The sequence below is a fragment of the Pseudomonas sp. ADAK13 genome, from assembly GCF_012935715.1.
In the GTDB taxonomy this organism is placed as follows: domain Bacteria; phylum Pseudomonadota; class Gammaproteobacteria; order Pseudomonadales; family Pseudomonadaceae; genus Aquipseudomonas.
The window spans coordinates 737,274-792,691 of the sequence record NZ_CP052860.1; the positions used below are offsets into that span (position 1 = coordinate 737,274).

60 protein-coding genes and 2 tRNA genes (2 of these 62 cut by a window edge) are annotated in these 55,418 nt (G+C 60.9%); 18 read left to right on the plus strand and 44 right to left on the minus strand.

Translation table 11 applies throughout. The annotated features are described in order from the left end of the window. On the plus strand, window positions 1-695 hold the 3' portion of the coding sequence (locus HKK54_RS03540) for an SDR family oxidoreductase (RefSeq protein ID WP_169386164.1). The gene continues 64 nt to the left of window position 1, outside the view; only the last 695 of its 759 coding nucleotides appear in the window; the start codon falls outside the window, past its left edge; the stop codon is at window positions 693-695. A 12-nt stretch (window positions 696-707) separates the two neighbouring features. On the opposite strand, the gene HKK54_RS03545 is transcribed toward HKK54_RS03540, so the two are convergent. Continuing rightward, a complete protein-coding gene (locus HKK54_RS03545; protein WP_010170019.1) occupies window positions 708-1,715 on the minus strand; it encodes a DUF481 domain-containing protein in 1,008 nt (335 codons plus the stop codon). 154 nt (window positions 1,716-1,869) lie between these two features. Here HKK54_RS03545 and HKK54_RS03550 point away from each other — a divergent pair, with 154 nt between their 5' ends. The 4 genes from HKK54_RS03550 to HKK54_RS03565 all read left to right on the plus strand — a co-directional run bounded on the left by HKK54_RS03550 (window position 1,870) and on the right by HKK54_RS03565 (window position 6,675). Continuing rightward, complete coding sequence (locus HKK54_RS03550) at window positions 1,870-2,232, plus strand: MGMT family protein (protein ID WP_010170020.1); 363 nt, start codon at window positions 1,870-1,872, stop codon at window positions 2,230-2,232. Window positions 2,233-2,275: 43 nt separating this feature from the next. Next, window positions 2,276-3,808: an AmpG family muropeptide MFS transporter gene (locus HKK54_RS03555; protein ID WP_010170022.1), complete on the plus strand. Its 1,533-nt coding sequence runs from the start codon at window positions 2,276-2,278 to the stop codon at window positions 3,806-3,808. Between the two features lie 177 nt (window positions 3,809-3,985). Further along, complete coding sequence (locus HKK54_RS03560; protein ID WP_169386165.1) at window positions 3,986-5,701, plus strand: proline--tRNA ligase; 1,716 nt, start codon at window positions 3,986-3,988, stop codon at window positions 5,699-5,701. A gap of 20 nt (window positions 5,702-5,721) precedes the next feature. After that, the gene (locus tag HKK54_RS03565) at window positions 5,722-6,675 is read left to right on the plus strand and encodes a hypothetical protein (protein WP_010170025.1); all 954 of its coding nucleotides are present in this window, start codon (window positions 5,722-5,724) and stop codon (window positions 6,673-6,675) included. A 53-nt stretch (window positions 6,676-6,728) separates the two neighbouring features. Here the strand turns inward: HKK54_RS03565 and dinB are convergent, their stop codons facing one another. Then, entirely contained in the window at window positions 6,729-7,787 is a 1,059-nt protein-coding gene (gene dinB / locus HKK54_RS03570) for a DNA polymerase IV (RefSeq protein ID WP_010170027.1), read from the minus strand. A gap of 291 nt (window positions 7,788-8,078) precedes the next feature. Between dinB and HKK54_RS03575 the strand changes: the two genes are divergently transcribed. The 4 genes from HKK54_RS03575 (at window position 8,079) to HKK54_RS03590 (ending at window position 12,647) form a co-directional block, all read left to right on the plus strand. Then, a tRNA-Met gene (locus HKK54_RS03575) sits at window positions 8,079-8,155 on the plus strand. Window positions 8,156-8,361: 206 nt separating this feature from the next. Next, a tRNA-Met gene (locus HKK54_RS03580) sits at window positions 8,362-8,438 on the plus strand. A gap of 280 nt (window positions 8,439-8,718) precedes the next feature. After that, window positions 8,719-11,361, plus strand: a complete 2,643-nt coding sequence (mprF, locus tag HKK54_RS03585) for a bifunctional lysylphosphatidylglycerol flippase/synthetase MprF (protein WP_169386166.1) — start codon at window positions 8,719-8,721, stop codon at window positions 11,359-11,361. Beyond that, window positions 11,361-12,647 carry a virulence factor family protein gene (locus tag HKK54_RS03590; RefSeq protein WP_010170038.1) on the plus strand — a complete coding sequence of 429 codons (1,287 nt, stop codon included), beginning with the start codon at window positions 11,361-11,363 and terminating at the stop codon, window positions 12,645-12,647. Before mprF ends, HKK54_RS03590 begins: the two co-directional genes overlap by 1 nt. Before the next feature lie 54 nt (window positions 12,648-12,701). On the opposite strand, the gene HKK54_RS03595 is transcribed toward HKK54_RS03590, so the two are convergent. Next, window positions 12,702-14,603 carry a potassium transporter Kup gene (locus tag HKK54_RS03595; protein WP_010170040.1) on the minus strand — a complete coding sequence of 634 codons (1,902 nt, stop codon included), beginning with the start codon at window positions 14,601-14,603 and terminating at the stop codon, window positions 12,702-12,704. A gap of 301 nt (window positions 14,604-14,904) precedes the next feature. Between HKK54_RS03595 and rimO the strand changes: the two genes are divergently transcribed. From rimO to tsaA, 5 genes are all read left to right on the plus strand, one after another. After that, entirely contained in the window at window positions 14,905-16,245 is a 1,341-nt protein-coding gene (rimO, locus tag HKK54_RS03600; protein ID WP_169386167.1) for a 30S ribosomal protein S12 methylthiotransferase RimO, read from the plus strand. Between the two features lie 103 nt (window positions 16,246-16,348). Beyond that, window positions 16,349-16,822 carry a GNAT family N-acetyltransferase gene (locus HKK54_RS03605; protein ID WP_169386168.1) on the plus strand — a complete coding sequence of 158 codons (474 nt, stop codon included), beginning with the start codon at window positions 16,349-16,351 and terminating at the stop codon, window positions 16,820-16,822. A gap of 71 nt (window positions 16,823-16,893) precedes the next feature. Further along, window positions 16,894-17,604, plus strand: coding sequence for an rRNA pseudouridine synthase (locus HKK54_RS03610; protein WP_003208627.1), 711 nt, complete (start codon window positions 16,894-16,896; stop codon window positions 17,602-17,604). 75 nt (window positions 17,605-17,679) lie between these two features. Then, window positions 17,680-18,141, plus strand: coding sequence for a DUF1456 family protein (locus tag HKK54_RS03615; protein ID WP_010170047.1), 462 nt, complete (start codon window positions 17,680-17,682; stop codon window positions 18,139-18,141). Between the two features lie 4 nt (window positions 18,142-18,145). Then, window positions 18,146-18,841, plus strand: coding sequence for a tRNA (N6-threonylcarbamoyladenosine(37)-N6)-methyltransferase TrmO (gene tsaA / locus HKK54_RS03620; protein WP_010170049.1), 696 nt, complete (start codon window positions 18,146-18,148; stop codon window positions 18,839-18,841). Between the two features lie 115 nt (window positions 18,842-18,956). Here the strand turns inward: tsaA and fpr are convergent, their stop codons facing one another. Next, window positions 18,957-19,736 carry a ferredoxin-NADP reductase gene (gene fpr / locus HKK54_RS03625; RefSeq protein WP_003189055.1) on the minus strand — a complete coding sequence of 260 codons (780 nt, stop codon included), beginning with the start codon at window positions 19,734-19,736 and terminating at the stop codon, window positions 18,957-18,959. Between the two features lie 124 nt (window positions 19,737-19,860). On the opposite strand from fpr, the gene HKK54_RS03630 reads away from it, so the two are divergent. Then, complete coding sequence (locus HKK54_RS03630; protein WP_010170057.1) at window positions 19,861-20,787, plus strand: LysR family transcriptional regulator; 927 nt, start codon at window positions 19,861-19,863, stop codon at window positions 20,785-20,787. Here HKK54_RS03630 and HKK54_RS03635 read toward each other — a convergent pair. The 3 genes from HKK54_RS03635 to HKK54_RS03645 form a co-directional block, all read right to left on the minus strand. Beyond that, window positions 20,784-21,146, minus strand: coding sequence for a diacylglycerol kinase (locus HKK54_RS03635; protein WP_003208635.1), 363 nt, complete (start codon window positions 21,144-21,146; stop codon window positions 20,784-20,786). The genes HKK54_RS03630 and HKK54_RS03635 overlap by 4 nt on opposite strands. Before the next feature lie 75 nt (window positions 21,147-21,221). Then, entirely contained in the window at window positions 21,222-21,872 is a 651-nt protein-coding gene (gene erdR / locus HKK54_RS03640; RefSeq protein ID WP_003208636.1) for a response regulator transcription factor ErdR, read from the minus strand. 254 nt (window positions 21,873-22,126) lie between these two features. Then, window positions 22,127-22,837, minus strand: a complete 711-nt coding sequence (locus tag HKK54_RS03645; protein WP_169386169.1) for a tRNA-uridine aminocarboxypropyltransferase — start codon at window positions 22,835-22,837, stop codon at window positions 22,127-22,129. 206 nt (window positions 22,838-23,043) lie between these two features. Between HKK54_RS03645 and HKK54_RS03650 the strand changes: the two genes are divergently transcribed. Next, window positions 23,044-23,484: a PA3611 family quorum-sensing-regulated virulence factor gene (locus tag HKK54_RS03650; RefSeq protein WP_010170062.1), complete on the plus strand. Its 441-nt coding sequence runs from the start codon at window positions 23,044-23,046 to the stop codon at window positions 23,482-23,484. A 375-nt stretch (window positions 23,485-23,859) separates the two neighbouring features. Further along, window positions 23,860-24,969 carry a TIGR00730 family Rossman fold protein gene (locus tag HKK54_RS03655; RefSeq protein ID WP_169386170.1) on the plus strand — a complete coding sequence of 370 codons (1,110 nt, stop codon included), beginning with the start codon at window positions 23,860-23,862 and terminating at the stop codon, window positions 24,967-24,969. A gap of 168 nt (window positions 24,970-25,137) precedes the next feature. Here HKK54_RS03655 and recX read toward each other — a convergent pair whose 3' ends face one another. From recX to HKK54_RS03835, 37 genes are all read right to left on the minus strand, one after another. Beyond that, window positions 25,138-25,605, minus strand: coding sequence for a recombination regulator RecX (gene recX, locus HKK54_RS03660; RefSeq protein WP_010170064.1), 468 nt, complete (start codon window positions 25,603-25,605; stop codon window positions 25,138-25,140). Between the two features lie 8 nt (window positions 25,606-25,613). Continuing rightward, complete coding sequence (gene recA, locus HKK54_RS03665; protein ID WP_010170065.1) at window positions 25,614-26,672, minus strand: recombinase RecA; 1,059 nt, start codon at window positions 26,670-26,672, stop codon at window positions 25,614-25,616. A gap of 83 nt (window positions 26,673-26,755) precedes the next feature. Further along, window positions 26,756-27,256, minus strand: a complete 501-nt coding sequence (locus tag HKK54_RS03670) for a CinA family protein (RefSeq protein WP_010170066.1) — start codon at window positions 27,254-27,256, stop codon at window positions 26,756-26,758. 71 nt (window positions 27,257-27,327) lie between these two features. Continuing rightward, window positions 27,328-27,819, minus strand: coding sequence for a lysis system i-spanin subunit Rz (locus HKK54_RS03675; protein WP_169386171.1), 492 nt, complete (start codon window positions 27,817-27,819; stop codon window positions 27,328-27,330). After that, on the minus strand, window positions 27,807-28,364 hold the full coding sequence (locus HKK54_RS03680) for a glycoside hydrolase family 19 protein (RefSeq protein ID WP_169386172.1): 558 nt from the start codon (window positions 28,362-28,364) through the stop codon (window positions 27,807-27,809). The genes HKK54_RS03675 and HKK54_RS03680 overlap by 13 nt, the downstream gene beginning before the upstream one ends. 28 nt (window positions 28,365-28,392) lie before the next feature. Then, on the minus strand, window positions 28,393-28,830 hold the full coding sequence (locus HKK54_RS33525) for a phage tail assembly chaperone (RefSeq protein ID WP_237151044.1): 438 nt from the start codon (window positions 28,828-28,830) through the stop codon (window positions 28,393-28,395). After that, on the minus strand, window positions 28,830-29,945 hold the full coding sequence (locus HKK54_RS33530; RefSeq protein WP_237151045.1) for a hypothetical protein: 1,116 nt from the start codon (window positions 29,943-29,945) through the stop codon (window positions 28,830-28,832). The genes HKK54_RS33525 and HKK54_RS33530 overlap by 1 nt, the downstream gene beginning before the upstream one ends. 11 nt (window positions 29,946-29,956) lie before the next feature. Then, window positions 29,957-30,556, minus strand: a complete 600-nt coding sequence (locus HKK54_RS03695) for a YmfQ family protein (protein WP_169386173.1) — start codon at window positions 30,554-30,556, stop codon at window positions 29,957-29,959. Continuing rightward, window positions 30,544-31,584, minus strand: coding sequence for a baseplate J/gp47 family protein (locus tag HKK54_RS03700; protein WP_169386174.1), 1,041 nt, complete (start codon window positions 31,582-31,584; stop codon window positions 30,544-30,546). The genes HKK54_RS03695 and HKK54_RS03700 overlap by 13 nt, the downstream gene beginning before the upstream one ends. After that, window positions 31,574-31,972 carry a phage GP46 family protein gene (locus HKK54_RS03705; RefSeq protein WP_010170074.1) on the minus strand — a complete coding sequence of 133 codons (399 nt, stop codon included), beginning with the start codon at window positions 31,970-31,972 and terminating at the stop codon, window positions 31,574-31,576. The genes HKK54_RS03700 and HKK54_RS03705 overlap by 11 nt, the downstream gene beginning before the upstream one ends. Continuing rightward, window positions 31,972-32,481 (minus strand): phage baseplate assembly protein V, encoded by a 510-nt coding sequence (locus HKK54_RS03710; protein WP_169386175.1) that lies wholly within the window; start codon window positions 32,479-32,481, stop codon window positions 31,972-31,974. The genes HKK54_RS03705 and HKK54_RS03710 overlap by 1 nt, the downstream gene beginning before the upstream one ends. 16 nt (window positions 32,482-32,497) lie before the next feature. Further along, entirely contained in the window at window positions 32,498-33,535 is a 1,038-nt protein-coding gene (locus HKK54_RS03715) for a phage baseplate assembly protein (protein ID WP_169386176.1), read from the minus strand. 3 nt (window positions 33,536-33,538) lie between these two features. After that, the gene (locus HKK54_RS03720) at window positions 33,539-34,777 is read right to left on the minus strand and encodes a DNA circularization protein (RefSeq protein ID WP_169386177.1); all 1,239 of its coding nucleotides are present in this window, start codon (window positions 34,775-34,777) and stop codon (window positions 33,539-33,541) included. Further along, a complete protein-coding gene (locus tag HKK54_RS03725) occupies window positions 34,764-36,380 on the minus strand; it encodes a hypothetical protein (RefSeq protein WP_169386178.1) in 1,617 nt (538 codons plus the stop codon). Before HKK54_RS03725 ends, HKK54_RS03720 begins: the two co-directional genes overlap by 14 nt. Continuing rightward, the gene (locus HKK54_RS33785) at window positions 36,380-36,505 is read right to left on the minus strand and encodes a hypothetical protein (RefSeq protein WP_010170085.1); all 126 of its coding nucleotides are present in this window, start codon (window positions 36,503-36,505) and stop codon (window positions 36,380-36,382) included. The genes HKK54_RS03725 and HKK54_RS33785 overlap by 1 nt, the downstream gene beginning before the upstream one ends. A 5-nt stretch (window positions 36,506-36,510) precedes the next feature. Beyond that, complete coding sequence (locus tag HKK54_RS03730; RefSeq protein WP_010170087.1) at window positions 36,511-36,807, minus strand: phage tail assembly protein; 297 nt, start codon at window positions 36,805-36,807, stop codon at window positions 36,511-36,513. Beyond that, window positions 36,804-37,151: a phage tail tube protein gene (locus HKK54_RS03735; RefSeq protein WP_010170089.1), complete on the minus strand. Its 348-nt coding sequence runs from the start codon at window positions 37,149-37,151 to the stop codon at window positions 36,804-36,806. Before HKK54_RS03735 ends, HKK54_RS03730 begins: the two co-directional genes overlap by 4 nt. 64 nt (window positions 37,152-37,215) lie before the next feature. Next, window positions 37,216-38,712 (minus strand): phage tail sheath subtilisin-like domain-containing protein, encoded by a 1,497-nt coding sequence (locus tag HKK54_RS03740; RefSeq protein ID WP_169386179.1) that lies wholly within the window; start codon window positions 38,710-38,712, stop codon window positions 37,216-37,218. Next, window positions 38,712-38,894 carry a DUF2635 domain-containing protein gene (locus HKK54_RS03745; RefSeq protein WP_010170093.1) on the minus strand — a complete coding sequence of 61 codons (183 nt, stop codon included), beginning with the start codon at window positions 38,892-38,894 and terminating at the stop codon, window positions 38,712-38,714. Before HKK54_RS03745 ends, HKK54_RS03740 begins: the two co-directional genes overlap by 1 nt. After that, on the minus strand, window positions 38,891-39,475 hold the full coding sequence (locus HKK54_RS03750; protein WP_169386180.1) for a phage tail terminator protein: 585 nt from the start codon (window positions 39,473-39,475) through the stop codon (window positions 38,891-38,893). Before HKK54_RS03750 ends, HKK54_RS03745 begins: the two co-directional genes overlap by 4 nt. Window positions 39,476-39,532: 57 nt before the next feature. Continuing rightward, window positions 39,533-40,543 carry a contractile injection system protein, VgrG/Pvc8 family gene (locus tag HKK54_RS03755; protein ID WP_169386181.1) on the minus strand — a complete coding sequence of 337 codons (1,011 nt, stop codon included), beginning with the start codon at window positions 40,541-40,543 and terminating at the stop codon, window positions 39,533-39,535. 9 nt (window positions 40,544-40,552) lie between these two features. Then, window positions 40,553-40,765 (minus strand): tail protein X, encoded by a 213-nt coding sequence (locus tag HKK54_RS03760; protein WP_169386182.1) that lies wholly within the window; start codon window positions 40,763-40,765, stop codon window positions 40,553-40,555. Continuing rightward, window positions 40,758-41,141: a phage tail protein gene (locus HKK54_RS03765; RefSeq protein WP_169386183.1), complete on the minus strand. Its 384-nt coding sequence runs from the start codon at window positions 41,139-41,141 to the stop codon at window positions 40,758-40,760. The genes HKK54_RS03760 and HKK54_RS03765 overlap by 8 nt, the downstream gene beginning before the upstream one ends. After that, the gene (locus HKK54_RS03770; RefSeq protein ID WP_169386184.1) at window positions 41,141-42,565 is read right to left on the minus strand and encodes a tail tape measure protein; all 1,425 of its coding nucleotides are present in this window, start codon (window positions 42,563-42,565) and stop codon (window positions 41,141-41,143) included. The genes HKK54_RS03765 and HKK54_RS03770 overlap by 1 nt, the downstream gene beginning before the upstream one ends. Window positions 42,566-42,693: 128 nt before the next feature. After that, window positions 42,694-43,275, minus strand: coding sequence for a phage tail assembly protein (locus tag HKK54_RS03775; RefSeq protein ID WP_169386185.1), 582 nt, complete (start codon window positions 43,273-43,275; stop codon window positions 42,694-42,696). A 166-nt stretch (window positions 43,276-43,441) separates the two neighbouring features. Then, window positions 43,442-43,948, minus strand: a complete 507-nt coding sequence (locus HKK54_RS03780) for a phage major tail tube protein (RefSeq protein ID WP_169386186.1) — start codon at window positions 43,946-43,948, stop codon at window positions 43,442-43,444. Beyond that, window positions 43,948-45,114: a tail protein gene (locus tag HKK54_RS03785; RefSeq protein WP_010170109.1), complete on the minus strand. Its 1,167-nt coding sequence runs from the start codon at window positions 45,112-45,114 to the stop codon at window positions 43,948-43,950. Before HKK54_RS03785 ends, HKK54_RS03780 begins: the two co-directional genes overlap by 1 nt. Before the next feature lie 2 nt (window positions 45,115-45,116). Further along, on the minus strand, window positions 45,117-45,290 hold the full coding sequence (locus HKK54_RS03790; RefSeq protein ID WP_169386187.1) for a hypothetical protein: 174 nt from the start codon (window positions 45,288-45,290) through the stop codon (window positions 45,117-45,119). A 93-nt stretch (window positions 45,291-45,383) separates the two neighbouring features. Continuing rightward, window positions 45,384-46,052, minus strand: a complete 669-nt coding sequence (locus tag HKK54_RS03795; protein ID WP_169386188.1) for a hypothetical protein — start codon at window positions 46,050-46,052, stop codon at window positions 45,384-45,386. 3 nt (window positions 46,053-46,055) lie between these two features. Continuing rightward, a complete protein-coding gene (locus HKK54_RS33535) occupies window positions 46,056-47,981 on the minus strand; it encodes a phage tail protein (RefSeq protein ID WP_010170115.1) in 1,926 nt (641 codons plus the stop codon). Then, window positions 47,982-48,611 carry a phage tail protein I gene (locus HKK54_RS03805; RefSeq protein ID WP_169386189.1) on the minus strand — a complete coding sequence of 210 codons (630 nt, stop codon included), beginning with the start codon at window positions 48,609-48,611 and terminating at the stop codon, window positions 47,982-47,984. Further along, window positions 48,608-49,603: a baseplate J/gp47 family protein gene (locus tag HKK54_RS03810; protein ID WP_010170120.1), complete on the minus strand. Its 996-nt coding sequence runs from the start codon at window positions 49,601-49,603 to the stop codon at window positions 48,608-48,610. Before HKK54_RS03810 ends, HKK54_RS03805 begins: the two co-directional genes overlap by 4 nt. After that, on the minus strand, window positions 49,600-49,932 hold the full coding sequence (locus tag HKK54_RS03815) for a phage baseplate protein (RefSeq protein WP_010170122.1): 333 nt from the start codon (window positions 49,930-49,932) through the stop codon (window positions 49,600-49,602). Before HKK54_RS03815 ends, HKK54_RS03810 begins: the two co-directional genes overlap by 4 nt. 12 nt (window positions 49,933-49,944) lie before the next feature. After that, entirely contained in the window at window positions 49,945-50,553 is a 609-nt protein-coding gene (locus HKK54_RS03820; RefSeq protein ID WP_010170124.1) for a phage baseplate assembly protein V, read from the minus strand. A gap of 3 nt (window positions 50,554-50,556) precedes the next feature. Continuing rightward, window positions 50,557-51,072 (minus strand): hypothetical protein, encoded by a 516-nt coding sequence (locus HKK54_RS03825; protein ID WP_169386190.1) that lies wholly within the window; start codon window positions 51,070-51,072, stop codon window positions 50,557-50,559. 22 nt (window positions 51,073-51,094) lie between these two features. Then, the gene (locus HKK54_RS03830) at window positions 51,095-51,433 is read right to left on the minus strand and encodes a phage holin family protein (RefSeq protein ID WP_010170128.1); all 339 of its coding nucleotides are present in this window, start codon (window positions 51,431-51,433) and stop codon (window positions 51,095-51,097) included. Between the two features lie 595 nt (window positions 51,434-52,028). Continuing rightward, on the minus strand, window positions 52,029-52,763 hold the full coding sequence (locus HKK54_RS03835) for a LexA family transcriptional regulator (protein WP_029615867.1): 735 nt from the start codon (window positions 52,761-52,763) through the stop codon (window positions 52,029-52,031). A 197-nt stretch (window positions 52,764-52,960) separates the two neighbouring features. On the opposite strand from HKK54_RS03835, the gene mutS reads away from it, so the two are divergent. After that, on the plus strand, window positions 52,961-55,418 hold the 5' portion of the coding sequence (gene mutS / locus HKK54_RS03840) for a DNA mismatch repair protein MutS (protein ID WP_169386191.1). Its footprint extends 134 nt past the window's final position; the window shows 2,458 of its 2,592 coding nt (coding positions 1-2,458); its start codon is at window positions 52,961-52,963; the stop codon falls past the right edge of the window.

Below are 55,418 nucleotides of genomic sequence, written 5' to 3' on the forward strand. Positions count from 1 at the left end.
CCGAGTATTTTGCCGCCAAAGGTGCACACCTGGCGTTGGTGGACCTCAATCAGGAAAAACTCGACCAGGCCGTGGCAGCCTGCCAGGCGCATGGCGTGAAAGCCCGGGCCTATCTGTGCAACGTGGCGGATGAAGAGCAGGTCACCCACACCGTGGCGCAGATCGCCGACGACTTTGGTGCGATCAACGGCTTGATCAACAACGCGGGGATTTTGCGTGACGGCCTGCTGCTCAAGGTCAAGGACGGCGAGATGATCAAAATGAGCCTGGCCCAGTGGCAGGCGGTGATCGACGTCAACCTCACCGGGGTGTTCCTGTGCACCCGCGAAGTGGCGGCAAAAATGGTGGAGCTGAAGAATCAGGGCACCATCATCAACATTTCGTCGATCTCCCGCGCCGGTAACGTCGGCCAGACCAACTACTCCGCCGCCAAGGCCGGTGTAGCAGCCGCCACTGTGACCTGGGCCAAGGAGCTGGCGCGTTACGGTATCCGCGTGGCGGGCATTGCACCGGGGTTTATCGAGACGGAGATGACCCTGGGCATGAAGCCCGAGGCCCTGGAGAAGATGACCTCGGGCATTCCCCTCAAGCGCATGGGGCGGCCCGAGGAGATTGCCCATTCGGCGGCGTATATCTTTGAGAACGACTACTACACCGGGCGGATCCTGGAAATGGACGGCGGGTTGCGCCTTTAATCAGGCAGCGCTTTACCAGGCCACGCCGAACCCGGCGGTGTAGCGGGTCTTGCTCAACGCACTCTCCGAGTCGCCACTAATAATGTCGCGCTCTGCCTTGAGGTTGAGGGAGGCCCACTCGGTGACTTTGTAGCGCAGGCCCATTTCCGCATCCAGGGAATAGTCGGACGGCCCTGCCAACGGTTTGCCCAGCTCGCCATTGGTGAAGAATTCGACGGTCTTGCCCACCAGGTAGCGGTTGTAGTTCCACTTCATGGCCAGCGAGTAGAAGTTGTCCTTGCCGCCGTCCTGATATTCGTAATCCGTGCGGTTGACCAGCGAACCAAGGGAGAACGCCCCCAACTCATCGTCCCAGAATTGATAGCCCGGGCCGGTACCCACGGTGCGCTGGCGGGACAGGTCTTCGACCTTGTCACGCTTGTAGGTCAAGCGACCCTGCCAGAACCAGTGTTCGGTGATGAAGCGGTCCAGGTCGTATTCCAGCGCCCAGTTGTCGGTGGTGGTCACGTCGTCCTGAAATTCGCGGTTGTATTCGCCCTGGGCGGTATGGCGCCACTGGCCATGGCGGGCAGTGGTCTTGAAGTCGATGTCGTAGTCGTTGGTGTCTTTTTCCGCACGCTTGTAGTCCAGCGCCATGTCGACATTGCCCTTCCACACCAGGTCTTCGATCACCGGCTTGGGCTTGATGATCTGCTGGATGCTGGCCAGCTCGACGGTCTTCGGCGCCTCGCCGTTGGCCAGGACGACTTTGCCGTCATCGGCCGCCTGCAGGGACTTGGCCTTCTCACCGGTGTAGGCATCCTGTTTGACCAGCAACTCCTGGTCACTTTCCAGGGTCTTGACCTGCTTCCAGTCCACCGGGATGGCACCGGCATAGTCGGTCTGGATCAGTAGCTTGCCACCGTCGAAAACCTTGATCTTGCCGGTCAGTCGGTCACCGTTCTTCAACCAGACGGTATCGGCGAGCAGCGGCGTGGAGGCGCTGAAAACAGCGAGGCACAGCAGGGTTCTGGACAACATAAGCGGATTTGAGGCTCGAGTTTGGCGAAAAAACGGGCATTATCGGGGCGGATAACTTCTTAGCAAGGACTGACTCGGGTATTTGTATCGAGTTCCGTGCCCGGCGGTACATTTGCAGACATTTCCTACGAATAGACGGATATTTTCATCGGACATGCCCACCGTGAACGAAACGACCGACGCCCCGCAAAGCCCGGCCGAAATGCGCCGCACCGTGCTGTACCTGACCCTCGCCCAAGTGCCCGAAGGCTGCGTGATCAGCTACGGGGAGCTGGCGCACCTCGCCGGTTTGGGTCGCGCCGCGCGCTGGGTGGGCCGCACCCTGAGCCAGTTGCCAGAAGACACCAAACTGCCCTGGCATCGCGTGTTGGGTGCCGGCGGTCGGATAAGTCTGCCGGTGGGCAGTGCCTCGGGGGACGAGCAACGCGCGCGTTTGCGCGGTGAAGGTGTCAGCATCCTGAACAATCGTGTTGATATTCAGCGTCATGGCTGGCGCCCGGTAGAGCACAGCGGTTAGAGTGCGCGCTTTATTTGCGTAATTCTGAGGCAGACTCCAGCCCATGCCCCGTAAAACCTGGCGCGCCGCGCTCGCCGCCTATGCCAGCCCCTCGACGTTAGTGCTGTTGCTGCTCGGCTTTGCTGCCGGCTTGCCTTACATGTTGGTGTTCTCGACGCTCTCGGTGTGGTTGCGTGAGGCCGGTGTGGCCCGCGAAACCATCGGTTATGCGAGCCTGATCGGCCTGGCCTATGCCTTCAAGTGGGTCTGGTCGCCCTTGCTCGACCAATGGCGCCTGCCGCTGCTCGGCAAGCTCGGACGTCGTCGTTCCTGGCTGGTACTGTCCCAGACGCTGGTGATCCTCGGATTGATCGGCATGGGGTTCTGCGATCCGCAAAAGCACCTGTCCTGGCTGATCGCCATCGCCGTTATCGTTGCCTTCGCTTCCGCCACGCAAGATATCGCCGTAGACGCCTACCGCCTGGAAATCGCCAGCGACAGCCAGCAGGCCGCGCTGGCCGCCAGCTATATGTCCGGGTATCGCGTGGCCGCCCTGCTGGCCACCGCCGGCGCACTGTTTTTCGCTGAAGGTTTCGGCTCCACCGGGTTCAACTACAAGCACTCGGCGTGGGCCGGCACGTATGTACTGTTCGGTGTGCTGATGGTGCCAGCGCTGCTGACCACCCTGTTCATGCGCGAACCCAATGTGCCACTTCGCACCCAGTTGCAGGCCGGTCGCTACAGTTTTGCGCACCAACTGGTCTCGGTGTTCGTGTTGATCGTGCTGCTGGTGTCGGTGCCGGCGATGTTCACCCAGCTGTACAACACAGACTTCGCCAGCGTGCTGTTCCACGGCGTCAGCCTGCTGGACTTGCTGCTGGAAGACCGCGCGTTCCTGCGGGCCATCCTCTATATCATCCTGACCACCCTGTGCCTGTCGACCATGGGCCGCCGGGGCCTGGCGCCGGTGCTCACGCCGGTCAACGACTTTATCCTGCGCTACCGCTGGCAGGCCTTCCTGCTGCTGGGGCTGATTGCCACCTATCGCATGTCGGACACGGTGATGGGCGTCATGGCCAACGTGTTCTATATCGACCAGGGTTTTACCAAGGACCAGATCGCCGGCGTCAGCAAGGTGTTCGGCCTGATCATGACCCTGCTGGGTGCCGGCATGGGCGGACTGCTGATCGTGCGCTTCGGCATCCTGCCGATCCTGTTTATCGGCGGTATAGCATCGGCCGGTACCAACCTGCTGTTCGTGATGCTCGCCGACATGGGCCCGGACCTGCAGATGCTGATTTTCACCATCTCCCTGGATAACTTCAGTTCGGGCATGGCGACCTCGGCGTTTGTTGCGTACTTGTCGAGCCTGACCAACCTGAAGTTCTCCGCCACCCAATACGCCCTGCTCAGCTCGATCATGTTGCTGCTGCCACGCTTGATCGGAGGGTATTCGGGGGTGATGGTCGAGAAGTTCGGTTATCACAACTTCTTCCTGATCACCTGCCTGCTGGGTGTGCCGACGCTGATCCTGATTGCCTTGCACTGGTTCCAGGAAAGCCGGCGGATTCGCTTGAACCCCACCAAAGAAGACTGAAAGTACGCGGTCAATGTGGGAGCTGGCTTGCCTGCGATGGCATCACCGCGGTGTAACTGACACCCCGTGCCGCCTGCATCGCAGGCAAGCCAGCTCCCACAGATGCCTGTACTCCGGCAGCGACCGCCCGTACAATCAAAAGTCATTTCAAGTCCAAGCAACCGACAACGGCCTACCATGCGCACCAGTCAATATTTGCTCGCCACACAGAAAGAAACGCCTTCCGACGCGGTCGTGATCAGCCACCAGCTGATGCTGCGCGCCGGCATGATCCGCAAACTGGCCTCGGGCCTGTACACCTGGCTGCCCATGGGCTTGAAGGTGATGCGCAAGGTCGAAGCCATCGTTCGTGAAGAAATGAACGCCGCCGGCTCTCTGGAAGTGTTGATGCCGAGCACCCAACCGGCTGAGCTGTGGCAGGAATCCGGGCGCTGGGAAGAGTACGGCCCTGAATTGCTGCGCTTCAAGGATCGTCATGGCCGCGATTTCTGCGCCGGCCCGACCCACGAAGAAGTGATCACCGACCTGATGCGCAACGAGTTGAGCAGCTACAAACAGCTGCCCCTCAACCTGTATCAGATCCAGACCAAGTTCCGTGACGAAATCCGCCCACGCTTCGGTTTGATGCGCGGCCGTGAATTCATCATGAAGGACGCCTATTCGTTCCACGCTGACCAGGCGTCCCTGCAGGTCACCTACGACCGCATGCACACCGCCTACTGCAACGTGTTCACCCGCCTGGGCCTGAAGTTCCGCCCGGTTGAAGCGGACAACGGCTCCATCGGCGGCGCCGGCTCCCACGAGTTCCACGTACTGGCCGAATCCGGCGAAGACGATATCGTGTTCAGCAACGGTTCCGACTACGCGGCGAACATCGAGAAAGCCGAAGCCGTGCCACGGGAAACCTCCCGTCCGGCACCAAGCGAAGAGCTGCGCCTGGTGGATACGCCTGAGACCAAGACCATCGCGGCCCTGGTGGAGAAATTCAATCTGCCGATTGAAAAGACCATCAAGACCCTGATCGTGCACGCCGAGGAAGAAGGCAAGCTGATCGCCCTGGTGATCCGTGGCGACCACGAGCTCAACGAAATCAAGGCCGCCCAGCAGCCAGGCGTTGCCAGCCCGCTGGTGATGGCCACCGACTCCGAACTGCGCGACGCCATTGGCGCCGGCGCTGGTTCCCTGGGCCCGCTGAACCTGCCGCTGCCGATCATCATCGACCGTTCCGTGGAGCTGATGAGCGACTTCGGCATCGGTGCCAACATCGATGACAAGCACTACTTCGGCGTGAACTGGGAACGTGACCTGCCGGTTCCGACCGTGGCCGACCTGCGCAACGTGGTTGCAGGCGACCCGAGCCCGGACGGCAAGGGCACCCTGGAAATCAAGCGCGGCATCGAAGTCGGGCACATCTTCCAGCTGGGCAACAAGTACAGCAAGGCGATGAAGTGCGAAGTGCTGGGCGAGAACGGCAAGCCGATCACCCTGGAAATGGGCTGCTACGGCATTGGTGTTTCCCGCGTGGTTGCGGCTGCCATCGAGCAGAACAACGACGAGAAAGGGATCATCTGGAGTGACGCCCTGGCGCCGTTCCAGGTCGCCCTGGTACCGCTGCGCTACGAAACCGAGCAAGTGCGCGAAGCCACCGACAAGCTGTATGCCGAACTGACGGCTGCCGGTTTTGAAGTGTTGCTGGATGACCGGGACAAGAAGACCAGCCCGGGCATCAAGTTCGCCGACATGGAACTGATTGGCATCCCGCACCGGATCGTGGTCAGTGACCGCGGCCTGGCCGATGGCAATCTGGAATACAAGAGCCGGACCGAAGCCGAAGCCCAACCGTTGCCGGTGGCTGACGTGCTGTCTTTCCTTCAGGCGCGTATTCGTCGCTGAAACCCAGATCAAGAGTCGTCATGTTCAAGCGAAACACCATAGCCCTGGGGGGCGCCACGTTATGTGGCGCCCTGCTGGTCAGCGGCTGCGCCAACCAGATGTCGCAACGCAGCGAGCACGAGGAACGCATCGAGCGCAAATTGCTCGATCACAGTCTGCAGATCGATGTAGGCGAGCCCAAAGTGCTGGAGCTGCCGCAACGCCGGGTTCGCATTCATGAGCAAAAGACCTTTGAGGTCACCGAATTCGAAGTCACCCGTCGTTACGACCGTTACACGCCCTACCAGCCCTGGCGCAAACTCTATGAGATGCCCCTTGGCGCGGTCGCGCTGGTGGCGGGCGTCGGCGCCAACGTGGCGAATATCTTTGCCCTGGGCAACCTGCCTGCCAGCATGACCCGCGATTGGCTCAGCTACGGCGTGGACGGGGTCAACCCGTTCATGAACGTGCAGTCCAACGGCCGGGCGCAACAGAACCTGGCGGGTATCGATGAAGTCCAGCGCGACAAGCGCGTGGAGTACTCGAGCCTGCCCTGGAGCGAGCGCCCGGTGCAGGTGACCGCCGGCAAGCAAACCCATGAGCTGACCACCGACCGCAATGGCGTACTGCGCCTGAACCTGTTGGACAGCCCGTTTGCCGAGCAGGACCTGAACCGCATCAGCACCCTGAAGATCAGCGTTGAAGATGCCCAGGACGACGTGCACTCGGACTCATCCCTGGCTATCAGCAGCACCCTGCGGGGCAAATTGCTCGAAGCTCACGGGTTGATCTACGACGACCTGGAAGACGACGAGGTCAGCGAGTGGGTGCACCGGGTCAAGCGCCTGTCGGAGCTGGGCCTGGAAGAGGAAGCCAGCGAGCTGGAACAAAGCCTCATTGAGCTGACCCGCAATGATCCTGAGCTACAGCAGGAATTCCTGCAGGCCTTGACCAAGGACGCGGGGCGTCTGGTGGCGGATCCTGAGGCACGCTGAAGCCTTTAAATGTGGAAGCGGGCTTGCTCGCTCCCACATTTGGTTTTCGGTTTCTACCAGGGGAATTGGAGCTGCTCGTTGCCGCTGCTCAAATCCAGCAATCGCACGCCGATCCCCAGCAATCGTACCGGCTTGCCGCCACGATTGAACGCCTGGGTCAGCAACTGCCGGTAACTCTCCAGGTCCCTCCCTGCCCCGGCCTGCTCCAGGGTTGTCTGGGTAAAGTCGTGAAATTTCACTTTGACGAACGGCTTGCCCGCCCGGTAGCTGCTGTCGATGCGCGCCATGCGCCCGGCCAGGGTTTCCATCAGTTCAGGCAATTTTTCCAGGCAACTGGGCAGATCCGGTAGATCCACATCGTAGGTATTTTCCACGCTGATGGACTGCCGGCGGCTGTCGTTCTGCACCACACGGTCATCAATCCCACGGGCCAGGCTCCAAAGACGCTCGCCGAAGCTGCCAAATTCACGCACCAGCGCCAGCTTGTTCCACTCCCGCAGCTGCAGACAATCCTCAATCCCCAGACGCGCCAGTTTGTCGGCGGTGACCTTGCCCACGCCGTGGAGCTTTTTCACCGGGAGTGCCGAGACAAAGTCTTCGACCTGATCCGGGGTGATCACAAACAATCCGTTGGGCTTTTTCCAGTCGCTGGCGATCTTGGCGAGGAACTTGTTCGGCGCCACGCCCGCAGAAACGGTGATGTGCAACTGGTTGGAGACCCGCCGACGAATGTCCTGGGCAATGCGCGTGGCGCTGCCGCCGAAATGCGGGCTGTCGGAGACGTCCAGGTAGGCTTCGTCCAGGGACAACGGCTCGATCAGGTCGGTGTAGTCGCGAAAGATCGTCTGGATTTCCTTCGACGCTTCTTTATAGGCGTCCATGCGCGGCTTGACGATGGTCAAGTCCGGGCACAGCTTCAAGGCGTGCCGGGACGACATGGCCGAGCGCACCCCGTAGGCCCGGGCTTCATAGTTGCAGGTGGCGATCACTCCGCGACGGTCTGCCGAGCCGCCCACCGCCAGAGGCTTTTGCGCCAGGGTCGGGTCGTCGCGCATCTCGATGGCGGCGTAGAAGCAATCACAGTCGACGTGGATGATTTTGCGCTGCGTCATATATAAGGCAGTGGTTTCGGGCAGAAAACGAACAGGTGGGCAGTATCTCACTCACACCTGTATATAGCACCAGTAGTTTGAATCTTCCGCCTAAGCGGTAGGAAAATTCGCAGATGAATTCATTTTCTCAATCGAAAACCACCCCCCAATAGAGCTGAAAGCCTCGGCCAGACTGGCCCCGCGGCCTATCAAGGGGTCGCCTTGGAGAGCTAACCGATTGAACCACAAGCGCTTTTCTTTGAATCAGCGGTTGACACACCCGCGTTCCTCTGTAGAATGCCGACACACAGACGCGGGATGGAGCAGTCTGGTAGCTCGTCGGGCTCATAACCCGAAGGTCGTCGGTTCAAATCCGGCTCCCGCAACCAAACATCAAAAAAGGCTACTCGAAAGAGTGGCCTTTTTTGTGCCTGTCTGTTTTAGCGCCCTTTTCGATTGTCTGACAAAAAACCTTTCCCAATCGCGCACTTACCGCTCGTGCGTGACAATTTGACGCTTATTCGCACTTATTTGACCCATCAGCCGATTAACGGTTGACACCCTGCCGTTGCTCTGTAGAATGCCGCCACACAGACGCGGGATGGAGCAGTCTGGTAGCTCGTCGGGCTCATAACCCGAAGGTCGTCGGTTCAAATCCGGCTCCCGCAACCAAACATCAAAAAAGGCTGCTCGAAAGAGTGGCCTTTTTTGTATCTGACGAAAAAGTCCTTTTGAAACAATGGCATGGCATCTTTCATGAAACCGTACACGGTTTGTAGAGTCCATCTCATTGCAAGCTATGCTAAGTCTTCAAGCACTGTCCTTCTACGACCAATGGGCGCTGTCGCTGCACTTCGCGATACGCGTTAATATTTGTAATTATTTTGTCCATAGGGATTGGTAACTTGGCTGGATACCTCCATCCTGTCGCGCACAATCCACGAGGTGATTGATGCGCGCCAACTCGTCTGAACCACAAGACACTGTCACAGCGACACAACCGATCACTCCCACCCGTTTGCGCTGGCTGGATCTGTTGAGCAAATACCGCCAACCCATCGGGCTGGCCGTCACCTTGTTGCTGTTCGCAATCGCCCTTATCGCCTGTCGCCACCTGCTGCTTGAGCTGGACTTGTACGCGCTCCACGACTCGATCCTGGAAGTGCCGAAACCTGCACTGCTGGGCGCATTCGGTGCCGCTGTCGCCGGCTTTATCATTTTGTTGGGCTATGAATTTTCCGGCGCCCGCTATGCCGGCGTGAAACTGCCGGCCAAGACCCTGGCCTACGGCGGCTTTACCGCCTTCGCCATAGGCAATGCGATTGGCCTGTCGATGCTCTCGGGCGGTTCGGTTCGCTACCGTTTATATGCACGGTATGGCATCGGCGCCTCCGAAGTGGCGCGCATGACCGTGTTTGCCAGCCTGGCACTGGGTTGTGCCCTGCCGCCACTGGCTGCGCTGGCCACCTTGAGCAACCTGCCCGCCGCGTCCAACGCGCTGCATTTACCGGCCAGCCTGCTAGGCAGTATCGCCGGCGCGGTGCTGTTGCTGACAGCAGCGCTGTGTATCGGCATCTACCGCCGTCGCCTGCCGGAACAACCGTACCCCGACAACCTGCTGGTCAAGGCCGGGCGCCGCACCCTGCGCCTGCCGGGCCGTCGCCTGACCTTCCTGCAACTGATCATCACCGCCCTCGACGTCGCCGCCGCCGCCACCGTGCTGTATATGCTGCTGCCGGAAGCGCCGCCCTTTGGCCCGTTCCTGCTGGTGTACCTGCTGGCCCTGGCCGCCGGCGTGCTCAGCCATGTACCGGGCGGCGTCGGGGTGTTCGAAGCGATCCTGCTGGCGGCCTTTGCCGACAAGCTCGGCGCCGCACCACTGGCTGCCGCATTGCTGCTGTACCGGATGATCTACGTGGTGCTGCCGCTGTTGATCGCCTGTGTGTTCCTGCTGGTCAACGAAGCCCAGCGCCTGTTCCAGACGCAACAAAGCCTGCGGGCGGCCTCCGGCCTCGCGGCACCGATCCTGGCCGTACTGGTTTTTTTGTCCGGCGTGGTCCTGCTGTTTTCCGGCGCAACCCCGGAAATCGACTCACGCCTGGAAAACATCGGCTTCCTGATTCCTCATCGCCTGATTGACGCTTCGCACTTTGGTGCCAGCCTGATCGGCGTGCTCTGCCTGTTGCTCGCACAAGGCCTGCGTCGCCGGTTGTCCGCCGCGTGGATGCTGACCATGGTGCTGCTGCTGACCGGCGCCCTGCTCTCGCTGCTCAAGGGTTTCGACTGGGAAGAAGCCAGCCTGATGACCATGACGGCGGTGCTGCTGGCGATCTTTCGGCGCTCGTTCTATCGCGCCAGCCGCCTGACCGAACTACCGTTCTCGCCGCTGTACCTGGTGGCCAGCGTGTGCGTGCTCGGCGCGTCGATCTGGCTGCTGCTGTTTGCCTATCAGGATGTGCCTTACAGCCATCAGCTGTGGTGGCAGTTCACCCTCGACGCCAACGCCCCGCGTGGCCTGCGCTCGCTGCTGGGCGCTGCCGTGGTGCTGGTGGTGGTCTCGCTGACCTGGCTGCTGCGCACGGCGCGCCCGATCATCCACCTGCCGACACCGGATGAACTGGAGCGCGCCACCAAGATCCTGATGAACTCGGCGCAACCCGATGGCGGCCTGGCACTGACCGGCGACAAAGCCCTGCTGTTTCACCCCAACGACGAGGCGTTCCTGATGTACGCCCGTCGCGGTCGCAGCCTGGTGGCCTTGTATGACCCGATCGGCCCGACCCTGCAACGGGCCGAGATGATCTGGCAGTTCCGTGACCTGTGTGATATTCACCATGCCCGCCCGGTGTTCTACCAGGTGCGCGCAGAGAACCTGCCGTACTACATGGACATCGGCCTGACCGCGATCAAGCTGGGTGAAGAAGCCCGGGTCGACCTGAAACGCTTTGACCTGGAAGCCAAGGGCAAAGAGATGAAGGACCTGCGCTACACCTGGAACCGCGGGACCCGCGATGGCCTGTCCCTGGAGATCCACGAACCCGGCCAGGCCCCGATGGAGGAGCTGAAAGTCATCTCCGACGCGTGGCTGACAGGCAAGAACGTGCGGGAAAAAGGCTTTTCCCTGGGACGATTCAGCGACGACTACCTCAAGCACTTTCGCATTGCGATCATTCGCTTCGAAGGGCGCCCGGTAGCGTTTGCGAACCTGCTTGAGACCTACAGCCATGACCTGGCCAGTCTCGACCTGATGCGTGCGCACCCGGACGCGCCGAAGTTGACCATGGAATTCATGATGGTCGGCCTGATTCAACATTATAAGAACCATGGCTACGCCCGCTTCAGCCTCGGCATGGTGCCGTTGTCGGGCCTGCAACCACGACGTGGCGCCCCGCTGACCCAACGCCTGGGCTCGATGGTGTTCCGCCGTGGCGAGCAACTGTATAACTTCCAAGGCTTGCGCCGCTTCAAAGACAAGTTCCAGCCTGACTGGGAACCCCGTTATATGGCCGTGCCCGCAGGACTTGATCCGCTGGTGGCACTGGCCGACACCGCCGCCCTGATTGCGGGCGGCTTGACTGGATTGGTGAAACGCTGATGATTCGACGCTCCTGGCGGTATGTATTGGCATTTTTGGTGGTACTGGCACTGATTCTCGGTGGCGGTTACTGGTACTGGAACCGCCCTGCACCGCAACCGACTCTGGAACAACTGCCACAGGCCGATGGCACCGTCCTGACCCGCGTAACCCCGGGCACCGCGCCCAAGGCCCGCGTGGCCGTGGCCGTGCTGGCCGACGAAACCCTGACCGACAGCCAACTGATTGCCCTGAGCCAGGGCGGCGCGGCGCAGATCGTCCAGGTGATCCTGCCCAAGGAAGACTGCAAGCTGCAGGAACAAGCCCTGCAGACCGCCCTCGGCCAGCTTAAAGGCCCGGCGACGCTGGTCAGCGGCATCGGCCCTGGCGCAGCCCTGGCCTGGCGCTGGCTGGCAGCTCAGAACGACGACAAGGCCAACGCCATCTCCGTCGGCTTCGCCCTGGCACAACCGGGCTGCAACGACCCGCTGCCGAAAACCTCGGCCCATGGCAGTTGGCTGGTGGCCTGGAACGATAACCCTGACGATGATGCTGCCAGTTTCGTACGCGACACACCGCGCGCCACCACCAGCATCAGCGACTACGACGTTCACTACCCGCAAGTGCTGAACAACGAGCTGCGCAAGCAACTGGTGGGTTCGGACAACGGCGGCCTGGCGATCCCGGTGGTCGAAGTGCCTGCCGGTCAGGCCAAGGACACCGTCACCCTGTTCCTCTCCGGAGACGGCGGCTGGCGTGACCTGGACCGTGACGTGGCCGGAGAGATGGCCAAGATCGGCTACCCGGTGGTCGGCATCGACACCCTGCGCTACTACTGGCAGCACAAGACCCCGGAACAAAGCGCCAAGGACCTCACCGAGCTGATGCAGCACTACCGGCAGAAGTGGGGCACCAAGCGCTTCGTGCTGACCGGCTACTCGTTCGGCGCCGACGTGCTGCCGGCCATCTACAACCGCCTGCCGGAAAGCGAGCAGCAGCGTGTAGACGCAATTATCCTGCTGGCCTTCGCCCGCACCGGCAGCTTCGAGATCGAAGTGGAAGGCTGGTTGGGCAACGCCGGCAAAGAAGCCGCCACCGGCCCGGAAATGGCCAAGCTGCCAGCGGCCAAAGTGGTGTGCATCTACGGTGCCGAAGAAGTCGATGAAAGCGGCTGTACCGACAAGACCGCCGTCGGCGAAGCGGTGAAGCTGCCTGGCGGCCATCACTTCGACGAGAATTACCCGGCGCTGGCCCAGCGCCTGGTGGACATCATCAATAAGCGCCAAGGCACCCCCAAGGCCGAATAAGCGCCCACAAAAAAGCCCCCGCTGCCGCAAGGCACCGGGGGCTTTTTGTTGGGCTTACATTTCTACCTGGGTACCCAGCTCGATCACCCGGTTAACCGGCAGCTTGAAGAAGCGCAGGTTGCCGTTGGCGTTCTTGAGCATGAAGGCGAACAACCCTTCGCGCCAGCGCGCCATGCCCTTGATGCGGGAAGCGATCACAGTCTCGCGGCTGAGGAAGTACGTGGTGCGCATCGGGCTGAAGTCCAGGTCATCCAGATGGCACAGCTTCAGGGCCTCGGGCACGTCTGGCTCGTCGGTAAAGCCGAAATGCAGGATCACCCGGAAGAAGCCTTCGCCGTAGGCATCCACCTCAAAGCGACGTGCGACCGGCACTCGCGGAATGTCTTCGTAGACCACCGTCAACAGCACCACTTGCTCGTGCAGTACCTGGTTATGCAACAGGTTGTGCAACAGCGCGTGGGGCACGGCATCGGGCCGCGCAGTGAGGAACACCGCCGTGCCCTGGACCCGGTGGGGCGGCTGCACACGGATACTGCTGATAAAGATCGGCAACGGCAGCCCCCCCTCATCCAGGCGGTCCACCAGCAGTTGCTTGCCACGCTTCCACGTGGTCATCAGCACGAACAGCACAATCCCCGCGAGTACCGGAAAGGCACCACCCTGGACGATCTTCGGCACGTTGGCAGCAAAGTACAGCCCGTCCACCAACAGGCAGCAGACCAATACCGGGACCGCCAGTATGGGTGGCCATTTCCACAGCAGCAGCATTACCGCCGACACCAGGATGGTGGTCATGAGCATCGTACCGGTCACCGCCACGCCGTAGGCCGAGGCCAGTGCATTGGAGGACTCAAAGCCCAGCACCAGCAGGATCACGCCAACCATCAGCGACCAGTTCACCGCGCCGATGTAGATCTGGCCTTGTTCGGCGCTGGAGGTGTGCTGGATGTGCATGCGCGGGATATAACCGAGCTGGATCGCCTGGCGAGTCAGGGAGAACGCGCCGGAGATGACCGCCTGGGACGCGATCACCGTAGCCAGCGTGGACAACACCACCAGCGGGATCAGCGCCCAACTCGGCGCCAGCAGGTAGAACGGGTTGCGCGCGGCCTCAGGATCGCCGAGCAGCAAGGCGCCCTGGCCGAAATAATTGAGCACCAGCGCCGGCAACACCAGCATGAACCAGGCGCGAGCGATGGGTTTGCGACCGAAGTGGCCCATGTCGGCGTACAGCGCTTCGGCACCGGTCAGCGCCAGCACCACCGCACCGAGGATCGCCACGCCAATACCCGGGTGGGCCTCGAAAAAACGCACGCCCCACATCGGGTTCATGGCGTTGAGCACTTCCGGATGCTGGGTGATGCCATAGGCGCCGAGGCCGCCCAGCACCAGGAACCAGGTCACCATTACCGGCCCGAACAACTTGCCGATGCGGTCGGTACCGTGTTTCTGGATCAGGAACAGGGCCACCAGCACAATCAGGGCGATCGGCACGACCCATTTTTCCAGGCCATCGAAGGCCAACTCCAGACCCTCAACCGCCGATAACACGGAAATCGCCGGGGTGATCATGCTGTCGCCGTAGAACAGCGCCGCGCCACACAGGCCACAAACCACCAGGAAACTGCGCAGCCGCTTACGCTCGCCCGCCGCCCGTCGCGCCAACGCGGTCAAGGCCATGATGCCGCCTTCTCCCTGGTTATCGGCACGCAACACGAACAGCATGTATTTGATCGAGACCACCCAGATCAGCGACCAGAAGATCAGCGCCAGGATCCCCAGCACACCGTCATGGTTGACCTGAACCCCATAACCGCCGGTAAACACCTCTTTAAGGGTGTAGAGCGGGCTGGTGCCGATATCGCCATAAACCACCCCCACCGCCGCCACCAGCATGCCGATCGGCTTTGCGTTGGACTGCTCGGCACCTGCTGCCTGACTACTTGCCTGACCCATCAACCACTCCTGCCCTTTGACCTGCGGTCTTTTATAAACAGCGCGCCTGCTGCGGGCGCCTATGCTGTCCACAGCATGCGCTGTTTTACTTCTCGTTACAGACGATTTATTGACCGAGGAAATTCACTCAGGTGCAACGGCGCGAAGCATAGCGCAGCACTCGTCGTATTTCCCTGCATAAAGCTGGTCAAGAGCGATTCCCGTCGCTAGAATTGCGCACTTTTTGATCAGAGGCGCGCTAAGCGCCCGTCCGCCGCCTTTCGTGCACGACTGGCGGCGTCATTCAATACCGAGGTTAGACATGTCCACCACCATCGCAAAAGCCAACCCCAAGGTAGGCTTTGTATCCCTGGGCTGCCCAAAGGCTCTGGTCGACTCCGAACGCATCCTTACGCAGCTGCGCATGGAAGGTTATGACGTCGTGTCCACCTACCAGGACGCGGACGTGGTGGTGGTCAACACCTGCGGCTTCATTGACTCCGCCAAGGCAGAGTCCCTGGAAGTGATCGGCGAGGCCATCAAGGAAAACGGCAAGGTGATCGTCACCGGCTGCATGGGCGTGGAAGAAGGCAACATCCGCAACGTGCACCCGAGCGTGCTGGCCGTGACCGGCCCGCAGCAGTACGAGCAGGTGGTCAACGCCGTTCACGATGTGGTGCCGCCGCGCCAGGACCACAACCCGCTGATCGACCTGGTGCCACCACAAGGCATCAAACTGACCCCGCGCCACTACGCCTACCTGAAGATTTCCGAAGGCTGCAACCACAGCTGCAGCTTCTGCATCATCCCGTCGATGCGCGGCAAGCTGGTGAGCCGCCCGGTGGGCGACGTCCTGGACGAGGCCCAGCGCCTGGTCAAATCCGGCGTCAAAGAGCTGCTGGTGATCTCCCAGGACACCAGCGCCTACGGCGTGGATGTCAAATACCGCACCGGCTTCTGGAACGGCGCGCCGGTGAAAACCCGCATGACCGAACTCTGCGAAGCCCTGAGCAGCCTCGGCGTCTGGGTGCGCCTGCACTACGTTTATCCGTACCCGCACGTTGATGAGTTGATCCCGCTGATGGCCGCCGGCAAGATCCTGCCGTACCTGGACATCCCGTTCCAGCACGCCAGCCCGAAAATCCTCAAGGCCATGAAACGCCCGGCCTTCGAAGACAAGACCCTGGCGCGCATCAAGAACTGGCGCGAGATCTGCCCGGAACTGATCATCCGCTCCACTTTCATCGTCGGCTTCCCGGGCGAGACCGAAGAAGACTTCCAGTACCTGCTGGACTGGCTGACCGAGGCCCAGCTGGACCGCGTTGGCTGCTTCCAGTACTCGCCGGTTGAAGGCGCGCCGGCCAACCTGCTGGACGCTGCGATCGTTCCGGACGACGTCAAGCAAGACCGTTGGGAGCGTTTCATGGCGCACCAACAGGCCATCAGCTCGGCACGCCTGCAACTGCGCATTGGCCGGGAAATCGAAGTACTGATCGACGAAGTCGACGAGCAAGGCGCGGTAGGCCGCTGCTTCTTCGACGCACCGGAAATCGACGGTAACGTGTTCATCGACGATGCCAGCGGTCTGAAGCCAGGCGACAAGGTCTGGTGCACGGTGACCGACGCCGACGAGTACGACCTGTGGGCTGAAAAACGCGCATAAGGTGTAAAGAATTGAAAAAGCCCTGCTTCTGGACAAGATGCAGGGCTTTTTTAGGTCTATCGTTTTGCCCATCAGCGCCAATCATCGGCAAGGGGCAGCGGGCATGCGTCAGCATTCGGTTATCCATACACCCAAATCCAGCGACTATCAGGAACTGACCCTTATTTGGGAGGCATCGGTGCGGGCCACCCATGATTTCCTGCCGGACAGTTACATCGAGTTGCTGAAAAACCTGGTGCTGACCCGCTACCTCGACGCGGTGATGCTGATCTGCACCAAGGACTCACGCCAGCGCATCACCGGGTTTGCCGGAGTGGCGGCGGGCAAGGTCGAGATGCTGTTTATCGACCCCGCGCACCGTGGCCAGGGCCTGGGACGGCAATTGTTGCGCTATGCCATCGAGTGCATGAACGCCGACCAGTTGGACGTCAATGAGCAGAACCCGCAGGCCCTGGGCTTCTACTTCAAGCAGGGCTTCGAGGTGATCGGACGCACCGAGCATGACGGCATGGGGCAGCCCTATCCGTTGCTGCACATGCGTTTGCGCCAGGCCCAGCAACAGGCGCGCCGCGGCTAAATGAAATGGAGCCGGGATTAACCGGCGCCACACAGGTACAATAGCCGCCCCCTTTTGTTTCGGCCCTTGTCATGACTGAACCCCTACGCCTCTCCAAACGCCTCATCGAACTGGTCGGTTGCTCCCGTCGGGAGGCTGAGCTGTTCATCGAAGGCGGCTGGGTCACGGTGGATGGCGAAGTGATCGACGAGCCGCAGTTCAAGGTCACCACCCAGAAGGTCGAACTTGACCCTGAGGCCAAGGCCACCGCGCCGGAGCCAGTGACCATCCTGTTCCACGCCCCTGCGGGTGTGGACGCCGAGACGGCCATGGCGTCGATCAACGCCGAGACACTGTCGGAAGAACACCGCTTCAGCAAGCGCCCGCTCAAAGGCCACTTCCTGCGCCTGACCGCCAGCAGCGACCTGCAAGCCAAGGCCAGCGGCCTGTTGGTGTTCACCCAGGACTGGAAGATCCTGCGCAAGCTGACGGCTGACGCGAACAAGATCGAACAGGAATACGTGGTGGAGGTGTCCGGCGACATGGTCGCCCACGGCCTGAACCGCCTGAACCATGGCCTGACCTACAAAGGCAAGGAATTGCCCGCGGTGAAAGCCAGCTGGCAGAACGAGAACCGCCTGCGCTTTGCGCTGAAAAACCCGCAACCGGGTGTGATTGCCTTGTTCTGCGAAGCCGTTGGCCTGAAAGTCGTCGCCATTCGACGCATCCGCATCGGCGGAGTCTCCATCGGCAAAGTGCCGGTAGGCCAATGGCGCTATCTGTCCGGCAAAGAGAAGTTCTGACACCTCTTTGTCGCCGAATCGTAAGGCACCGCCTGCCTGGGCAGTGCTCACAGTTGAATGACCAGGATTGCCCACATGATTCACAACGACGTACTGCGCAGCGTGCGCTACATGCTCGACATCAGCGACAACAAGATGGTCGAGATCACCAAGCTCGGCGGCATGGAAGTCACCAAGGACGACCTGCTGACCTACCTCAAGAAAGACGAGGAAGAAGGCTTCGTGTTCTGCCCGGATGAAGTCATGGCGCACTTCCTCGACGGCCTGGTGATCTTCAAGCGCGGCAAGGACGAAAGCCGCCCGCCGCAGCCGATCGAACTGCCAGTGACCAACAACATCGTCCTGAAGAAACTACGCGTCGCCTTCGAACTGAAGGAAGACGACATGCACGCGATCCTCAAGGCCTCCGAGTTTCCGGTGTCCAAGCCAGAGCTGAGCGCGCTGTTCCGCAAGTTCGGCCACACCAACTACCGCACCTGCGGCGACCAGTTGCTGCGCAACTTCCTCAAGGGCCTGACCCTGCGCGTTCGCGCCTAAGCCCGTGACCTACAGCGTCTCGCCCATCGGCTTTGTCCGCTCCTGTTTCAAGGAGAAGTTCGCCATCCCGCGCCAGCCTCAACTGGCGCCTGCCGCTCGGGGCGTGGTGGAGTTGGTGGCGCCGTTCGATCAGGGTGAGGCTGTGCAGGGCCTGGAGCAGGTCAGCCATGTGTGGCTGCTGTTCCTGTTCCACCAGGCGCTGGAAGACAAGCCACGGCTGAAAGTGCGTCCGCCTCGTCTGGGCGGCAACACGTCCATGGGCGTGTTTGCCACTCGCGCGACGCACCGGCCCAATGGCATTGGCCAGTCGGTGGTCAAGCTGGACAAGGTGGAAGACGGCCGCCTGTGGATATCCGGCATCGACCTGCTGGACGGCACGCCGATTCTCGACATCAAGCCGTATGTACCGTACGCAGACATCGTTGACACCGCGACCAACAGCATCGCCAGCGCCGCGCCAGCGCTGATTCCTGTGCAGTGGCTGAAGACGGCACTGCAACAGGCAGAAGGCCACGCTCAGCGCCTTGGCGAGCCATTGGTGGCGCTGATCGAGCAGTGCCTGGCCCAGGATCCACGGCCGGCGTACCAGACGCCGGGGCCGGAGCGGGAATACGGGGCACAGTTCTGGGATGTGGATGTGCGCTGGCACTATCCCGAGGCCGGGATGATTTGTGTGCTGGAAGTGATTGCCGCCAAGTAAATCCCGGAAACGAAAAAGCCCGCGCTGCCTGTGAAGGCAACGCGGGCTTTTTAGTCGCACCAAAGTCATGTGGCGAGGGAGCTTGCTCCCTCGCCACAAAAGCAAATCGGTTCCCTTATTTCTCGACGAACGCACGCTCAATCAGGTAGTCACCCGGCTCACGCATACGCGGGGAAACCTTCAGGCCGAAGCTGTTCAACACTTCGCTGGTTTCATCCAGCATGCTTGGGCTGCCGCACAGCATGGCGCGGTCGTCTTCAGGATTGATAGGCGGCAGGCCGATGTCGCTGAACAGCTTGCCGCTGCGCATCAGGTCGGTCAGGCGGCCTTCGTTTTCGAACGGCTCGCGGGTCACGGTCGGGTAGTAGATCAGCTTGTCACGCAGGGCCTCGCCGAAGAACTCGTTCTGCGGCAGGTGCTCGGTGATGAATTCGCGGTAAGCGACTTCGTTGACGTAACGCACGCCGTGGCACAGGATCACTTTTTCGAAACGCTCGTAGGTTTCCGGGTCCTGGATCACGCTCATGAAGGGCGCGAGGCCAGTACCGGTGCTGAGCAGGTACAGGTGCTTGCCCGGCTTCAAATCGTCAAGCACCAGGGTGCCCGTCGGTTTTTTGCTGATGATGATCTCGTCGCCTTCCTTCAGGTGCTGCAATTGGGAAGTCAGCGGGCCATCAGGCACCTTGATGCTGAAGAACTCCAGATGCTCTTCCCAGTTCGGGCTGGCAATGGAGTAAGCGCGCATGAGCGGGCGGCCATTGGGCTGTTGCAGGCCGATCATCACGAACTGACCGTTCTCGAAGCGCAAGCCCGGATCGCGGGTGCACTTGAAGCTGAACAGAGTGTCGTTCCAGTGATGAACACTGAGGACACGCTCGTGGTTCATGTTGCTCATGTACGGGGGACTCCTGGAAATGGGTCTGCGCCAACTGTTGGATGCGCAATTGCACAGCATTCTAATGGCGGCGACAATATCTGTTAACTGGATTATTAAGATAAGGGTTATCGGTTATATAGATATGCGATTTACTCTACGTCAACTGCAAGTCTTCGTCGCCGTCGCCCAGCAGGAAAGCGTCTCGCGCGCTGCTGGCCTTCTGGCCTTATCTCAATCCGCCGCCAGCACCTCGATCACCGAGCTGGAGCGCCAATCCAGCTGCCAATTATTCGACCGTGCGGGCAAACGCCTGAGCTTGAACGCCCTCGGTCACCAGCTATTGCCCCAGGCGGTGGCGCTGCTGGACCAGGCCAAGGAGATCGAGGACCTGCTCAACGGCAAGTCGGGCTTCGGCTCCCTGGCGGTCGGCGCCACATTGACCATCGGTAATTACCTGGCCACGCTGCTGATCGGCAGCTTTATGCAGCAGCACCCCGAGAGCCAGGTGAAGCTGCATGTGCAGAACACTGCGCATATCGTGCATCAGGTGGCGCACTACGAAATTGATCTGGGTCTAATCGAAGGCGACTGCAGCCACCCGGACATCGAGGTGCAAACCTGGGTGGAAGATGAACTGGTGGTGTTCTGCGCGCCCCAGCATCACCTGGCCAAACGCGGCCAGGCGACCATGGAAGAGCTGACCCATGAGGCGTGGATCCTGCGGGAACAAGGCTCCGGCACGCGCCTGACCTTTGACCAGGCCATGCGTCATCATCGCAGCGCGCTGAATATCCGCCTGGAGCTGGAACACACCGAGGCGATCAAGCGGGCCGTGGAGTCAGGTTTGGGGATTGGCTGTATTTCACGGCTGGCGCTGCGCGATGCCTTCCGGCGCGGCAGCCTGGTACCAGTGGAAACCCCGGACCTGGACCTGGCCCGGCAGTTCTACTTCATCTGGCACAAGCAGAAGTACCAGACCTCGGCGATGCGCGAGTTTCTTGAACTGTGCCGCGCCTTTACCGCCGGGGTGCAGCGCAGCGACGAGATTGTGTTGCCCACCATCGCCTAGATCAGGATGACGGCCCACACCAGGGTAATCATGGTCAGCGCGACGAACTGAGCGGCGCTGCCCATGTCCTTGGCGTTTTTGGACAAGGGGTGCAGGTCCAGGGAAATCCGGTCGATTGCCGCCTCGACTGCCGAGTTGAGCAACTCGACGATCAACGCCAGCAGGCACACGGCAATCAGCAACGCCCGCTCCACCCGGCTGACGTTCAGGAAGAAACTCAGCGGGATCAGGATAACGTTGAGCAACACCAACTGACGAAACGCCGCCTCGCCGGTGAAAGCCGCGCGCAGGCCATCCAGGGAATATCCCCCCGCGTTGAAGATACGTTTGATACCGGTTTGACCTTTGAAAGGCGACATAGAGTAGGCAACTGAGCAAAAAGGTGTGGGGAAACTAGAGCAAGCAAAGTCAAAAAAACGTGAATGAACAGCGTCTTAGTGCTGCGAAATTGACTCAAGTTGTTGCAAGAGCAGCGCCGCCTGGGTTCGCGTACGTACGCCCAGCTTGCGGAAAATCGCCGTGACGTGAGCCTTGATGGTCGCTTCCGACACACTCAACTCATAGGCAATCTGCTTGTTCAGCAGGCCTTCACAGACCATGGTCAGCACGCGGAACTGCTGGGGCGTCAAGCTGGCAAGGCCATCGCGGGCGGCCTTGGCTTCGTCCGAAACGTTGATCTCTTCAAAGGCTTGCGGCGGCCAGGAGACGTCGCCGTCCAGCACCGTGCGCACGGCTTTCTGGATGTCTTCCATGGAACTGGACTTGGGAATGAAACCGCTGGCGCCGAACTCCTTGGAGCGCACCACCACCGAGGCCTCCTCCTGGGCCGAGACCATCACCACCGGAATCTGCGGGTATTGACCGCGCAGCAGCACCAGCCCGGAAAAACCATAGGCGCCGGGCATGTTCAGGTCCAGCAGGACCAGGTCCCAATCGGATTTTTCGGTGAGGCGGGTTTCCAGCTCGGCAATGCTGGCGACTTCGACGAGGCGTACATCCGGCCCCAGGCCCAGCGTGACCGCCTGGTGCAGCGCGCTGCGAAACAGCGGGTGGTCATCGGCAATCAGGATTTCGTATGTGGCCATTTATTAAATGATCCTGTTTTTTAGGGGGGCACTGATGGGTTCAGTGCTCGCCAACGCGCAAGGTGGCTGCCAGGCCAGCAGTCACCAAAGGGCGCGCTCAACGTCAAAAAACGACGTATCCAATCTGTGACAGCGCCCCAATCGGCGCCAAGCATGCCCAGCGTAGCCTGGGTGGTCAAGCGCTACGCCCGTGGCTATTTTAGCGGGCTGCGCGTTTACGCGGCCATCATGCAAAGGTCGGCTGGCCATGACCCCTATAGATAAGGTGCAAGACGAGTATGGACGATGTCGGCCGGGTCCAGCGCCAGCTGAAACTTGGCGGCCAGGTAGTGGGTGCTGAACACGTCCAGATAAGCGTCCAGCACTTCGCTGGCGGCCAGGTCTTCGGCCAGTTCCAGGCACAGGGCGGCCACTTCGGCGGTGCAGAAGTGATCATCACGCTTGGACCGGCGCAGTTTGTAGCGCGACAGTTGCTCGGGCGCCAGGCTCAGCACCGGCAAGTGCTCCAGATACGGGCTCTTGCGGAACATTTTGCGCGCTTCGCTCCAGGTGCCGTCCAACAGGATGAACAGCGGGCGCTTGCCCTCCGCCAGCTCGACCTGATTGACCACTCGCTCCGGCGCCACGAATTCGCCGGGGAACACGATGTAAGGCTGCCATTGCGGGTCGGCGAGCAAGGTCAGCAACTCGGGCTCGACTTCGGTTCGCGACCAGGGGAACGCGGTGGTTTCGTTGATCACATCGGCAATCAGCCAGCCGGTGTTGCTGGGTTTCATGGGTTCTACGTCATGCATCAACAGGCACATGGCGGACTTCGCCTCGACCTTGGGCCGCCAGGCGCACAGGCAGTACTCGGGAATCACCCGGCAGCCGGGGCAGCGCTCGGCACGCGAGCCCCGCGCAACAAACGGCTTTACGGCGCGAGCCAGGCGCTGGGTGCGCAAACGGGAAACGGCATGGCTCATCGGGTGCGCCGCCGGAAAGTGGAAATCGACACGGATAGAACTCGGGAAGGCAAAAGTTGCCGCAGTTTACCAGAGGCGCCCGCGCCCACCTGCACTTCCCGGTAATACGCTGGCCGTAGTGGCAAGCGGTCACCTATAATCCCGCGCCACTGAACGCACAGCGCAGTGGCTGGTCTATGCACCAGTAACCGAATCAGGAGAGTTTCATGCTGCGTCTTATGCCACGTGTTCTAGTTCCGTCCGTCGCCCTGGCGCTGATCTTGCCCTTGGGCGCTCAAGCGGCCTCGCTGCTGGAGGCTCAACTGAACAAGAAGCTGCAAAGCGTCGCAGAGGAAAGCAACAAGGACCTGCCACGGGAAATTGACGACAAGACCCTGGAAGTGGCCTACACCGTTGAAGGCTTGCAGCTGATCGATCATCTCAGCGTACTGCCGGACCGCGCCGAACAAATGCGCGCCAATCCCAAGGCGGTGTACTTCCAGCTGGGACAAAGCGTGTGCCTGAACAAGGGTTATCGCGAGCTGATGGCCAAGGGCGCGATCATGCGCTACGACATTACCGAGAACAAAACCAACCGCCCGGTGGCGTCGGTGAAGTTCCAGGAAGCTGACTGCCCCGCACCGGCTGCCGCAAAGAAGAAAAAGTAAGCGATGCCCCCTTTCGCGCGCCGCTGACCAGCGGCGCGCAAAATGCCCCTCTGAACCCTCCGCCCTTGCCCGCTCGCGGCAGCGTCTAAACTCCCTCACAAGTGATCAATAAGCGGTTGCCAGCCAAGACTTTATAGGCTCATGATCAATTCATCCCGAAAGCCTGAAACAGCGGGTTTTCACACCGTTTTGTAACATTTTCAGGGCAAAAGAGGGTTGCCCTCCTGTGCGTGCAGTGCAAAGGTTTTTAAACATAAGGAACATACAGAACCGGTTTCGCCCACCTCGTTAAACAGAGGCAGCGACACATGCAGTGTCGTGGTCCCGACGAATTTCTCGCCGGCACCCAGGGTTCTGTGAAGAAGGAGAAGTTGAATGCCTTACGAACCGAATGAACTCCTGATCCGTCAATTTGAAGAAAACGGCACCGACCTCACGCAGCAGGTCGACGCGCAACTCCACCTGATTGCGCCCAACAGCCCAAATATCCCCCTTTATCGCGACATGATCTTCACCGTGTTGCGCATGGCCCAGGACGACCGCAGCCGCTGGAACGCCAAGATCACCCTCCAGGCGATCCGCGAACTGGACCACGCGTTCCGCGTACTCGAACAGTTCAAGGGACGCCGCAAAGTCACCGTGTTCGGCTCGGCGCGTACGCCGGTGGAGAGCCCGCTGTACGCATTGGCCCGGGAAGTGGGCGCGGTTCTGGCCCGCTCGGACCTCATGGTGATTACCGGCGGCGGCGGCGGCATCATGGCCGCTGCCCACGAAGGCGCCGGCCTGCAACATAGCCTGGGGTTCAATATCACCCTGCCGTTTGAACAGCATGCCAACCCGACCATCGATGGCACCGAGAACCTGCTGTCCTTCCACTTCTTCTTTACCCGCAAGCTGTTCTTCGTCAAGGAAGCCGACGCCCTGATCTTGTGTCCGGGCGGCTTTGGCACCCTGGATGAAGCGTTGGAAGTACTCACTCTGATCCAGACCGGCAAAAGCCCGCTGGTTCCGGTGGTACTGCTGGACGCACCGGGTGGCAGCTTCTGGCAGGGGGCCCTGGACTTTATCCGCAGCCAGCTTGAAGCCAATCGCTACATCCTGCCCACCGACCTCAAGCTGGTGCGCCTGGTGTACAGCGCTGAAGAGGCGGTGGAAGAGATCAACCAGTTCTACGCCAACTTCCACTCCACGCGCTGGCTGAAGCGCCAGTTTGTGATTCGCATGCATCATCCGTTGAGCGACCGTGCACTGGCTCACCTGCAAGAGGCGTTTGCCAGCCTGCGCCTGAGTGGCGACTTCCAACAAGTCGCGTACACCGGCGAGGAGCATGACGAGCCAAGCTTCAGCCACCTGACGCGGCTGGTGTTCAACTTCAACGGACGCGATCAGGGACGGCTGCGGGAGTTGGTGGACTACATCAACTTGCCGGAGAACTGGGCCCAGGCTCAGGGGAAAACGCAGCAGCGGGTGACGGAGACGGCGTGATCTGCCCCTGAAACGCAAAAAGGCCCGCTATTTTCATAGCGGGCCTTTTGGGTTGTGTCAGGTAGAACGATGCGCAGGTTGGGGCCGCTGCGCAGCCCAGCGGGAGCAAGCTCCCTCGCCACACCAAGCTCCGCAAGAATCAGAGCAACCATTTACCAGGCGCAGCCTTCAGTCATCCATGTCCCGACCGCTCAACAAGCGGCTGATCATCTCCATCGAGAATCCACGGTAACTCAGGAAGCGACCTTGCTTCGCCCGCTCCCGCGCATCAATGGGCAGATGACCGGCAAACTTGCGGCGCCAGGTATCTTCCAATTGCGCCTGCCAACTGATGCCGCACTCACGCAAGGCGAGTTCAATATCAGCACGTTGCAGGCCACGCTGGCTCAGCTCTTCACGTATGCGTGCAGGGCCATAGCCGGATCGGGCTCGGTAGGAAACAAAACTTTCGAGGTAACGGGATTCCGACAGCAGCCCTTCTTCCGTCAAACGGTCAAGGGCTGTGTCGATCATCTCGGGATCTGCCCCGCGCTGCCGCAGTTTGCGCGTCAGCTCGACACGACCGTGCTCGCGCCGTGCGAGCAGGTCCATTGCAGTGCGCCTTACGGCGACGAGTGTATCCAGGACAACGGTCATCGTTTGCTTCAGATGTCAGTGTCGACTTCTTCGACTTCTTCAACCGGCTCACGATTGGCGGCAGCTTTCACGTCCGGTGCAGCGGTCAGCAGCTTGTCACGAATCTGCTTCTCGAGCGTGGCCGCGATGTCCGGGTTGTCTGCCAGGAACTTGGCCGAGTTGGCCTTGCCCTGACCGATCTTGCTGCCGTTGTAGGCATACCAGGCACCGGACTTCTCAACGAAACCGTGCAGCACGCCCAGGTCGATCATCTCGCCGTTCAGGTAGATACCCTTGCCGTAGAGGATCTGGAACTCGGCCTGACGGAACGGCGGAGCCACCTTGTTCTTCACGACTTTAACGCGGGTTTCGCTACCAACAACCTCGTCACCTTCCTTCACCGCGCCGGTACGACGGATGTCCAGACGGACCGAAGCGTAGAACTTCAGCGCGTTACCACCGGTAGTGGTTTCCGGGCTGCCGAACATCACGCCGATCTTCATCCGGATCTGGTTGATGAAGATCACCAGGCAGTTGGCATTCTTGATGTTACCGGTGATTTTACGCAGGGCCTGGGACATCAGACGGGCTTGCAGGCCCACGTGCATGTCACCCATTTCGCCTTCGATTTCAGCCTTCGGCACCAGGGCTGCCACGGAGTCGACCACGATCACGTCGATGGCGTTGGAGCGCACCAGCATGTCGGTGATTTCCAGCGCTTGCTCACCGGTGTCCGGTTGCGAAACCAGCAGGTCGTCAACGTTGACGCCCAGCTTGCCGGCGTATTCAGGATCCAGGGCGTGCTCGGCATCGACGAACGCACAGGTGGCGCCCATTTTTTGTGCCTGGGCAATCACCGACAGGGTCAGGGTGGTTTTACCGGAAGATTCAGGGCCGTAGATTTCAACGATACGGCCTTTTGGCAGGCCGCCAATGCCGAGCGCGATGTCCAGACCCAGAGAGCCAGTGGAAATAGCCGGGATCGCCTGACGGTCGTGATCGCCCATACGCATTACGGCACCCTTGCCGAATTGACGTTCGATCTGACCCAGGGCCGCAGCCAAGGCTTTCTTCTTGTTGTCGTCCATTAAAGTCCTCACGTAATCAATAAGGCCTGGCGGCCAACACCTGTATAAGTAGACAGTATTGTTCCACAAAGATCCGTGATCGCCTACCCCTGATTTTCTATTTCTGCTGCAGCTCGTCGCAACAAGCCCTCTAGCGCGGCCTTTACCGTTTGTCGGCGGACCTCGTCGCGGTTGCCGGGGAAGTGTTCGAGCTCGGCGGTAACCTCATCGCCAACCCCAAAGGCCAGCCATACGGTGCCCACCGGCTTGTCCGGCGAACCACCATCGGGGCCGGCCACGCCGCTGACCGCCACGGCAAAACGCGCCAGGCTTTTCTCCTGGGCGCCGCGGACCATGGCTTCCACCACTTCGCGGCTGACGGCACCGACTTTCGGGAACAAGGCTTCCGGCACATTCAACTGCCGGGTCTTCTGGCGATTGGAATACGTGACGTAACCGGCCTCGAACCAGGCCGAACTGCCGGGAATCCGCGTGATCGCCTCGGCGATACCGCCGCCGGTACAGGACTCGGCCGTGGTGACGTGGGCGTTCAGAACCTGCAAGCGTCGGCCAAGTTCAGCGGCGAGTTGAGTAATTTCCTTCACGGTCGTCTCCTGGAGTGCGCGGGCGTTTGCCTACCCTACAGGAGCCCATGGGCCATGCAAGTTACAAGAGACTAACGCGCGACGGCCCGGACATACGCCTGGCAGGCGCGCAAGGCGATCAGTGCGTTATCGCCGTCGTCGGTGATGGCGATAATTCGTTGAGCATGCGCCGGGTCAAGTCGGGCTCGCGGGGCTGCATGAACCACGCCGCCGGGGGCGGCGGTGGCTGGCATTGTGCAGCCGTTGGCGGGGTCGCTGGCGTCGAGAAGGACTGACAACCGCACATCAGCAGTGGCCAGGCGATCCCGCAGGTGAGCCTGGTCACGTTGTGCATCGGAAAGCTCCCGGGCGTGTTGTTGGTCGCTGGCACTGAGTTGTTGCTCGAGTGCCAGCCGTTTGTCCTGTTCGGCCTGTTGTTGCTGGCTTTGCGCTTCCGCGTGCATAGCCTCGAGTCGCTCCAGTTGCGTGCCGTACCGCCAAGCCTGTACCTGCCATGCAACTGCCGCCGAAACCGCCAACGACAGCAAAAAGCCAAGCAGCCGGTACGACGTCAAGAAGCCCATAGCACCGCCTTTGCCCGCGCCCACAACTGCAGACGGTTTTCCAGACCATTAAGTCCGCCATTGATGCGCCGGGTGATGGTGGTGAACTGGTCGTTGTCGGCCAGCTCGTTCAAGCCATTGCTCTGCCAAAACCACGCGGCGGATTCGCACGCCCATTGCGGCTGCTCCAACAACTCCGGTTGCTGCAACAGAAGCTCATCACCGAACAGCGCCTGGCTGCACGCCAGGTAGTTGCGCCGTCCGGTAATCTGGATCAGGCCACGGCCGCGATACTTCTGGCCGTCGCCATCGGCTTCGGGGGAGTTGCCGAGGCGGGCTGCCAGGGTGCCGGTGTCGTATTTGCTCAGGTATTGATCGCTGCCCAGTTCACGTACGTAACGCAGTTCGCCGGACTCATGGCCGATTTGGGCGAGGAAGGCGGCGATGCGTTTAGGCGTGGTGATTTGGTGAAGCGCGGTGGCCGTATTTAGAGAAGCTAAAAAAATGCCCGCTCTAAGGCGGGCTCCTGGCATTACCTGGATAAGCTGAGGAAGTGTTATTACCATCGTTCTTTACTCTCGCTGCCCGCGACGCTTACTTAGCAACTGCGTCCAACCAAGGCAATGCAACAGGTCGCTTGGCAATCGACGGGAAGCTCTCAACCTGGGGCCAATCACGCAGTGCTTGAGTGTATGTGAGCAACTCTTTGAACTGCTCGGTGGAGAGCGTGGTTTTCAATTCCATGTCCAACTGATCACGATGGCGATCACGGACCCAACTGATGCGCTGAATTTCCGAATCACGCCACATGCGCTCATTTGCCTGGACCTCAGAGTCAGACATGACGGGGTCGATATGTTCCTGGCACTGCTCCCCCGAATCGATCAGCAAACGCACCGCGCGATAAACTTCCGGTGTTTCTGCTTCAGTCACATGGTAGGGATAGCCGTCCAAGGTGACTAAGTAACTACCGTCTTTTTTAAGATAGATGTCCTCTATGTTGTACTGCTCGGGACGTTGTTCGTTATCCATTACTGAATCCTCCATGCAAAACCGACGCTATTTCCGTTACCCACTGCGGTGCCTCCAGCGGCCACTCCGCTGGTGCCCCCAAGTGCCTGACCATTGCTGTTGTAATTGGCACAGAAATAGGCCCACGTTCCGCCGGCCGGGAGCGCACTGCCCAACGAAATCCATTGCCCAGCTACTGGTTTTAAAAAGCTGGAAGCTGACAGCGCATCGGTAATCCCGTAACCCGCCAGCGTAGTAGCCACGTTCGCTTTACGCGCAGGGTCAAAATTCCCGGAAGTCCAAGCTGTCTGTGATCCCCACATGAGTTCGCCTGCAGAGTTCATAGCCAAAGACCTGGCAATCAGCCCCGCCCAGTGGAACAGGATTCGCGGTGCATAGTCGAAACCGGTCTGGGTGTTAGTGACTTCCTGCGCCTCACGAATTTCCAACGCACCACCGGCACCATTGCCAAGCTCCCCCAAGACTTGCGCGGACAAACTAGGTCGTTGACGGCTGGTGCCCCCAACCACTAATGCATCAGTAATTCCATATCCTGCCAGTGATGTTGCTTTATCTGCTTTGGCAGCCGGATTGAAGTTCCCGTCATGCCACAACATGCGCCATGCGCCGCTGCCATCTTCAGCAAGCCTGCGCATACCAAACCACTCCCCCGTAACGCCGGAAAGAAGGTCAAAGCCATACTTTCGATCGGGATACTTTAAGTGCAGCCCAGCGCCATAGCTCACAGCTGCAGGTTTATCAGTAGTAGCCTCAGTTACGCTTATAAACTGAGAGACAGGAAGATCCGACACTGCACCTTTAACAATAGGAGCAGCCGCAAGAAGGCCTCCCGCCCCCGCAGGCATACCATCGGTAATCCCATACCCCGCCAACGTCGCCGGCTTGTTTTTCAACTTCAACCAATCACTCAACACACTCAACGCTTGCGCCAGCTGATCGGTCTTCGTCTCATCCGGCGCAATCCCCGCCGCCGCCAGCACATTCAAAATTTCCTGCGTAACCCCATTCCCCCACGCCGCCGGAATCAAACTCCCCGGCGTCCCGGTCACCGGGTTTTCATCCACAAACTTGCCATTCACCAGCCCAACGCTGGGCACACTCTTTGGATAATCCACGCTTCTATCCTCTAGTCATAATTGATGTGCACCTGCGTATGAGCAGGTGCGCTGCGATGAATCAGGCACTCCAGGGCATTCCCCGGGTTGACGCCAAACCGCTCTCCCCAATAACTCGCACCGAACCGCCGGCCCAGGTGCTGGCGGCCGCCGGTGTTGAGGGTCCACATGAAGTGCGCCTGCCAGGTGCCGAAATGCGCGGCACCAAACCGCGAGCGGCCCATGCGCGGGGCGCGATGTTCAGTGACACTGGCGTCCGGATAGCCCTGGCTGCGGGCGATTTCGATGTAGTACGCGGCGCGCTGGCTGCCCACCGCCAACAGGCGTCTACGCACCGCCAGGCGACGGTCGTCGTACAGCGGGCTCAAGCCCAGGCAAGGGTCGGGCAGTTGCATCACCCTTTCCCACTCGGGCACCAGTTCGCTGACCGTCACCGGGTCCATCTCGTTTTGCAGGTCGCAGGCCCGGGCGTCGATGCGCGTGAGTTCTTCGGCGATGCCTTTGAGCACCGTCTCCAACTGCGGCACCGTCTCCAGATCCCAGGCCGGACCGCTGGGCAACAAGGCGATCAGTTGTTCTTGATACTGGCCAGCGGTCCTTACTCCAGCCATGTGATACCTCCGAACACCAGCAACTGATTCGTCGCTGCCGTAACGTCCGCCAGCGGGCTTGTCAGGTTGTGATCGGTCTCACCGGTCGCAGTGCTGATGGCTTCGGCGATATGGGTCAGCAGCAAGGTCTCACCCAGCCCCGCCTCGCGGTTGTGCAAGTCCCGCAGTTGAGCCTCAACCGCCGCCCGCACGCCGCTGGTGTCGGGTGTCAGCCGCAGCTGATAAGCCACCGGCTTCATCACGGGCGCCAACACATACACATCAGCCGTCACCGGCCGCAGTGGTTCGATATGGGCTTGCACCTGCGCCAACTGCGCTGCATTCGGGATCGGCTGCGGATCGTCATCACGCATCACGAACACCCCCACCGTCCCCGGCCCGAGGTAATTGCCGCGACACCACGCGCGGGTAATCCCGGGCACTTCGAGTGACCAGGTCTCGTAATCCTGCGCCGAACCGCCCTGGGGAATAACCCGGTAGGAACGAATCACCCGCGCCCGCAGCGACTCCAGGGTTTCCCGCCCCACGCCGCCGGTCAGCCCCGGCGCCAGCACGGTAAAGGTCGAGCCGATACCTTGCAGCGGCTGCACCGCAACCAGGCTCAGCCCGGCGTCGGCATTACCCAGCGCGCCGGCGTCCATCGCCTGTACCGTGGTGGTGTTGAGGCCCGCGTGGGTTGTACCGGCAGCAGTGACTTTGAAGCTGCGGCCATCACTGGCTTGCAGCAGCGTGTCCACATCCAGCACCGCGCCCGCCGCCGCGGTAAAACTCACGCTGCCAGTGGCCGCCACCGCGGCCTTGCGCGCCTGGTTCAAGCGCAACGCGGCAATGCGCTCCAGGGTGGATTCATCCGCGGTATCCGGCAGGATCTGCTCAGCGATCCAATCGAGATAACCGTACAGGCCGAACGCCGCACCACTCAGGGTACGCGCCAGAACCTGGGCATCGGACTGGCGCAGCGAATCGCTGGCCAGGTCGCTTTGGGTGCGTTTGATCAGCACCGGCAGCGAAGGGGTTTCAAACGGCATAGATCACCTGCCAACTGTTATCAGGGTTGATGTCCAGGCGCTCGCCGTCGGCCAGGGTCAGCTGCGTGCGCAGGTTGAGGCGCTGGGCGTCGAGGCGTTCACTGAGGACTTCGATGGCGCTGCAATGCCCATCGTCGATCAGCCATTGCAGGGCTTCGCGGGCATAGAATTCGGCGTCCAGTTGCGTCTGGCGGGTCAGCTTGACCCGGCGCAGCAGCCACAGCCTTGAGCCGATACGGTCGTCGGCCACGCTGGGAAAACTGTCGCCCCACCAGCCGAAGCGCTCGTCATCGTCAACGGCATCGTCCGGCGCGGCACGGCGCCAGGTGAACAGGCTGATCAGCACCGAACGGGTCAGGGCATTTTTCAGGTTGTCGGAGACAAACATCACTGGCCTCCCGCCGGCGCGCCGGTCTGGCCATTGCCGGGCTGCACGCCCACATGCACGTGCCGGATCTGGCTGATACCGCCGGCAATCTGGTCGCCCTGGGAGATGATCTTGCCGCTCTGGGTCAGGGTCGGCGTATCGATGTTCACGGCGCTGCTGGCGCGGATGTTCAGGGTGCCGGTTTCAATATCGATCACCCGCCCGCGCTTGAAGTGAACCTTGTCGCCTTCGTCGGTGTAGATCGCCACTTCACCCGGTGCCAGGGACTGCAACCGATAGCGACGATCAGCCACCACCAACACGATGGCATGGGAACGGTCGCCACCCAGGAACGTGGCGATGCCTTCTGCACCGGCCAGCGGGTTGCTGGTAAAGCCGTAGGGTTCGAAGTGCTCCATGTCGTCGTTCACTTCGCCTGCGGTCAGGCGCATTTGCAGCGATTGCAGCTTGGTGGCCGAGTGGGCGAGCACGACAGTGCCGCGCGCCAGCAGGCGAGTCAGTAGGCTCATGGAAATTCCTTGGAGGTTAAGCAGAGGGCAACAGATTGGCATCAAAGGTGGACGGGGGCGCCACCTGCAGGGTGGTGATCGAACCTTGCTCGGAAAGCGAATAAGTAATCCTGGAGATCAGCAGGTCCTGGTCGAAACCCAGCACCGGATCGATCACTCGCACCAACAGGTTGTGGCGCCACAGATCGCCGTTGGACTGCCGCCAGCCTTGCACGGTGTAGGTGGTGGTCAGGGCCTTCCCAGTGCGAGTAGCACGCTCCCAGTCGGCGCGTTGCTGAGCCAGCTCAGGCGTCAACTGCGTCGGTTCGCTGATCACCGTGACGCGTTTTCGCGTGGCTTTTTCATCCCGGGAAATGCCTGAAACCTCACTCACCGCCGTCGCGCTTTTCTGATCATCGCCCTTGTGCTGGCCGATGACCCGGTACTCGGAAAACACCGAGCCAAAGTCCCTCGGAGCATTCGCCGAAAGGATGTTCTTGCCCAGTTCCAGGCTGTCATTGGCACGCCCGGCACTGCCGGGCAACGCCAACACCAGGCGTCCGTCCGCGTCGTCGGTGGAGAACACCCGATACAACGTCAGCAAGCGGTCGATGGATTGAAATACCGTCTCGCCGGGCACGATGCTGTGGGTATGCAAACGCGTGGTCTCGGCAATCTCGCTGAGCACCTCGACGCCATAGGTCGCCGTCAGTGCACGCACGATGCTCAGCACACTTTGCCCGCGCCACTGACCGGGCTGGTTGATCGCGGCGCAGTCCACCAGGTCCTGGGTCAGCGAACCGCCCTCGATACTCAGGCTGATCTGTTTGCCGTCATAGCTGACCGGCACCTTGAACACAAAGCCGGTGAGCACCAGGTCGCAACCGATCCGTACCTGGCAGCGGGCACCCGGTTTGATTGGCACCGCCAGGGTTTGCCCGGGCCATTGCCAGGTGATGTTGAGGGTGAAGGTGCGAAACTGGCGTTCCAGGTCGGCGCTGATTTCGACGCTTTTCCAGCCGCCATAGTCCAGGCCGTCAACCGTCAGCGTGACGGCATTGTCCAACTCGTTCATGGATTACTCCCTGACCACTTGCAGATCGGCAGGCGGCAGGAAGCCCGGATGGGCCACCCGATTGCGTTGCACCACCTCGCCCACTCGCGTCGCATCACCAAAGCGCTGATACGCCAACAGCAAAGCCGGCATGCTGCGCATTGGCGTCAGGTTGACCAGCCGAACGCCGGACGAGGCCACTGCCGTCAGGTGAGTGAACATCTGTTGGCGCAGGTCGTTCAGCGCCACGTAGTGACCGGCGTCGGCCTTGAGTGCGGACTGCCACATGGCCTCGTTCAGAAGGTCACGCAGCACCAGCACATCGTCAGCCACCGGCACTTCACGACGCTGCACCGGCTGCGCCGCCTGTTGCGCCAGGGACGGCGTGGTGCTGAGGGTCACCGGTTTGGTCGCCACCGGTACGTCCGCCAGCCAATGGGCAATCTTCACCCACAACGCATCCTGTACGAGGTTGGCAGTAGCCTGCACTGCCGCGACGCTGTCCTTGCCGGTGGTCAGCTTCGGCACATCGATGTTGCGCGCCGCTTCCACCTGCTGCGAGAGGTTGGCCAACATGCCGCGGTAGCCCGTGCGGGCAAACGCCTTCAGCTCCTTCACATCGCCGAGCAGGCCCTTGAACTCGGCGCTCAACTCCTTGGGCACTTCCTTGATGGCTTTGACCAAGGCATTCAGGTCACCATACAACTGAATCAGTGGGGCAAACTGCTGCTCAATCACCTGGTAAACCTCTGCCAGGCCATTGCGCAACGCCTGGATGCCCACCCGCGCCTGCTTCACCAGCGCGACGGCCTGCTCAAAACGCAGTACTGCCGACCCCAGCAAACTGTCGGCCGACACCAGCAATAGCTGGCGGGTATTGACCGCTGCCGTGGGAAACTTCAAAGGCTCGTCGGGATAAAACTTCAGGGCAAACGTCACCAACCCGCCATCCTGACGGGTCTGGGTCATTTCGCATTCGCCGACCTTGACCTGCAACCTTCCCAGCCAAGGGTGCACCAGCTCGCCGGCGCCCTCCTCCAGGGCCTTGAGCAACTTGTCGCGTTGCTCCAGGCAATCCTCGCCCACCACAAACGCCGTCAGCTCATGCACCCTGGATTGCTGGCCGAGCCCTTCAAAGAACGGCAGGTCGCGCTGAGGGTATTCGTGCAACTGGCCCTTCTTGCCGACCGGGACTTTCGCCTGGTCGACCCAAAACCCGACGCCACGAAACGACGCCGGCAACAAACGATCACGCCAGCTCATTGGAGCCTCCAAGGGACAGGGAACGGTAGCCGACACGCGGGGTGACGCTCAGGCCGGGCTGGTTGGTTGTGGGTTGGTCGACCCGCAGGCCAGCCGGGGCATTGTCGAAGCTCACCCGCAAGTCGCCATTAAGCTGCGTGCGGTTGTTGGCGGCGGATTGTTGCAGCAGCGAACTGGAGCTGGACGCCAGCGGCGAGATCAACTCAGGCCCCTTGCGAAACCAGGATGGATTGCGCGCGCTTTCGGCATTGCGTGCCTGCTGCTCGGTGGTCAACTCCACCACACTGCCGGTAGCCCGGTTGATCGCTTCACCCAGCCCGCCATCAAACAGCTTGCGAATCGGCGCAGTGATCACCGCAAGCTTCTCCGACAACTCGGTGAACCAACTCAGTACCGGTGCCCACAGGGCTTCGAGCTGTTCCATCGGATGCCAGTCGTCGAACAGGCCACTCAACACCACAAAGGCATCCTGGGCCTGCAACTTGATATCGCTCCAGATCGAGGCGAATGCACCGGTGACGGCGCCCCAGACGGCAGTAATCTTGTCCAGGGGTGACCAGTCGAAATAACTGCTGACGACGGTAAAGGCCGCCAGCGCGGTGAGCTTGAAGTCACTCCAGATCGCCGCAAACACCTCGCTGATCACGCCCCAGTTGGCAATGATTTGCCCCAAGGGTGACCAACTGAACAGGCTCTTCATGAACTCGACCACCGGCACGCTGAGCGCCTTGAGCAAGTCCCAAAGCGCGGCAAAAAAACCGCTCAACGGCGTCCAGTTGTCGACGACCAACCCGATCGGCGACCAGGAAAACAGCGTCTTGAAAAAGCCGATCACCGGCTGCGCTGCCACCTTCAGCGACGTCCACAGCCCCGCAAAAAAACCGCTGATCGGCCCCCACAGCCGCATCAGTTGTTCCAGCGGACGAAACGCAAAGACCGTCTGAAAAAACTCGCCCAGGGTTCCCATCGCCGACATCACGCGCTCGCCAAGCCCGACAAAAAACGCCGATATCGGCTTCCAGTTGGCGACGATCAATCCCGCGGCCACCGCAATGCCGACCGCAACCAGCACAATCGGATTGGCGCTGAGCACCAGTTGCATCAAGCCGAGTGCCTGAGACACGCCGGTGACGGCCGCCTGTATCGCGGTAAACGCCACCGCGCCGGCAGCCAGGCCCTGCACCAGTTGCGGATTTTCAGTGAGCACTTGGGCCACCGACGCCAGCAACGGCTCCAGCCCGACCACCACCGCTGTGACCGCCGGCAACAGCGCAGTACCAAAAGCCACCGAGACCTTGTCCAGCGACGCGTTGAAATCCTTCATCCCCTGCGCCGCCGCTTCGGTAACGCCCTGCCCCACGGCGGCACTCACCCCGCCGACCTCAGCCTTGAACGCCAATGCCGATTTGATACCGCTGACAAACGGCGCCGCCAGCCCGCCGCCTTTCACCAAACCAGCGATATCCAGCTTGCCGAGGCCGGTCTGTTCCAGGTTCTGCCGGAAGCGCCCGACGGTGGCTTGCAACGCCGCAAGCTTGGGCGACAGCTGGTCGATGCCGGTCAGGCGCACGGCGGTACTTTCTACTTTCTGAGCTTCTGCCATCACTGCACCTGCTGCATCGCATTGATCCGTTGCGCATGCTCCAGGGATTCCCGGAGCGTATCCAAAGGCCTGGCCAGCATCTGTTCGGGGTCAACCTTCCAGAACCAGGCCAGGTCATAGGCCACCGCAATCAGCTCGGCGACGGAGCCTGCGCCGCACTCATGAAAAAACCGGCGACGGCCCAGCTCAGCGCGTTGAAGTCCACCAGGTCGAGCTGGTTGACCGACGACGGCGGAATACCCGCGCACACCGCGATGTACTTGGCGGCCACGTCGAGGTCCAGACTCACGTCTTCGCCCTTGTCGATCTTGTACGGCAGCGCCTTGATCGCCCGCACTTCCTGCACCGTCGGGCGGCGCAGGGTGAGTTCGGCCAGCGGCTCGCCGTGGGCCTCGATGGCCACTTGCAGCTTCACCGTATCGCTCATTGCCAGGTCCCCTTGATGCCTTCGAATTTCAGCTCGATCACGGCGTCGTCGCCCTTGGCCACCGGTTCTTCCACCAGGTAGGCACCGGCCAGCACGTAGACTTTGCCGTTGTTGAATTCGCAGGTAACGGTCATGTCGGTGCCCGCGATCAGCTGCTTGAGCGGAAAGTCCGGCGTGTGCAGTGCGGTGACTTTGAAGGACGGGGTGATGTCGGTTTCCTTATAGAAACCCGGCACCACAGTTTCCCGTTTGACGGCCATCAACGGTGCTTCGCAGCCGCCGTTGATGGTCAGTTGAGCGCCGTCCACTTTGACGTAGCAGGTGCCCGCAATCAGTTGACCCATGATGTTTCTCCCAAAAATAAGCCCGCACGCGGCGGGCTGGAATCAGTTGCGAAAAGCGCGGGGGTTACACCGCCGCGTCGTACTGCAAACGGAACTGGTTGAGCAGCGCAAACACCCGCAGCCCATTGACGTAATCGGGCGGGAACAGCACGTTGACCCGGCTTGGGTCCTGGCTGTCACGCTCGACAATCAGGTGCTCGGCGAACAGTTCGGCGTTCTCCACATGGCCTTCCAGTTCCAGCTTGGCGTACTGGGCGATCAGCTCACCGCGAATAGTGCTCGGGGTCACGATCGGCTGGCCGGCGCCAAAGCGCGTGCCGTCAGCCGCGAGTTTGTGGCGCCCGTACTTACTGGTGATCACGCTTTGCAGGCGGCGCACGATAAAGGCCGACTGGTGCAGGGTTTCGCTGTCCAGGTAGGAGTTGTCCGCCTGGCCGAAGGCGTTCTTCTGGTAGGTGGTGATCGCCCGCTGAATGCGCACGTAGCCGCCTTCGTAGTAAGCCGTGGCGATGCCGTAGTTGAGCAGCGATTGGCGCTCGGTCAGGGTGAAGCGCTCACTGGCGTCGGCCGGGTCGAGGCCAGGCAGGCTGCCGCTTTGGGTCGGACGGCTGGCGTCGGCGGAGATAAACACCGCAGTGCGCGCGGCCAATGCCGCTGCCTGAACCCAGAACGGTTGCGGCACACCCGGCTCCATGGCCTGGATGGTCACGTGCTGGTCGTTACGCCCTTGCCCGGCGGCCACCAGAGTACCGATGGTGCCGCGCTTGGCCGTGTAGACGTGGCCGAACAGTTGCTTGGCCCAGGACCAGCGACCGCTGTTGTCATCCATCACCGATTGCCAGGCGTTGAGGCTGGTGGTGTCGGCCCAGGGCATGCAGATGAATTCAAACGGCTCGTCGCCCAGTGCCGCCAGCGCTGCGAGTTGGTCCGGTACACCGGCGCCCGCCGCCATTTTGCCGAGGACGGCGGTCAGGCCGTCGGGAATTTGCTCGCCGTTGCTCTGGCCCAAACGGTTGAGCTGCAGGCTGATGTCGTTACCACTCTCACCGGTCCATTTGGCGGTCAGGGTGACGGTGCCTTCGGCGGCTACCGCACTGACCGGCAGGTCGGCGCTGGCGTTGATTTTCAGCGCCAGGGCGGTGGCGGCAACGGCCGCCGTGGCGCCATTGATCACGGTCGCTTGAACCCGGGTGCCGCCGACGTACAGGCTGAGAACACCACCCTGGGTGGCGGCACCGCTCAGCTTGAGATCGGCCTTGGCCGCACTGCCTTCGGTGCTGTGCAGCGGCAGGCACCAGATCTCGCCCACCGGGTCACTCTTGCGGAACGTCTCGTACATCGACGCCAGCATCGAACCCTGGCCGCCGATACGCTTGGCCATCGCCGCGCTCGACACCAGCACCAGGCTGCCGATTTCCGGGCTGGTGACGTTGTCGTTGACCTGAGCCACGATCAGCCGGCGCAAGGCCGAAGACGCGCTATTGGCCGCCGAATTGTCCATCTCGGCGTAGAACAGCGGCACACGAATGTCCGCCGGAATATGACTGAATCCAATCGCCATTATTTGGCTCCCTGTGGTTTTGCCGCCTTGACGGCTTTGGTGGTGATGTCGCCATCGGCCAGACGTCGACGCCACCAGGCGTTGTCCGGGACTTCGCGACCTTCGGCCGGCAACAGATCGCCCGCCTCCGGGTCAGGTACGGCACGGCCGGAAACCGGCAGTACGGTGATGCGTTTGCTCATGGTTTTACCTCGGCAGAAAAGGTCATTTCCAGGCGCCCGTCGGGGCCTGGGCGTTGCAGATTGGGGTCGGCCGGGTCGATGGCATCGACCCGCACCGTCACCCCGGTGAAGGACGGCAGAGCGTCCAGCTCAAGCTCGGGCCAGGTTTCGGCTGGCTGCGTGCTGAGGTTGCGTCCCAGTTGGAACTCGGCGAAAAAACGCAGCCGGTAGAGCCCGCGGGTTTTCGTCAACAGCTGCCAGTCGCCGCCTTCGTACTGGATGGGTTCGTAGAAACGCTCGGGCCTGAAGCCCACCAGGGCACGCCAGACTTCGGCGCGCAGGGCGTGGAGTTGGTCCATCGCCATGGCTTGTTGGCCGTCTGCCAGATCGAGTACCAGCACCACGCCGAAATGCTCGCGCAGGGTTTGCCGGCTGGTGTTTTGCGAACTGTTCAAGGTGGCCTCGTCAGTGATCGGCGTGACGACCGCAGCGGGTGCACCTGGCAGGGTTTGCAGGGCATCGAGATCAAGGCCGGCATGGATCTGTTGGTTGAAGCCTTGGCAGTGATCCCGCAGGTGAGTCAGTAACGGGGTGATCTTCATGGGTTCACCGGGCAATAAAAAACCCGCTCGGGGCGGGTTTGGTTGAGGGGGGCGCGGCTAGACAGACAACCCGCCAGCAACAATCGAACTTCGATACCCCGTCGCCGGATCGCCAACGTGGGTCACCTTGGTAATCGACCAGCGCCCCTGCATATACGAAGGCCAGGTTTCATCCAGCAGCAATAACCCTTCGGCGGACAGCAGCGGATTGCCGGGGCAATCGATCAGCAACTGCAAATTTTCACGCCCGACGCGGCGCAGCTCGCCTTCGGCCACGGCGCGCGCTTCCACTTCGTTCTGGCAGCGCTGGCGCAGCGTCTTAAACGGGGCATTCCCGACCCGGACCACGCGCTGTTTGCCCGCCGCCGCATCCCACCAGGTGACGCGGCTACCCTCGTATTTCGCCCGGGATTTCTCATCGAGCCTGGCGGTGATAAAGGACTGATCACCGGGGCGGTTGTCCTGCGTCACCGAGAGTTTTACGTCAGGCAGCTGTTGACCGGAGAGCGTCTTGACCTGGCCACTTTCGGCCAGCACATACAGCTCATTGATCGGCTTGCTGACGGCGCAGTAGCGCTTGGCGAGGCGAGTGATAAAGGCCATGTCGCTTTCGTTGGACTGGTCGATATGGGAAATCACAATCCCTTCCAAAGACGGCGCAACACGCGGTGAATAGCCGTGACGGCCCACCAGTTGGCGAAACAACGCCCCCAGGGTCGTCGGCCCATAACTGGCAGACCGACGCTGGCGGTAGCCTGTTTTGTCGACCACGCTGAAGGGCGCCGCCGTGGCGACGATCATCAGGCGCATGGGGAACAGCACCGGGGTTCGCTGGGTGACGACGAACTCGCCTTTTTCCACCAGCCCCGATTCCTGGTACCCGACTCGCAAGCCGATTTTTCCACTGAGACTCGGCAGGCCTTCAAGGCCCTCGATATTGAGGGTCAGTTCAAGTCGGTCGGACTCAATGCCCCCGGCGTCGGTGTGGCTCCAGTGCATCAGGCGTTGATTGAGTAGCGCCGCGTTGGCGCCATAAAACTCCACGATCGGGGTAAATCCCTGGGCCATGCGGCCTCCTTAATCCCAAGCTGAAACGGGACGCACGGCCGTTGGCCGCGACTCCAGTTCCGGCACGCTTACCCACACACCGGCGGGCAACACCGGGCCGTACTCTGCGAGGCTGGGGTTCTGGCGCCAAAGGGTTTCTTCAGCTGCGTCATCGCATCGTCCAAGCTCGCGATAGAGCAGCAGGTTGACCGAGTCACCGGCAATACTTCGGGCTCTACGCATTGATGAACTCCTCCATCTCAAGGGTCCAGGTCATAACCATGGCGGTGCCGTCATCGATCACGTTGCCCTGGGTTTCCACGACGGTATTGATCCGCCACAGGCCCCAGTTGCGCCCGATACCATCGACCAAGGGCAACGGCACCCGCGCATTTTGCAGCGCGCGCAGTTCGTCGAGGCGCTGCATGCCGACGGCGTACATGGCCGTGCCGCTGAACGTGAGCTTTTCCAGTTTTTGACCGTTTTGTCGCGACTGGGGCTTGCTGGCCATAATCGTCAGGTCACCCCAGCCACCGTCGCTGTTACGCACCAGCGAGGAATAAGTAAAGCCCCGGGACAGACCAAAGATGAAATCGCCGAGTACCATTTGTTGTCGCATCAATCACCTCCTGGGTCGGCCAGTGCTGCGTTGCGCCGGATACCCAGCGTGTCGGTGACCATCGGCATGCATTGGAATTGCAGGGCCTGAATCACCTGGTTGACGACTTGTTGAGCGTCGGCGGGGTTGACGCCGGTGATCTGGATACTCGGTGCAATCGTGACCTGGACATTGTCGGTGCGGGCACTGTTGAGTTCCTTGCTCACCGCATTCGGCGCTGGCAGACGATCACTTGGCCCGAACAATTTGTCGCCGAGCCAAGTGCCCGCCTCACTGCCCAGCAAACCACCGATTGCCCCGCCGACAGCAGTACCGACACCGGGAAAAATCAGAGTCCCGATCGCGGCTCCGGCGGAGGCTCCTGCCCAGGCACCGCCCGCGGTGCTGAGGCCGGAAGCAACAGCTTTTGCGTCGCCATTGCGTACGCCCTGAACCACATCCATCGCGGTGTCGACGTACTTCAACGGGCCGAGGCGGCGGGTGCCTGCCGATTCCAGCTTGGCAAACGCTCCCGACAAACTCGCGGCCAGGCCTTTGCCTGCACCGCGCGCCATACGCCGGTTTGCCGGCGGCGCCGCGTAGGAGGCAAACGAATTGCCAGGCAGACTGGTCGACGCCTGAGCCGCCTGTTTGGCCGAGAACGGAGCAAGCGGCTGGCCCATTGCATTGAGCTGGGGCGTGGCATTTGCCAAGGGAGGAAGGCGTTGTGGCTTGATATCCGCCAACTTGCCATCGACGGCTGCCGTCGGTCCACGTGGGACCGTTTGTCCTGGTTTGGGAAGCTTGACGCGTCGCTTCTTCATATTCCCCAGGGTGCGAGCTTTGTCTTTCTTCCGGACCGTCTCTCCAACGCTTTCGGGTAGCTGTGCAGCCGCCGTTTCAAGTAGGCCGGCGGCGCCAGGGCAACATTGCTTGTCGCCGCCCTTGTCCTTGTCTTTATCGAGCCCCCCGTCCTTGAACAGTTTCCCGACTCCCGGAATCTTGCCAAGCGTCACATCGACCACATTGCCGGCCACTCGGGTCTTGACCGTATCCCACAGGCTCGAACCCAAATCCTTCCCGAGTTCTGCCCCTGCCTTGAGGCCCTTGTCCACCCAGGAATCAGAGGCCGTTGCCGGGTCCTTCTGCTCGCTCTTCGGCGCGCCAACGGCGGCATCAGCCGTCTTGCTCGCCAGCGAATCCCCGTTAATGAACAACGTGCTGTTGAGGGTTTCCAGGGTCTCGCGCAGCCGTACCTGCTCCAGGGCCAAGCCGTTGATTTCCAGGCTGGCGCTGGCCAGTGCCAGGCTAAGGTCCGTCAGCGCGGCGGGCACCGCATCAAGGGAAGAAGACCCGGTCAAATCCTCGGCCGCCGGTGACAGGTCCCCCGAAAGCCCCCGGTCATACGTCTGCCCGGCAAACGCCAGCGCATAGTTAATGTGCATCCCGCTCTACTCCTGTTTGACGCCAAGGCGAGTGATCGCGATGTCGTAGCGGCGTAATGCTTTTCCGACTTCCCAGTCCAGGATTTCCGCTTCGTTTACCGAGTAAACCAGCGGCACGACGTCGAGGATTACTTCGATGTCGCGCTCCGAAAGAAGGCCGCCGGTTGATTTAAAAAATCGTCGATGCGCTCCTGCAGTTCGGTCCAGTCGGGCACGGTGAGGTCCGCCAGGTCGGGGATCATCAGGCCGGAGCAATGGGCGGTGATGAACTCGGCGCGCTCTTTGGCCGTGGTGAGTTTTTTCATCACTTTGGTGGCGCGCAGGGCAGGCATTTCCAGAGTTACGGTCGTCAAGGTTCGGCCGGCGGCGTTGAGCGGCAGCAGCAGTTTTACCTGTTCGGTGATGCTGGAGTCGCCTGGCTCGCGGGCTTCGTCCAGGAAGAACGAGGCCGGGCGGGTCGACATGTCATGCACGTATTGGGCGATGGTCACGTAGTCCGGACGCTTGAGCTGGTCGAGCTCTTTTTCCGACAGGCCGGTGGCGAGTTTCGCCAGTTCGAAAAACTGGTCGTCCTCATCGTCACCGGCCCGGGCCAACGCGTCTTTTTGCGCGGCGTAGTACAGCGGTTTGAGTTGGACCTGCTCGATTGTCGCGCCGGTGTCGGCGGTGATCGGGGACAGCAGGATGTGCAGCGGAGGCATCCAGGCCATGAGTCAATTCCTTGGTCAAACGTTGTTAAAAAGCACCGCACCTCTCGGGGCGAACGCGATCACTGTGGGAGCCGGGCTTGCCCGCGATGGCATCGCCTCGGTGCAACTGATACACCGAGTCGCCTGCATCGCAAGCAAGCCAGCTCCTACAGAAATCGCAAGGCCCTTACGGCATCAGCACCGCGCGGCGGGCATCGCCGAGGATGTCGACGCCGTTGAGCACGAACTTCTGGGTGCGTACGTCGATGTCGATTACCGGGATGCCGTTTTCCAGGCGGTTGTAGGTGCGGCAGGAGAACTCCAGGGTGATGGTGGGTTTATCGCCCATCTTCACCGGTGCCTCGGTCAGAGTCTTCAGCTTGCCGCCGATGGTGTGGTAGGTGAAGTAAGTCTTGCCGTCCTGGTCCTGACCGGCTTCGCGCACGTTGAGCAAAATGTCGTCGCCCAGGCGCACGCCCAGGGCAAGCATGACTTCCGGACCCGCGCCTTGCAGCTCCAGTGTGGCGTTGAGCACTTTGGCGCTCTTGGCCATTTCCTCGGCGATGAAGCGCCCGCCGGTCATGGGCTCCATATCGAAGTCAATCTTCGGCGGGGTGAAGGAATTGACGGTAGCCGACAGCGGCAAGCCTTGGAGGGTGGCCGCAATGGCCTGTCTTACACGGTTGGTAAACATTAGAGAACGTCCTCCAGGAACTGCTCGATGATTTCATCGCGGGCGTTGAGTTGATAAATCATGTGTTCGTTCGGCGCGTAGCGGCCGTAGTCGATGACGATGAACCAGGTGCCGTTCTTGTACTTCTCGACACTATTCAATTCCGGGTGCAGGTACACGCTGCCGCCGGGGATGGTTTCGTCGGCCACCAGGGTTTGCAGCCAGTCGTTGATGCGTTTCACCTCCTGGTCCATGAACGACTTGGTCAGGTTCTTGGCCATGGCTTTCTGACCGGCCTTGACCAGCTTGCGGCTGATCGCATCTTCCAGGCCCACGTAGCTGATGAACTTGCCGGTAATGGAACGGTTACCCAGCAGCGAGAAACCGCCGAGGATGGTGCGGGCGTAGTAGCTCACGCCGTAGCGGTTAAGCAGGTCGCCTTCGGTGGAGGTGTCGAGGATGTTGTACTCGACGACGCGGGAAACGTCCTCGGCGAACGTCACCTGATTGCCCGGGCTTTCCCACTGCTTGACCTTGGCCAGTGCCGCGATGGCCAGGGACGACGGCGCCAGGAACACGTTTTTCTTCGCGGCCTTGGAATACACCGACGGCATGTTGTGCACCAGCAGGCAACGGTCGAAACCGAGGTCGGCACCGCCCAGTTCGCCGCTGTAGGTCACCTGGTCGGCGACGGTTGCGTCCTTGCCATCCAGCACCACACGGGCCTTGATGCGCTTGCCGAAGGAGGCGAATTCGCCGGCCACGGCCTTGGTGCCGGTGAAGCCTGGAGCACCGATGATGGTCAGGTCTTCGGGGACGCTGGCCAGGGCCGCGAGGCCCAGTTTGCGGCCGGTAACCGGCTCTTCACCGCCGATTACGTTATTGAGGGTATCGGCCGGGGTGGTGCCCTCGTCGACGATCACCACGTAGACCGGCACCTTGACCACTTTGAGGATCTGGTACACGGCATGGAACAGCGTGCCGGTTTCAGCGCCAGTCGGGTCCAGCAGCGCCTGGGTGGTGAAGCTGTTGATGCGGAACGGGGCGTTTTTCGGGATCGACGCATGGGCGTTGGGCGCGGTGCCCACCAGGCCGATCACGTTATCACCAAGGCCACCCATGGCCTCGGGGGATTCGGTGGCATTCACAGTGATGCCGTTGTGCTCGAAGTTCAAAACCTCAGCCATGGTTAGTCAGCCTTCTTCGGGGTGGAGTTGAGGACGCTGGTGAGTTCCAGGCGGCCAGCGGTGCGCAGGGCAGATGCTTCGACGTCCAGCAGGTCGAGTTCCTCGCCTGCGGTGGACCAATGGCCGGCGCCGGTGGGGAACGGGATGAGGACGGTGTAGGTTTGGCGGTTGGCCATAGGTGGATCTCCGGGCATAAAAAAACCGCTGCGCGGTTTTCTTGGGCTTTCAGGAAGTGACAGGGCAAAACGCCTTGTCAGTGAGGGGCGTTATTAGAGTTGCTCAGATAGCCAGGGCGGCGACTCGGGCCTGTGCTCGACTGCAGGGAAATACTGCGACTCAGGCCAGTCGCGCAGGTCTTGCCGGTAGCCCTGCAACTGCTTGTACTGCGCGGCAGTGAGGGTTGTAGGGCGTTCGGCCTCAAGCTCGTCACGATGGCGTGCGATCAGCGGATCAGTTAGCAACAGTATTTTGTCGCGGAAGGCTCGCTCGCTGGATTTCAACTCTTCCAGAGTCGGCCCAGGTGCTGCAACGATCATAGGTCGGCCACCTTCGCCGCCCGTAAAGGTCGACTTGCCTGTTGAGACCGCCCGAAATATCGCGTCGTGTTCGTCCTGGCTGACCTCAACAAGTTCAGCCGTAGGTGGAAGCAAGCATGCCGGATTAGGGACAGCAATCATCGGCTGTACTGCCTCCAAGTCCGGCGAATCGATCATTGGTGCTACGGCATCAAAGTCGGGAATCGATATTGTTTCAGGCACCGATTTATCACCCCCAACCCACGCCGGATTCGGCACCTGAATATCCGGGGGGGTCCAATTAGGATCAGGCACCTTCACACTTGGCCGTTTCCATTCAGGGTCTACTACTTGAATGGTTCGGGTTCCGTGGAACTCCTCATTGAAAAACGTGTTTTGCTTTGAGCTATAGAATAGTTTCACTTACTAAAACCCCCTACCTTCAACAACTATCACCATTCCAGTTTGAACCACAGCAGCCCACTCTTCCAAGCGAACAACGCAGCCTGTAACAGTCCCCCCAGAATATGAATGGGTCACCGAACTTACGGTGCCACTGCCAGGAAATTTAATGTTAATTTTTGCGTTTAGGAACTGGGTCGGAAACTGAAAAGGCCATGCAATATTAATTATCTGCGAATTCGGCATATCCCCTTGAGCGTATTCAACCCACTGAATAATCTCGCCGGTATCCGCGTTTTTGCTCCAGCCGTTTGCGGCTAGTAATGCTGTGCTTTTTGGCCGACTGACTTGCAGCCGTACTACTGTGCCATCCGAGTGAGACATATAAGGGACATCTTTATCCCCGGACGAAAATCCGGCCGCGGGGCAATAGTTGCCGCTGATCTTTGAAGATGGAGTGAAGATTCCATCGTGCCAAACCTTTTTCCATCCACTCGGCACCGTGCCCCCAAGGTTTCGAAATAAAAGGGTACCCACCGCCTCATTAACACTGACGGCTATGTCTGCCCCAAAATCAGGGTTCGCAAAAGTCATATGCAAACCAACAGTGTTCGGGTAATTAGTCGGACCGTCCGTGGTGTGACCGCTGGCCCCAGAAAATAGTTGACTTGCCGGAAGTCCACCAATAGACCCCATTATCGCTGGCGCGCCTGCAAGCCACCCGCCTGCCCCAACAGAAAGCTTTCCTGCGGGATCAAAATTGGCAGAGTTCCAAACAAGGCTGCCGAACACATAGGCCGACTTTGTTGGAAGATTTAAACGAAGTGGCGTTGAAAACACCCCGTCTGATACGGCTTCGATTCGCATGTTCTTATCATATAAATCAAAGTACGCCTCGGAAGTTGGAGTCTTAAAACCTAGCTCCGGGGTGTCTTCGGTGCCGCTCTGAAAAATCAGCTGACCCGACATGGTGGAACCAGCTTTTGCCACCACACCGCTAATCGCTTCCGCGAGCTCGGTCTTTGTTGCGCCATCAGTGATGCCATTTCCCTCAAGCGTTGTCGGGTTAGTACCAGCAATAACGCGACCAAGCTTGTCTACCGTCAAGCTTCGATAGGTACCAGCGACTACCCCCGTGCGACCGGCGACCACCTCAAAGGCGAGCGCGGTGGTGCCCAACACTATCGGCGCATCCGTAACGAGCTGCCAAGCGCTATCACCGTAGGCTTTGCCCTCTTCGACACTGACGAACATGCCGGGCGTCACCTCGAGGCTGTTATCCGCATCTGTCGCACGCACCCAAGCGCCGACAGCTACAACATATAGTCCGTTATCCTTGCCAGCCGTTTGCTTAGCGACCAAGACACGGTCGCCAACAACAACCGCAACGCCATCAACTTGCTGCGGGCCACTCAACACGATATTTGCCGTGGTAACCACACGAACCGACCGCTTGCTATCGAGCTTGGCCAGCTCGTCAGCGACATAGCTGGCCACCCAAGCCCGCGTGGCCTTGACGATATTGTCGTCGATAAGCAACGTTACTTCTGAAGCGTTGCTTGTCTCGAAAATCGACCGAATATAGAACTCTTTTCCAGAGCCCGATGTCGCAAGCACTGGCTTAAACGACTCAGGATATTTGACGATCGCGTACAAAATACCGGTGTCGGTCCAGATCCCGGCCTCGCGCACGTACCAGCCGCCCACCTCGGGAGGAATCGTTACCTCAGCCAGCAACCAGCTAGGGTTTTTGTCATCCTGGAACAATGCGTTCAAGGGGCCGCGCCACACTTCGCGCTTGAGTGCAGTAGCCGTTGCGGCGGGGTTGTAGGCAGCGCCATTCCCGTCGCCGATCGAGATCTGCGCAAGTTTGATCGGCACGCCAGCAGCCTTGCAGGCTGTTTCGTAGGCGATCCCCGCATTGGTAAGCAGGGTGTAGTAGTCAGCCATTTAGGACTCCTGTGGATAAAGGGTGGTGGTTTCGACGGTGTAGAGGCCGGCGGCCATGAAGGCCCTGCCAGACGCCTCGAGCCCCGCAAGCACCAGCGGGTAAATCGTGGTCAGCTCGCCGCACACGGTGGCGGCGCCGATGCTGTGGCCACCGAACGCGCTCAAGCCCACGGAGATCGAGAGTATGTCGCGCTCGCTTTTGGCATCGGACAGGCGACGGTCGAGACGGGCGTCAATTTCTTCGCTGTAGGGCAGCTCGGTGTAAGCCCGCACGGAGAAGCTGTAGGGCTCGCCGGGCGGCGTCTGTTCGTACCAGGCGCGAACCTCCGGTGCCAATTGCAAACCCTTGGCCGCATTTTCCAGCGCTTGGCGAGTGCCCGCTTGCCGGGCAGTGGGCCAGGCGAGTTTGACCGTCAAGCGCTTTTCAGCTTCGGGGGCAGTGGCGCTCCATTCGTTGACCGCCCGATCCGCCGCCAGGTAGGGCAAAAACGCCACTGGCGTTCGAGCCGGATCCATCAGTTCAGGGAACGGCGGAGTAACCCGGTCGAGCAACTGCCCGAAACCCAAATCCAGCGCCTTCTCCAACGGAGAACTGTTGGCAGGCAGCAAACTGCCTTTTGGCTCGTTCATAGCGTGCGCACCTCCACCTCGACACCCGTGCAATACGGCGCCTGAAACGCCGTGGTGACGATCGGCTCCAGCGGCTCAAGGATTTGAAGTTGCGCAGCGCCCGCCGAGTGGATGGCGTAGTCGATCCAGCTCGGATCCACCCGCCCTTCCAGGCGATGACAAGACTCGGCGTAGGTTTGCAGCAGTTGTTGCGCGGCCACTTGGGTCAGCCCGGAATCCGGGCCGGCGTTGATCTTCGCCACCACGCGGATTTTGTAGCGCAGGATCTGAGCCGCCTGCACCGTAACGAGATCCGTTTCCGGCCGCACATCAGGCCGGGCGAAATGCCGGCGCACACCGTCGAGCAGATCAGCAGGTGGCGTGCCATCCCCGTCTCGGGCCAAGACCGTCACCATCACTTCACCCGGCGCGGTGCGACGCCCGTTGCCATCCTTGACCCGAGCCGCGTAGCCGTCCGGGTCAAAGGTATAAGTAACCGTCACCACACCGGGCGTAGCACTTTGCACTTTCACCGATGGACGCTCACCTAGGGTGAAAACCTCCCGGCGATACTGCATGCGCGAGCCCGCCGCCGGAGCGTGAGGCGCGAGGTAATAACGCAGTCGGGCGTCATCGTCGCTTTCCAGCGTCGGCGGCACCGGCGGGAAAGCCGCCGGGTCACCTGGGTCGAGCACTTGACGCTCCAGGCCCATGTCGGCAAGGCGTGCGTCGAGGTTGCTGCCGGTGGCCCACCACGCCAGCATCTGCTTGATGCGGGCGTTGTATTTGCGTTCGTGGGTTTGCAGGCGAACGCAAAAAGCTTCGAGCGCCAGCGTCAGCAACTCGCTCTCGTTCTCCAGGCTGACCTTGAGCTTGGCCGCATTTTCCGGCGCTCGGCCAGCGACGTAATCAACCACAAACGCCTTGAACTCCGCCAACAGCGGTTCGAACTCGTCGACGGCAATGATCGCCGGCTCGGCCAACTGGTTCTGGCCGGGTATCAGCATGCTCATGTCACCACCTCGAAGGTTTGTTTGCGGTTTTTCCAGGTGCCGGCAAAGCGCAGCAACAGTCCGGCGCCCTGACGGTTGGCGACGATGACTTGCGGCTCGAAGTCGGCAATGCCGTTCTGTGGGTTGTAGAACGCCTGGGCGGCATGGCTTTGGGCGAGAATCAGCAGGTCGTCGCCGAGGTTTTGCCCGAGCAGTTGCGGGATCATTGAGCCGTACAGCGGGCGCTTCTGGCGCGTGCCCAACGGCGTGGTCAGCGCTCGGGTGGCGCGCTGTACGAATTGCAGCCAGTCATCGACGGCCGCCCCGGTGTTCCGATCGATTCCAATCATGGGATGTCCTTATCAGGGGCTGATGACCCGGCCCTGGTGGTCCACCACCGGGCCGCTGAAGTGCGCGCCGCCGGCATCCAGCAACAAGCTGGTGCCGCCGACTTGCAGCGTGATGCTCTCGGCGCTCATCGTCAGGCTGGCGGCGCCGACCTTGACGTCGACCTGCTCGCGGGAACCGATGAACGTGGTGGGACCATTGGCCCAGTTGAAGGTGTGGCTGGCGTCGTCGTAGTCGCTTTGGGTGCCGTCCTGATGGCGCCGCCGGGTCAGCGTCGGAACGCTGGAAACCGGCGGAAAACGATCACTGTTCAAGCCGAACAAAGCCACCGATTGCGCCCCGCCCTCGCCGCCGCCGTAGTTGAGCAACACGCATTGCTCGCCCACCGAAGGGATGCGGGTTTCGGTCTGCGCACCGGCGCTGGGGTTGAAAAACCGGATCGCCGGCGTGAGCAAGTCGCCGTGGCTGACCTTGCAAGTGTTGCTGGCGGCATCGACCTCCTGGCACACACCGATGCGGCAGAAACTTTCGGCGCGTCTATACAGGTCTTCGAGCTGGGCTTCCATTTCAGCCAGGCGCTCGATGATTGGCCCCAGTTGCATGCGTAACAGCGCGTCAAACATGGGTTACTCCGCCAGTGGTTTGTATTGGTCGGGGTCGTCGATGTTCGAGACTTCCCAGGTGCAGGCGAACAGCGGTTTGCCTGTGGGGTCGTTGAGCAACGGCGGCCCGATATAGAGGGTTTGGGTGAAGGTGACGGTCCAGGTGTCGTAGTCCGTTTCGGCGGGAGTGCGTAGTGAGGGCGCGGCGACGATGTTGGTCGGCAGGTCGCACTGCGCCTGCGGCAGGTTCCAGCGGTTGTCCAGCACCAGGTCCATCAGTCGACTGGCCAGGTCACAGGCATCAAAGGGCAATGCACCCGGAGCGACCATGGCCTTGAGCGAAATCCCCAGGGCATGGGCCTTGCGCCCTTCACGGGAGCGGATGCCCGGGCCATTGCCTTCAACCGTGATCAATACGCCGGTGTTATCCCCGGCGCCCTGAAAATCCTGGTGATTGCCGACCTTCAGGTCCGGAAAGGCAATATGCAGCGCCTCGCTGATGGCTTGAGGGAGTTGGGAAGGTTTTTCGATGAGGGTCATTTAAGTAGCGTCCTTGCAACGGTTACTGCGGGTCCTGACGGGTGCCTTCGTTGACGCCAATCCGCTTGGCTGCCCACCGTTCATAAAGGCCGATGGCCACGTCTGCACCGGCCATGGCGGTCAGGCAACCAATGGCGCCGGCCGTCCAGATCGACATGCCTGCGGCGTAGCACAGCATCAGGGCTGATACCCCGCACACCATGCAGGCCCCGGAACGCAGGACCAGGCGCCGCAACAGCGACCAACCACGGGCGCCTTCCTTGTCGGCGCGCCACATTTCTCCGGATACACCGCCGATCAGGGCCAATACGATCACCAGCCAGATAGGCATTTCCGCTAACGCTTGCTGCTCGTTTGTCATGTCACGCCTCCTGGCTGAGCATTACCGGCGCAGTGCCGGGTTTTGGGTAATTCCATTTATAGGTAGGCATTCCAAAAAGCCCGGTTGCCCGGGCTTTTCAGTAATGATTTCCTCGGTCTTTCGGCGCTACTGGCGCGGTACGGACCTTTCCTCAATGTTTTTCCGACCACGATCCCTGTCTGCCGGATAACTGCTTCTGGTGCTTTACGCTGCACACCCGGGCCAGTTGCCAACCCTCTGAACCGTTAAGGCCGGTTCATCGCTGCCTGTTCTTGAAGCGGTTTGAAACTAAAGAGCGTCGGCATCCTTGCCGGTGTTGCCTGGCATCCCTGCCATCGCTTCGATGGCGTCCTTGCCGGTGTTGCGTAACGTCCTTGTCTTCCCTGGCAGCATCCTTGCCGCCTCCACCAGACCTTCTTGGCTGGCTTGAGATGGAGAATATGCATGTATGCATATACAGTCAATGCACAAATGCATTTATTTTTGCGATAGATATGCACACATGCATTCATAGCCTTACAGGCATGGGGTTTGGTGGTTTTGCACAGGCGAAAAAAAGCCCGCTCATGGGCGGGCTTATTCCTACGCGGAGGGGTTAGCGGGCGTACATGCCCCACCAGAAGACGTGACCGAGGATGCTGATCTGTTCATCCTGGATGTCCTGGAAGCTGTAGTCCTCGTCCGGGTGTTCATCACGGTTGAAGCTGCGCAGGCGAATCCCGGAAGGCAGGCGGTAGAGCTGTTTCACCCGCAGTTGCCCGTTGTGGTTGATGGCATACAGGTCGCCATCGACGATGTCGCCGATCCCGCACTTGCCGGCGTTGACGCCCACCGTCGCGCCATCACGCAGTACCGGCAACATGCTGTTGCCACGCACCGTCACGCACTTGGCCTGGTCGAACTGCACACCGTTGTGCCGCAGGCTGCGCTTGCCGAAACGCAGGCTGGCCTTCTCACTTTCCTCGATGACGAATCTTCCTGATCCAGCAGCCAATTCAACCTCGCGCAGAAAGGGGATCGACACCTCGTCATCATTAACGGGGGTGTCGTCGTCCCACAGGCTTATGTCCTTGAGTTCCGAATGCATCGGGTCGCGCTCTTCCGACCGCGCCGGCACCAGCGCCGCGCGCCCGCGCAGTTGGTCGGTGCTGACCTGGAAGTAATCGGCGATGCGCGAGATGTGCTTGTCCGACGGGTCAACGATCTTGCCGCTGAGGATCCGGGACAGCGTGGATTGAGGCACGCCGGTACGCCGGTGAAGCTCCGTGGGGGAGATCCGGTCGCGGTCCAGCAGCTCTCTTAAGACGATAGAAACGTTGCGTTTTTGCATAACGCGGATAGTGCAGGCAGTTTTGATGCTTGGCAAATGCTAATTTGCATATTTATGCATCGAGTGGCGAATTTGACCTGACCGTTTGTGAACTGCGAAGCCCCGACCTCGCGTGTTAACCTTGCGCCCATTGCAAAAAATGCTGGGCCAAGCGCCCCCTTTGCCCCATCACTTTCAACGAATTTGCTAACTATCCAATGAGTAAAAACACCTCCGATCTGTCCTCCCACACCCCGATGATGCAGCAGTACTGGCGCCTGAAAAACCAGCACCCTGATCAGTTGATGTTCTATCGCATGGGCGACTTCTACGAGATCTTCTATGAAGATGCGAAGAAGGCCGCCAAGTTGCTGGACATCACCCTGACCGCGCGCGGGCAGTCGGCCGGGCAGGCGATTCCGATGTGCGGGATTCCTTATCATTCGCTGGAAGGCTATCTGGTCAAGCTGGTGAAGCTGGGCGAGTCGGTGGTGATCTGTGAGCAGATCGGCGACCCGGCTACCAGCAAGGGCCCGGTGGAGCGTCAGGTGGTGCGCATCATTACCCCGGGCACGGTAAGTGATGAGGCGCTGCTGGATGAGCGTCGCGATAACCTGATCGCTGCGGTATTGGGGGACGAGCGGCTGTTCGGCCTGGCGGTGCTGGATATCACCAGTGGCAACTTCACGGTGCTGGAGATCAAGGGCTGGGAAAACCTGCTGGCGGAGCTGGAGCGCGTCAACCCGGTGGAACTGATGATTCCGGATGACTGGCCAAAGGACCTGCCGGCGGAACGTCGTCGTGGGACCAAGCGCCGCGCGCCGTGGGATTTCGAGCGTGATTCAGCGCTGAAAAGCCTGTGCCAGCAATTCTCCGTGCAAGACCTCAAGGGATTTGGTTGCGAAACCCTGACCCTGGCCATCGGCGCCGCCGGTTGCCTGCTCAGCTACGCCAAGGAAACCCAGCGCACCGCCCTGCCGCACTTGCGCAGCCTGCGTCATGAACGCCTGGACGACACCGTGGTGCTGGACGGCGCGAGCCGTCGCAACCTGGAGTTGGACACCAACCTGGCCGGCGGGCGCGACAACACCCTGCAATCGGTGGTCGACCGTTGCCAGACCGCCATGGGCAGCCGCTTGTTGACTCGCTGGTTGAACCGCCCGCTGCGGGATTTGACGGTGCTGCAAGCCCGTCAAACCTCCATTACTTGCCTGCTGGACCGCTATCGCTTTGAAAAGCTGCAACCGCAGCTCAAGGAAATCGGCGATATCGAGCGGATCCTCGCGCGGATCGGCCTGCGTAACGCACGGCCCCGTGACCTGGCGCGCCTGCGGGACGCGCTGGGCGCCCTGCCCCAACTGCAAGCGGCGATGACCGAGCTGGAAGCGCCACACCTGCAACAGCTGGCCGTCACCACCAGTACCTACCCGGATCTGGCGGCGCTGCTGGAAAAAGCCATCATCGACAACCCGCCCGCGATCATCCGTGACGGTGGCGTGCTGAAGACCGGTTACGACACCGAGCTGGACGAACTGCAATCCCTGAGCGAGAACGCCGGGCAGTTCCTGATCGACCTGGAAGCCCGTGAAAAAGCCCGTACGGGCCTGGCCAACCTGAAAGTCGGCTACAACCGCGTGCACGGCTACTTTATCGAGTTGCCGAGCAAGCAGGCCGAGCAGGCGCCGATCGACTACCAGCGCCGCCAGACCCTCAAGGGCGCCGAGCGCTTTATCACCCCGGAACTGAAAGAGTTCGAAGACAAGGCGCTGTCAGCGAAAAGCCGCGCCCTGGCTCGGGAGAAGATGCTCTATGAAGCGTTGCTGGAAAGCTTGATCGACAAGCTGGCGCCGTTGCAGGACACCGCCGCCGCCCTGGCCGAACTGGATGTGCTGAGCAACCTGGCCGAGCGTGCCCTGAACCTTGACCTGAACTGCCCGCGGTTTGTCAGCGAGCCGTGCATGCGTATCGTGCAAGGTCGCCACCCGGTGGTAGAGCAGGTACTGACCACGCCGTTCGTCGCCAACGATCTGTCGCTGGACGACGATACCCGCATGCTGGTGATCACCGGTCCGAACATGGGCGGTAAATCCACCTACATGCGCCAGACCGCATTGATCGTGCTGCTGGCCCACATCGGCAGCTTCGTGCCGGCAGCCAGTTGCGAATTGTCCCTGGTGGACCGCATCTTCACCCGGATCGGTTCCAGCGATGACCTGGCCGGTGGCCGTTCGACCTTTATGGTGGAAATGAGCGAAACCGCCAACATCCTGCACAACGCCACCGAACGCAGCCTGGTGCTGATGGACGAAGTGGGCCGCGGCACCAGCACCTTCGACGGGCTTTCCTTGGCCTGGGCCGCAGCCGAGCGGTTGGCGCACCTGCGAGCGTATACGCTGTTTGCGACCCACTACTTCGAGCTGACCGTGCTGCCGGAAAACGAGCCATTGGTGGCCAACGTGCACCTCAATGCCACCGAGCACAACGAGCGCATCGTGTTCCTGCACCACGTGCTGCCCGGCCCGGCGAGCCAGAGTTACGGCTTGGCCGTGGCACAACTGGCCGGTGTGCCGGCGGACGTGATCACCCGTGCCCGCGAGCACCTGAGCCGCCTGGAAGAAACCGCCCTGCCCCACGAGCTTCCCGTGGCCAGCCCGGCCAAAGCCAGCAACAAACCGA

Bases quoted from the DNA above. Each gene is read 5' to 3' on its own strand.
- HKK54_RS03765 (WP_169386183.1), bottom strand. From the start codon at position 41,141: ATGCGACAACAAATGGTACTCGGCGATTTCATCTTTGGTCTGTCCCGG.
- dinB (WP_010170027.1), bottom strand. From the start codon at position 7,787: ATGACGCAGCGCAAAATCATCCACGTCGACTGTGATTGCTTCTACGCC.
- mprF (WP_169386166.1), top strand. From the start codon at position 8,719: ATGCGCGCCAACTCGTCTGAACCACAAGACACTGTCACAGCGACACAA.
- HKK54_RS03710 (WP_169386175.1), bottom strand. From the start codon at position 32,481: ATGAGCCTACTGACTCGCCTGCTGGCGCGCGGCACTGTCGTGCTCGCC.
- HKK54_RS03645 (WP_169386169.1), bottom strand. From the start codon at position 22,837: ATGAGCCATGCCGTTTCCCGTTTGCGCACCCAGCGCCTGGCTCGCGCC.
- HKK54_RS03550 (WP_010170020.1), top strand. From the start codon at position 1,870: ATGCCCACCGTGAACGAAACGACCGACGCCCCGCAAAGCCCGGCCGAA.
- HKK54_RS03745 (WP_010170093.1), bottom strand. From the start codon at position 38,894: ATGAGCAAACGCATCACCGTACTGCCGGTTTCCGGCCGTGCCGTACCT.
- HKK54_RS03825 (WP_169386190.1), bottom strand. From the start codon at position 51,072: ATGACCCTCATCGAAAAACCTTCCCAACTCCCTCAAGCCATCAGCGAG.
- HKK54_RS03595 (WP_010170040.1), bottom strand. From the start codon at position 14,603: ATGGGTCAGGCAAGTAGTCAGGCAGCAGGTGCCGAGCAGTCCAACGCA.
- fpr (WP_003189055.1), bottom strand. From the start codon at position 19,736: ATGAGCAACATGAACCACGAGCGTGTCCTCAGTGTTCATCACTGGAAC.
- recX (WP_010170064.1), bottom strand. From the start codon at position 25,605: ATGACCGTTGTCCTGGATACACTCGTCGCCGTAAGGCGCACTGCAATG.
- HKK54_RS03605 (WP_169386168.1), top strand. From the start codon at position 16,349: ATGCGTCAGCATTCGGTTATCCATACACCCAAATCCAGCGACTATCAG.
- HKK54_RS03820 (WP_010170124.1), bottom strand. From the start codon at position 50,553: ATGTTTGACGCGCTGTTACGCATGCAACTGGGGCCAATCATCGAGCGC.
- rimO (WP_169386167.1), top strand. From the start codon at position 14,905: ATGTCCACCACCATCGCAAAAGCCAACCCCAAGGTAGGCTTTGTATCC.
- HKK54_RS03755 (WP_169386181.1), bottom strand. From the start codon at position 40,543: ATGGCCCAGGGATTTACCCCGATCGTGGAGTTTTATGGCGCCAACGCG.
- HKK54_RS03735 (WP_010170089.1), bottom strand. From the start codon at position 37,151: ATGGGTCAACTGATTGCGGGCACCTGCTACGTCAAAGTGGACGGCGCT.
- recA (WP_010170065.1), bottom strand. From the start codon at position 26,672: ATGGACGACAACAAGAAGAAAGCCTTGGCTGCGGCCCTGGGTCAGATC.
- HKK54_RS03760 (WP_169386182.1), bottom strand. From the start codon at position 40,765: ATGCGTAGAGCCCGAAGTATTGCCGGTGACTCGGTCAACCTGCTGCTC.
- HKK54_RS03705 (WP_010170074.1), bottom strand. From the start codon at position 31,972: ATGTTTGTCTCCGACAACCTGAAAAATGCCCTGACCCGTTCGGTGCTG.
- HKK54_RS03720 (WP_169386177.1), bottom strand. From the start codon at position 34,777: ATGAGCTGGCGTGATCGTTTGTTGCCGGCGTCGTTTCGTGGCGTCGGG.
- HKK54_RS03565 (WP_010170025.1), top strand. From the start codon at position 5,722: ATGTTCAAGCGAAACACCATAGCCCTGGGGGGCGCCACGTTATGTGGC.
- HKK54_RS03810 (WP_010170120.1), bottom strand. From the start codon at position 49,603: ATGAGCATGCTGATACCCGGCCAGAACCAGTTGGCCGAGCCGGCGATC.
- HKK54_RS03780 (WP_169386186.1), bottom strand. From the start codon at position 43,948: ATGTTTACCAACCGTGTAAGACAGGCCATTGCGGCCACCCTCCAAGGC.
- HKK54_RS33525 (WP_237151044.1), bottom strand. From the start codon at position 28,830: ATGGATAACGAACAACGTCCCGAGCAGTACAACATAGAGGACATCTAT.
- HKK54_RS03675 (WP_169386171.1), bottom strand. From the start codon at position 27,819: ATGGGCTTCTTGACGTCGTACCGGCTGCTTGGCTTTTTGCTGTCGTTG.
- HKK54_RS03770 (WP_169386184.1), bottom strand. From the start codon at position 42,565: ATGCACATTAACTATGCGCTGGCGTTTGCCGGGCAGACGTATGACCGG.
- HKK54_RS03695 (WP_169386173.1), bottom strand. From the start codon at position 30,556: ATGGCTGGAGTAAGGACCGCTGGCCAGTATCAAGAACAACTGATCGCC.
- HKK54_RS03740 (WP_169386179.1), bottom strand. From the start codon at position 38,712: ATGGCGATTGGATTCAGTCATATTCCGGCGGACATTCGTGTGCCGCTG.
- HKK54_RS03650 (WP_010170062.1), top strand. From the start codon at position 23,044: ATGCTGCGTCTTATGCCACGTGTTCTAGTTCCGTCCGTCGCCCTGGCG.
- HKK54_RS03630 (WP_010170057.1), top strand. From the start codon at position 19,861: ATGCGATTTACTCTACGTCAACTGCAAGTCTTCGTCGCCGTCGCCCAG.
- HKK54_RS03835 (WP_029615867.1), bottom strand. From the start codon at position 52,763: ATGCAAAAACGCAACGTTTCTATCGTCTTAAGAGAGCTGCTGGACCGC.
- HKK54_RS03700 (WP_169386174.1), bottom strand. From the start codon at position 31,584: ATGCCGTTTGAAACCCCTTCGCTGCCGGTGCTGATCAAACGCACCCAA.
- HKK54_RS03775 (WP_169386185.1), bottom strand. From the start codon at position 43,275: ATGGCCTGGATGCCTCCGCTGCACATCCTGCTGTCCCCGATCACCGCC.
- erdR (WP_003208636.1), bottom strand. From the start codon at position 21,872: ATGGCCACATACGAAATCCTGATTGCCGATGACCACCCGCTGTTTCGC.
- HKK54_RS03555 (WP_010170022.1), top strand. From the start codon at position 2,276: ATGCCCCGTAAAACCTGGCGCGCCGCGCTCGCCGCCTATGCCAGCCCC.
- HKK54_RS03615 (WP_010170047.1), top strand. From the start codon at position 17,680: ATGATTCACAACGACGTACTGCGCAGCGTGCGCTACATGCTCGACATC.
- HKK54_RS03590 (WP_010170038.1), top strand. From the start codon at position 11,361: ATGATTCGACGCTCCTGGCGGTATGTATTGGCATTTTTGGTGGTACTG.
- HKK54_RS03830 (WP_010170128.1), bottom strand. From the start codon at position 51,433: ATGACAAACGAGCAGCAAGCGTTAGCGGAAATGCCTATCTGGCTGGTG.
- HKK54_RS03725 (WP_169386178.1), bottom strand. From the start codon at position 36,380: ATGGCAGAAGCTCAGAAAGTAGAAAGTACCGCCGTGCGCCTGACCGGC.
- HKK54_RS03610 (WP_003208627.1), top strand. From the start codon at position 16,894: ATGACTGAACCCCTACGCCTCTCCAAACGCCTCATCGAACTGGTCGGT.
- HKK54_RS03560 (WP_169386165.1), top strand. From the start codon at position 3,986: ATGCGCACCAGTCAATATTTGCTCGCCACACAGAAAGAAACGCCTTCC.
- HKK54_RS03785 (WP_010170109.1), bottom strand. From the start codon at position 45,114: ATGGCTGAGGTTTTGAACTTCGAGCACAACGGCATCACTGTGAATGCC.
- HKK54_RS03545 (WP_010170019.1), bottom strand. From the start codon at position 1,715: ATGTTGTCCAGAACCCTGCTGTGCCTCGCTGTTTTCAGCGCCTCCACG.
- HKK54_RS33535 (WP_010170115.1), bottom strand. From the start codon at position 47,981: ATGGCTGACTACTACACCCTGCTTACCAATGCGGGGATCGCCTACGAA.
- HKK54_RS03815 (WP_010170122.1), bottom strand. From the start codon at position 49,932: ATGATTGGAATCGATCGGAACACCGGGGCGGCCGTCGATGACTGGCTG.
- HKK54_RS03750 (WP_169386180.1), bottom strand. From the start codon at position 39,475: ATGAAGATCACCCCGTTACTGACTCACCTGCGGGATCACTGCCAAGGC.
- HKK54_RS03805 (WP_169386189.1), bottom strand. From the start codon at position 48,611: ATGAACGAGCCAAAAGGCAGTTTGCTGCCTGCCAACAGTTCTCCGTTG.
- HKK54_RS03680 (WP_169386172.1), bottom strand. From the start codon at position 28,364: ATGGTAATAACACTTCCTCAGCTTATCCAGGTAATGCCAGGAGCCCGC.
- HKK54_RS03730 (WP_010170087.1), bottom strand. From the start codon at position 36,807: ATGAGCGATACGGTGAAGCTGCAAGTGGCCATCGAGGCCCACGGCGAG.
- HKK54_RS03655 (WP_169386170.1), top strand. From the start codon at position 23,860: ATGCCTTACGAACCGAATGAACTCCTGATCCGTCAATTTGAAGAAAAC.
- HKK54_RS03635 (WP_003208635.1), bottom strand. From the start codon at position 21,146: ATGTCGCCTTTCAAAGGTCAAACCGGTATCAAACGTATCTTCAACGCG.
- HKK54_RS03715 (WP_169386176.1), bottom strand. From the start codon at position 33,535: ATGAACGAGTTGGACAATGCCGTCACGCTGACGGTTGACGGCCTGGAC.
- HKK54_RS03790 (WP_169386187.1), bottom strand. From the start codon at position 45,290: ATGGCCAACCGCCAAACCTACACCGTCCTCATCCCGTTCCCCACCGGC.